Annotated in this window: 41 protein-coding genes; 21 read left to right on the forward strand and 20 right to left on the reverse strand. The window is 42.7% G+C overall.

Going from position 1 to position 51,743, the window contains the following annotated elements; all coding sequences use genetic code 11:
- The first annotated feature begins 422 nt into the window (after positions 1-422).
- The 3 genes from AC1DQW_RS22045 (at position 423) to AC1DQW_RS22055 (ending at position 5,420) form a co-directional block, all read left to right on the forward strand.
- Positions 423-1,223 carry an MBL fold metallo-hydrolase gene (locus AC1DQW_RS22045; RefSeq protein ID WP_477456038.1) on the forward strand — a complete coding sequence of 267 codons (801 nt, stop codon included), beginning with the start codon at positions 423-425 and terminating at the stop codon, positions 1,221-1,223.
- Between the two features lie 532 nt (positions 1,224-1,755).
- Positions 1,756-4,218, forward strand: coding sequence for a TonB-dependent siderophore receptor (locus AC1DQW_RS22050; protein ID WP_477456039.1), 2,463 nt, complete (start codon positions 1,756-1,758; stop codon positions 4,216-4,218).
- Positions 4,218-5,420 (forward strand): PepSY-associated TM helix domain-containing protein, encoded by a 1,203-nt coding sequence (locus tag AC1DQW_RS22055; RefSeq protein WP_477456040.1) that lies wholly within the window; start codon positions 4,218-4,220, stop codon positions 5,418-5,420. Before AC1DQW_RS22050 ends, AC1DQW_RS22055 begins: the two co-directional genes overlap by 1 nt.
- A 4-nt stretch (positions 5,421-5,424) precedes the next feature.
- Here AC1DQW_RS22055 and AC1DQW_RS22060 read toward each other — a convergent pair whose 3' ends face one another.
- Positions 5,425-6,648, reverse strand: a complete 1,224-nt coding sequence (locus AC1DQW_RS22060) for an MFS transporter (RefSeq protein WP_477456041.1) — start codon at positions 6,646-6,648, stop codon at positions 5,425-5,427.
- Positions 6,649-6,804: 156 nt separating this feature from the next.
- Positions 6,805-8,247, reverse strand: coding sequence for an aminotransferase-like domain-containing protein (locus tag AC1DQW_RS22065; protein WP_477456042.1), 1,443 nt, complete (start codon positions 8,245-8,247; stop codon positions 6,805-6,807).
- 94 nt (positions 8,248-8,341) lie between these two features.
- On the opposite strand from AC1DQW_RS22065, the gene AC1DQW_RS22070 reads away from it, so the two are divergent.
- A complete protein-coding gene (locus tag AC1DQW_RS22070; protein WP_477456043.1) occupies positions 8,342-8,800 on the forward strand; it encodes a GNAT family N-acetyltransferase in 459 nt (152 codons plus the stop codon).
- Positions 8,801-8,834: 34 nt separating this feature from the next.
- Positions 8,835-10,040, forward strand: a complete 1,206-nt coding sequence (locus AC1DQW_RS22075) for an aminotransferase class V-fold PLP-dependent enzyme (protein ID WP_477456044.1) — start codon at positions 8,835-8,837, stop codon at positions 10,038-10,040.
- 89 nt (positions 10,041-10,129) lie between these two features.
- Here the strand turns inward: AC1DQW_RS22075 and AC1DQW_RS22080 are convergent, their stop codons facing one another.
- Complete coding sequence (locus tag AC1DQW_RS22080) at positions 10,130-11,932, reverse strand: M61 family metallopeptidase (protein ID WP_477456045.1); 1,803 nt, start codon at positions 11,930-11,932, stop codon at positions 10,130-10,132.
- 212 nt (positions 11,933-12,144) lie between these two features.
- Between AC1DQW_RS22080 and AC1DQW_RS22085 the strand changes: the two genes are divergently transcribed.
- Positions 12,145-14,010 carry an LTA synthase family protein gene (locus tag AC1DQW_RS22085; RefSeq protein ID WP_477456046.1) on the forward strand — a complete coding sequence of 622 codons (1,866 nt, stop codon included), beginning with the start codon at positions 12,145-12,147 and terminating at the stop codon, positions 14,008-14,010.
- Here the strand turns inward: AC1DQW_RS22085 and AC1DQW_RS22090 are convergent.
- Complete coding sequence (locus AC1DQW_RS22090) at positions 13,988-14,791, reverse strand: carbon-nitrogen hydrolase family protein (protein WP_477456047.1); 804 nt, start codon at positions 14,789-14,791, stop codon at positions 13,988-13,990. The two genes, AC1DQW_RS22085 and AC1DQW_RS22090, sit on opposite strands and share 23 nt — an antisense overlap.
- Positions 14,792-14,801: 10 nt before the next feature.
- Positions 14,802-15,869 (reverse strand): AI-2E family transporter, encoded by a 1,068-nt coding sequence (locus tag AC1DQW_RS22095; protein WP_477456048.1) that lies wholly within the window; start codon positions 15,867-15,869, stop codon positions 14,802-14,804.
- A 481-nt stretch (positions 15,870-16,350) separates the two neighbouring features.
- Between AC1DQW_RS22095 and AC1DQW_RS22100 the strand changes: the two genes are divergently transcribed.
- The gene (locus tag AC1DQW_RS22100) at positions 16,351-18,849 is read left to right on the forward strand and encodes a M1 family aminopeptidase (RefSeq protein WP_477456049.1); all 2,499 of its coding nucleotides are present in this window, start codon (positions 16,351-16,353) and stop codon (positions 18,847-18,849) included.
- 65 nt (positions 18,850-18,914) lie between these two features.
- Here the strand turns inward: AC1DQW_RS22100 and AC1DQW_RS22105 are convergent, their stop codons facing one another.
- The 6 genes from AC1DQW_RS22105 to AC1DQW_RS22130 all read right to left on the reverse strand — a co-directional run bounded on the left by AC1DQW_RS22105 (position 18,915) and on the right by AC1DQW_RS22130 (position 27,140).
- Positions 18,915-20,375 carry a serine hydrolase gene (locus AC1DQW_RS22105; RefSeq protein WP_477456050.1) on the reverse strand — a complete coding sequence of 487 codons (1,461 nt, stop codon included), beginning with the start codon at positions 20,373-20,375 and terminating at the stop codon, positions 18,915-18,917.
- Between the two features lie 199 nt (positions 20,376-20,574).
- Positions 20,575-22,269 carry a serine hydrolase domain-containing protein gene (locus AC1DQW_RS22110; protein WP_477456051.1) on the reverse strand — a complete coding sequence of 565 codons (1,695 nt, stop codon included), beginning with the start codon at positions 22,267-22,269 and terminating at the stop codon, positions 20,575-20,577.
- Between the two features lie 407 nt (positions 22,270-22,676).
- Positions 22,677-23,315: a gluconate 2-dehydrogenase subunit 3 family protein gene (locus tag AC1DQW_RS22115; RefSeq protein WP_477456052.1), complete on the reverse strand. Its 639-nt coding sequence runs from the start codon at positions 23,313-23,315 to the stop codon at positions 22,677-22,679.
- 21 nt (positions 23,316-23,336) lie between these two features.
- A complete protein-coding gene (locus AC1DQW_RS22120; RefSeq protein WP_477456053.1) occupies positions 23,337-25,073 on the reverse strand; it encodes a GMC family oxidoreductase in 1,737 nt (578 codons plus the stop codon).
- A gap of 126 nt (positions 25,074-25,199) precedes the next feature.
- The gene (locus tag AC1DQW_RS22125; RefSeq protein ID WP_477417287.1) at positions 25,200-25,862 is read right to left on the reverse strand and encodes a 3-keto-disaccharide hydrolase; all 663 of its coding nucleotides are present in this window, start codon (positions 25,860-25,862) and stop codon (positions 25,200-25,202) included.
- Between the two features lie 222 nt (positions 25,863-26,084).
- Positions 26,085-27,140, reverse strand: coding sequence for a hypothetical protein (locus AC1DQW_RS22130; RefSeq protein ID WP_477456054.1), 1,056 nt, complete (start codon positions 27,138-27,140; stop codon positions 26,085-26,087).
- Positions 27,141-27,550: 410 nt separating this feature from the next.
- Here AC1DQW_RS22130 and AC1DQW_RS22135 point away from each other — a divergent pair, with 410 nt between their 5' ends.
- The 3 genes from AC1DQW_RS22135 (at position 27,551) to AC1DQW_RS22145 (ending at position 30,414) form a co-directional block, all read left to right on the forward strand.
- Entirely contained in the window at positions 27,551-27,979 is a 429-nt protein-coding gene (locus AC1DQW_RS22135; RefSeq protein ID WP_477417283.1) for a CBS domain-containing protein, read from the forward strand.
- Positions 27,980-28,185: 206 nt separating this feature from the next.
- Positions 28,186-29,412, forward strand: a complete 1,227-nt coding sequence (locus AC1DQW_RS22140) for a DEAD/DEAH box helicase (protein WP_477401349.1) — start codon at positions 28,186-28,188, stop codon at positions 29,410-29,412.
- 9 nt (positions 29,413-29,421) lie between these two features.
- Positions 29,422-30,414: a glycoside hydrolase family 43 protein gene (locus AC1DQW_RS22145; protein WP_477456055.1), complete on the forward strand. Its 993-nt coding sequence runs from the start codon at positions 29,422-29,424 to the stop codon at positions 30,412-30,414.
- A gap of 153 nt (positions 30,415-30,567) precedes the next feature.
- Here AC1DQW_RS22145 and AC1DQW_RS22150 read toward each other — a convergent pair whose 3' ends face one another.
- The 3 genes from AC1DQW_RS22150 to AC1DQW_RS22160 are packed head-to-tail and all read right to left on the reverse strand — an operon-like array spanning position 30,568 to position 34,346.
- The gene (locus AC1DQW_RS22150) at positions 30,568-32,718 is read right to left on the reverse strand and encodes a xanthine dehydrogenase family protein molybdopterin-binding subunit (protein ID WP_477456056.1); all 2,151 of its coding nucleotides are present in this window, start codon (positions 32,716-32,718) and stop codon (positions 30,568-30,570) included.
- 6 nt (positions 32,719-32,724) lie between these two features.
- Positions 32,725-33,705 (reverse strand): FAD binding domain-containing protein, encoded by a 981-nt coding sequence (locus AC1DQW_RS22155; protein WP_477456057.1) that lies wholly within the window; start codon positions 33,703-33,705, stop codon positions 32,725-32,727.
- Entirely contained in the window at positions 33,702-34,346 is a 645-nt protein-coding gene (locus AC1DQW_RS22160) for a (2Fe-2S)-binding protein (protein WP_477456058.1), read from the reverse strand. The genes AC1DQW_RS22155 and AC1DQW_RS22160 overlap by 4 nt, the downstream gene beginning before the upstream one ends.
- 144 nt (positions 34,347-34,490) lie before the next feature.
- Here AC1DQW_RS22160 and AC1DQW_RS22165 point away from each other — a divergent pair, with 144 nt between their 5' ends.
- Positions 34,491-35,759, forward strand: a complete 1,269-nt coding sequence (locus AC1DQW_RS22165) for a GAF domain-containing sensor histidine kinase (protein ID WP_477456059.1) — start codon at positions 34,491-34,493, stop codon at positions 35,757-35,759.
- Between the two features lie 98 nt (positions 35,760-35,857).
- Here the strand turns inward: AC1DQW_RS22165 and AC1DQW_RS22170 are convergent, their stop codons facing one another.
- The 4 genes from AC1DQW_RS22170 to AC1DQW_RS22185 form a co-directional block, all read right to left on the reverse strand.
- On the reverse strand, positions 35,858-36,247 hold the full coding sequence (locus AC1DQW_RS22170) for an RNA recognition motif domain-containing protein (protein ID WP_477401358.1): 390 nt from the start codon (positions 36,245-36,247) through the stop codon (positions 35,858-35,860).
- A gap of 419 nt (positions 36,248-36,666) precedes the next feature.
- A complete protein-coding gene (locus tag AC1DQW_RS22175; RefSeq protein ID WP_477456060.1) occupies positions 36,667-37,119 on the reverse strand; it encodes a GreA/GreB family elongation factor in 453 nt (150 codons plus the stop codon).
- A gap of 430 nt (positions 37,120-37,549) precedes the next feature.
- Positions 37,550-38,347, reverse strand: coding sequence for an alpha/beta hydrolase (locus AC1DQW_RS22180; RefSeq protein ID WP_477456061.1), 798 nt, complete (start codon positions 38,345-38,347; stop codon positions 37,550-37,552).
- A gap of 4 nt (positions 38,348-38,351) precedes the next feature.
- The gene (locus tag AC1DQW_RS22185; RefSeq protein ID WP_477456062.1) at positions 38,352-39,470 is read right to left on the reverse strand and encodes an alcohol dehydrogenase catalytic domain-containing protein; all 1,119 of its coding nucleotides are present in this window, start codon (positions 39,468-39,470) and stop codon (positions 38,352-38,354) included.
- 286 nt (positions 39,471-39,756) lie between these two features.
- Between AC1DQW_RS22185 and AC1DQW_RS22190 the strand changes: the two genes are divergently transcribed.
- The 10 genes from AC1DQW_RS22190 (at position 39,757) to AC1DQW_RS22235 (ending at position 50,398) form a co-directional block, all read left to right on the forward strand.
- A complete protein-coding gene (locus AC1DQW_RS22190; protein ID WP_477456063.1) occupies positions 39,757-41,352 on the forward strand; it encodes an alpha-amylase family glycosyl hydrolase in 1,596 nt (531 codons plus the stop codon).
- A 50-nt stretch (positions 41,353-41,402) separates the two neighbouring features.
- Positions 41,403-41,690, forward strand: a complete 288-nt coding sequence (locus AC1DQW_RS22195) for a dienelactone hydrolase family protein (RefSeq protein ID WP_477456073.1) — start codon at positions 41,403-41,405, stop codon at positions 41,688-41,690.
- Between the two features lie 79 nt (positions 41,691-41,769).
- Positions 41,770-42,744 carry a hypothetical protein gene (locus AC1DQW_RS22200; protein WP_477456064.1) on the forward strand — a complete coding sequence of 325 codons (975 nt, stop codon included), beginning with the start codon at positions 41,770-41,772 and terminating at the stop codon, positions 42,742-42,744.
- On the forward strand, positions 42,728-43,858 hold the full coding sequence (locus AC1DQW_RS22205; protein WP_477456065.1) for a glycosyltransferase family 2 protein: 1,131 nt from the start codon (positions 42,728-42,730) through the stop codon (positions 43,856-43,858). Before AC1DQW_RS22200 ends, AC1DQW_RS22205 begins: the two co-directional genes overlap by 17 nt.
- 91 nt (positions 43,859-43,949) lie before the next feature.
- The gene (locus AC1DQW_RS22210; RefSeq protein WP_477456066.1) at positions 43,950-45,149 is read left to right on the forward strand and encodes an ABC transporter permease; all 1,200 of its coding nucleotides are present in this window, start codon (positions 43,950-43,952) and stop codon (positions 45,147-45,149) included.
- A gap of 38 nt (positions 45,150-45,187) precedes the next feature.
- Positions 45,188-46,426 carry a PP2C family protein-serine/threonine phosphatase gene (locus AC1DQW_RS22215; RefSeq protein WP_477417253.1) on the forward strand — a complete coding sequence of 413 codons (1,239 nt, stop codon included), beginning with the start codon at positions 45,188-45,190 and terminating at the stop codon, positions 46,424-46,426.
- 98 nt (positions 46,427-46,524) lie between these two features.
- Positions 46,525-47,121: a ribonuclease HII gene (locus AC1DQW_RS22220; RefSeq protein WP_477456067.1), complete on the forward strand. Its 597-nt coding sequence runs from the start codon at positions 46,525-46,527 to the stop codon at positions 47,119-47,121.
- A 55-nt stretch (positions 47,122-47,176) separates the two neighbouring features.
- Complete coding sequence (locus AC1DQW_RS22225; protein WP_477456068.1) at positions 47,177-48,436, forward strand: glycosyltransferase family 4 protein; 1,260 nt, start codon at positions 47,177-47,179, stop codon at positions 48,434-48,436.
- Positions 48,437-48,495: 59 nt separating this feature from the next.
- Positions 48,496-49,578 carry a glycine cleavage system aminomethyltransferase GcvT gene (gene gcvT / locus AC1DQW_RS22230; protein WP_477456069.1) on the forward strand — a complete coding sequence of 361 codons (1,083 nt, stop codon included), beginning with the start codon at positions 48,496-48,498 and terminating at the stop codon, positions 49,576-49,578.
- A 67-nt stretch (positions 49,579-49,645) separates the two neighbouring features.
- On the forward strand, positions 49,646-50,398 hold the full coding sequence (locus AC1DQW_RS22235; RefSeq protein WP_477456070.1) for a 2-phosphosulfolactate phosphatase: 753 nt from the start codon (positions 49,646-49,648) through the stop codon (positions 50,396-50,398).
- 47 nt (positions 50,399-50,445) lie between these two features.
- Here the strand turns inward: AC1DQW_RS22235 and AC1DQW_RS22240 are convergent, their stop codons facing one another.
- The gene (locus AC1DQW_RS22240) at positions 50,446-51,300 is read right to left on the reverse strand and encodes a DUF4349 domain-containing protein (protein WP_477456071.1); all 855 of its coding nucleotides are present in this window, start codon (positions 51,298-51,300) and stop codon (positions 50,446-50,448) included.
- Between the two features lie 121 nt (positions 51,301-51,421).
- A complete protein-coding gene (locus AC1DQW_RS22245; RefSeq protein WP_477456072.1) occupies positions 51,422-51,742 on the reverse strand; it encodes a nucleotide pyrophosphohydrolase in 321 nt (106 codons plus the stop codon).
- Position 51,743: the final 1 nt, after the last annotated feature.

Genomic DNA, 51,743 nt, shown 5'->3' on the forward strand with positions numbered 1-51,743 from the left:
AGATTGCCTTTTGCCAATAACCTTTGATGGTACAAAGAAAGTATTATAGCTGGGCCTTGGGCAATCATAAAAGGCAGGGAACTAATACGAGTTTAAGTCCTTTAGACTAGCAATGACAAAAGTTCACCCTGCCTTTTACAATAACGTTTTCCACAAAGTTTTTAGTTCTTAACACCCCCCTGCACCCCCCATTCTAACAACAGCAATCTTTATTGTTTTTTCTTTTGTTAGACCAAAGGCAATGACGGTCTGTTTTTTTATTTTTAAACGGCCTCTTACATTGTATAAACCCCGCCACAACATTAAATTTGAGGCGGGGTTTATTGTTTCCGGGCATCTTAGGTCACGCAAAGACGCTAATAGCCCCGAGGGAACATTACTATCAATAGCAATCCATTTATTTCTACCACCATACCTTTACCATGCCATTAACTCCTTATATCTGCACTACCTGCGGTGTACAATACCCGCCATCGGCAACCCCTCCTTTGCATTGTAAAATTTGCGAGGATGACCGCCAATACGTGAATCCTACAGGCCAGAACTGGATTACGCTTGCGGAGTTAAACCATCAGCATAAAAACATTATTGAAAAGGTAGCCCCAAACTTATATGCCATTTACACCGAACCTGCCTTTGGCATTAACCAGCGGGCACATTTACTGGTAACACCCGGGGGCAATATCCTATGGGATTGCATCAGCAATATTGATGAGGCAACCATTGCAGCCGTGAATAACCTGGGCGGCATAAAAGCCATCGCCCTTTCGCACCCGCATTATTTTTCGACCATTGCCGTGTGGAGCAAAGCTTTTGGCGATGCCACCATATACATAAACGCCCTTGACGAAGAATGGCTGGGACGCAGGGACGCGCCTATCCATTTATGGCCCGAAGAGGAAATTGCTTTATGGGACGGCATCCAGCTGATCCGTTGCGGCGGGCATTTTCCTGGTGCAAGTGTGCTGTATAGTCCGCAAAATGATGGTTTGTTATTGGTTGGTGACGTGATACAGGTAAGTCCAGACCTTAAAACTGTTTCGTTTATGTATAGCTATCCAAATCTTGTCCCGCTTCCCAGGAAGGATATACTACAGGTTCAAAATGCGATAAGCGGAAAAGTTTATGAAGCCATGTACGGCGCTTTTGGGCGTTATATTTTAAAGGACGCCCGGGCCGCGATGGATTTTTCGGTGAAGAGGTATTTAAGGATCTTTGAATAGGGCTTTTTAGAGGCTGTTTAAAAATACATCGCCATTGCTTCGTACCTACACATGACGTGTTTGTAAAAAAAGCCGCTTGCCATGCTGAGTGGTAAAATTTCGCGAAATTCTGAAGGGGAAATGACGTTTTAAAAGGTTTGTCATCCTGAACGCAGTGAAGGATCTACTCTCCGCCATGCTTCTTCGCCCTGTAAGTCTGCGAATAGATCCTTCACTCCGTTCAGGATGACAAAAAGGTTTTTTTGAAAACACGTCATGGGTAAGGTTTGAAGCATCTATTATTCGCCATGCCCCTTCGCCCTGTACAGTCTGCGAATAGATCCTTCACTCCGTTCAGGATGACAGAATGATGGCTGGAAGCCGTCTAAAAGGTCCCCTTACAAGATAATCACCAGGGACAAAAAGCAACACATCATAGCACCCATTCACCTCCTTTTCTTAATTATTACCAAAAGGTTTCTTTAGGATTTGCATTTAGTTAAATAAAAACTATTTTTGCCATTGTTTATAATCAGTCTAAATAAAAATAACAATGAAGAATAACCTTACTACACTTCTTGCTTCCTTCGCTCTTCTCGTAATCTCTCCCCTTATAACACAAGCCCAGCAAAAAGCATCGATACAGGGCTATGTAAAAGACAAGGAGAATAAACCACTGCCAGGCACAACCGTATCAATTGATGGCACCAACTATATTACATCAGCCGGTAATAAAGGCGATTTTAAACTGGATGTAGCCGCCGGCAAGTATACTATACACTACAACTTTGTGGGCTTCAGAGAGATCAGCAAGCAAATTGTTATTGCCCCGGGAACTGTCATTGACGAAAATGTTGTTTTGCACGAAGATGCCGCTTCACTGCAGCAGGTGGAAATAATTGGGCGTAAAGAAAAAACCTATAAAACCAAAGCCACTTTTATAGGCAACAAAACCGAAACTGATATTAAAGATTTGCCGCAATCTGTATCCTACGCCAGTAAAGAACTGATGGCCGACCAAGGTGCAGTACGTGTTGGCGATGTAGTTAAAAACTTTAGCGGTGTTTCGCAGTTCACTTTTTATGATGACCTTACCATCAGGGGCTTTCGTGTTAACGGTCAAAGCAATACCCAGCTTTTAAACGGGTTGCGCACCAGTACCGGGTTTTGGAAACAGCCCTTAACAAATTACCTGGAGCGTGTTGAAGTGCTGAAAGGTCCATCATCTGCCCTGTATGGCAATGCAAGTCCCGGAGGTGTGGTTAACCGTGTAACCAAAAAACCGCTGAACGAAACCCGCAGAACCCTGAGTTTCTCGTTAGGCAGTTTTAACACATTCAGAGGATTGGCCGATTTTACAGGTCCTGCAAACAAAGATAGCACCTTGCTATACCGTCTTAATTTAGGGTATGAAGATGCCAACTCTTTCCGCGATCTGCAGTTTGATAAAAACGTGATCATTGCACCTTCTTTATCGTTCATCGCGTCGCCAAAAACACACATTAATTTCGATATGGTTTACAACAGCTCGCGCAGCAGGCTTGATCGGGGTCAGTCTGTAATCGGCAACGATCTGTACTCAACCCCACAATCACTGGCATTAAGTGCCGCCAATGATTTTTTGAACGAGCAGACATATATTGTTACCTTATCGGTAAATCACCAGTTTAATAACAACCTGAGCTTTAATGCCGCTTACTCAAAAACCGGGTACAGCGAGGACCTGCTTGAACACCGCAGCGCCAATGCCTATGCCAAAGACAAGCTGGGCAATGATATTCCTAACCTGGTAGCTATGCAGATATTTCAGCGCAAGCGAAAACGCTACATTGACAATTTTAGCGGTTACGTTAATTACAACGCCAAAACAGGCCCTATCGAACATAAAATTGTAGCAGGCTATGATTATGGCAGCGAAAAAATGCCGGTAGGCGCGTCACAACTCACCGCTTCGGGCTATCGCAATGCATCCAACACCGGTACTATTGCCAACTATGTGGTAAAAGACAGTTTAAAGTATTTACGGGATACAAAGGGTAACCCGGTTGCCAACGTACCTTCATTTGATTTAAATAATGCCATCAACTCGCAACGTTTACAGGACGACAGCAAGGCGCTTTTTTCGCAAAACGTGCTTAACCCAACCTATTACTACCTTAATGCCGGGTATGTACAGGATCAGTTAAAGCTGGGCCGGTTGCAGGCACTGGCCGGCGTCCGCTACGAGTATTATACCGATTTTGCAAATTATGCCACTTCAACACAACAAAAAACGCACTCCAGCGCATGGCTGCCCCGCTTTGGCTTAGTATATACCGCTACCAAAAACATCAATATTTATAGTACTTATGTAATGGGGTATAACCCGCAAACCGCGGCAACCATTGCCAACCCCAATGCCGGCGGACCATTTGCCCCGGTTACCAGCAACATGATTGAGCTGGGCGCCAAAAGCAGTTGGTTGGACGACAGACTATCCATCACGACATCTGTTTACCGGATTGAGCAAAAAAACACCCTTTACAACGCAGGTGTGGCCAATCAGCCAGACCTGTTAAGGCCGGTTGGCAAAGAACGTTCACGGGGGTTTGAGTTTGATATTACCGGGCGCATACTGCCAAACTGGAGCATGCTGGCCTCATATGCGTATAATGATGCTAAAATTACCGAAAGTGGTGTTGCCGCCGAGGTAGGTCTGCAAAAACCGAACGCCCCTAAAAACATGGCCAACATCTGGACGAGGTATAATATTATACGCGGCGCATTTAGCGGACTGGGCATAGGTTTGGGCGCCAACTACATTGATAAACGCACACTATCCATCAACCTTACCCAAAGCATTCCTGATTACATATTGGTTGATGCCGCGCTATTTTATAATATTGGTAAAGTTCAGCTACAGTTTAATGCCAACAACATTACCGGCAAAAAGTATTGGGTAGGCGGATATGATTATATAAGGCTGTTCCCCGGTGCACCCAGGAACTATTTGCTTACGCTTGGATATACCTTGTAATGGCAAAATCAAAGTTTAAAAAGCTAACCGGCTGGCTGCATTTGTGGGTTGGCCTGGTAACTGGTATAGTAGTAGTTATCGTCTCGGTAACGGGCTGCATCTACGTGTTTGATAAAGAAATATTTGATTTTATACACAAGGATATAGTAAGCGTTCAGAAAACCGGCCCCGCAAGGCCGGTTTCTGAATTACTTGCTATTGCACAAAAAGCAGTTGGCCCCCATAAAAAGCTCAGCAGTATTAAAATAACCGAAGATGATAAAAGCATTGTGTTTTCGGGTTTTAAAGTGAATGATAAAAAAAAGATCACGCTGTGGTATTTCAGCCAGTTTGAGTACTATGATTACGTTTATGTAAACCAGTACACCGGCAAAGTTTTAGGCATTATCGATTTCAGGTACGAGTTTTTTAACATTGTTGAACAGCTGCACCGTCAACTGTTACTGGTAAAGCCGGTGGGCAGTGTTATTGTTGGCAGCTGTGTACTGCTTTTTCTGTTGATGATGATCACCGGCTTTATACTCTGGCTGCCTAAAAATTACAGGCAGTTTAAACAAAGCATCACCATAAAATGGAATGCCAGGTTTAAACGGGTAAATTATGATGTGCATAACAGCCTGGGATTTTATGTTTTGCCCATTGCCATACTTATTGCTGTAACTGGTTTGGTATGGTCATTCAAATGGTGGGAAAAGGGCATTTATAATATGCTTGGCACAAAGGAAAAGCCCCAATTTTCGCGTGTATTGCCGGTTATCAGCACAGCCGATTCAACCCTGAATAAAATGGACATCATCCATCACAACCTGCTCAAACAATTAAATGGCGACTGGACCCAAATTGGGCTGGATATACCCAACGGGAAAGATAAGATGGTGATGGCATTTGTATACTTAAAACACCGCAGCGATGGCTGGAATGGTATCAGTTACTATTTTTTTGATGGCCGCACCGGCAAACTGGTAACAGCTATACCACACAGCAAAAAAACGCTGGGCATGAAATGGCGCAACTCAAACCTGTACATCCATACGGGTCGTTTATATGGGCCGGGTACGCAAATACTGGCTTTTTTGGCAAGCCTGGTATGTGCATCGCTGCCTGTTACCGGCTTTTTAATATGGTGGGGCAAACGCAACAAAAAACCTAAAAAGAAAAGGCCGGATACAGAACCGGCTGTACTGGCAATGGTAAAAACCTGATGGTTTATACTCCTTCGCTCAGCAACTCCTTCTTCAGTTTTAATATCAGCATCACTATAACCGATAGCATTATCAGTACAAAATAACTGTAACCCAGGTTATGTTCATCTTTAGCGGGCAGCAGAAAAACAATGCCATAGCTAAAAAACGATACGATAACATAATTTATCCCGCCCGAAAGTCCGCTGGCTATACCGGCGTTTTTAGGGAAGCGGCTTAAGCAATAGGTAAAAAAGTTATTAAAAGTATATCCTGCCGCTATATGGATTATAAAAGCGAAAAATATGATGGTATATAAATTGGCTATATACCTCATGCTTATCAGCATTACTATTACAAATATTACCTGCAGGGTAAGGTTAACCACCATTCGATTAAAAAACGGTTTGTTGATGGTGGCTTTACCGATAAGCCCCCCTATAAGCCAGGCTATGCCCAATACCAACGAACTATAGCCGGCCACTACCGGCGACAGATGTAAAGTATGCTCTATGATAAAAGGGCCTGTCATGTTATAGATCATCACCATACAGTACGCAAGTCCCAACATAATAAGCCCGAGGGTAAAACTGGTGGTTTTGATCATGTCCGCATAAATGCTGCCGATCTTTTTGATATGGAATGCCGAAAAGTTTTTCAACGTTTCGCCGCTGAAGACCAGCTCCAAAACCACGAATACTGCAGCAAATATGGCCAGGAGGTAAAAGTTTGATTTCCACCCGTAACCGGTTTGCAGGTACCCGCCAACAAAAGGCGCTACAATTGGCCCGGTAGACCAGATGATGGAAAACATGCTAAGGTAATGCTTCAGCTTTTCGCCCGAAAACAGATCGATAAAATAAGCGCGCTTGGAAACAATTACACCGGCTACGGTAATACCGTGTACTATCCGCATGAGGTATATTACATAAATATTGGTTGAGGTAGCTATAACAATACTGGCAACAGCAAAAAGCACCAGGCACACCAGGCTTATATTGTACCGGCCAAAACTATCCAGTACGCTGCCAATAAATAGTTGCGTAATGCCATAGCTTATTAAAAACAAAGTTAAAGTAAGCTGCACCTGAATACTGCTCACATGCAATTCGGCAGCCATGGTAGGTAACGACGGAATGTATATATCAGTCGCGAAGCCCGAAAGTGGGATTAATGCAAAAGCCAGTAAATTGGCAATACCCTGGTGCCGTTCTTTAATTGTTTTTGGCACAGAAAGCGTTGAGTACATATTAATTAAATTTACCGACCGGCTGGAAAGGGCTATCCAAAGCTCTTTTTTCCGGTCAATTATTAAATAAGCCGCAAAGATACCCCGTTTGTGTAAGCGGTTATATAATTACCGTTTTTATGATCTTTTGACGACAGTTGAAACCGGGGTACCGTTTCATCCCAATTGTCTTATCAAATCCCCTAAAACTTTAAAGCTATGCTCCACCACGTCGTCAAAGGTTAAACCAAAACTAATACGGATAAAATTGGTGAAGCGGGCATCGGTGCTAAAAATTTGTCCGGGAGCTATGCTGATGTTTTGGGCAATGGCAAGCTGGTAAAGCTCAAATGCATCAATATTTTTATCCAACTCAATCCACAGGGCATAGCCTCCCTGGGGCTGGCTTATTTTGGTGCCCGGCGGAAAATGGGTAACAATGGCCTGGGTATAACGCAGGCTTTGGGTATATAATGTTTTACGCAGGTTGCGCATATGCAAATCATACCGGCCTGTTTCAAAAAAATGAGCAACAGCGGCCTGGGTGGGTGTGGCCGAGCTGATGGTATGCATCATTTTGATGTTAATTACCTGGTCTTTAAACCTGCCCGGTATACACCAGCCTACCCGGTAGCCCGGCGCAATTGATTTGGAAACTGATGAGCATAACAGCACCCAGCCTTCGGTATCATAACTTTTACAGGTACGCGGGCGGCTTTTGCCAAAATATATTTCGCCATAAATATCATCCTCAATTAAAGGGATCTGCCTTTCTGTTATTAATTTAACCAATCGCTGTTTACTATCATCGGGCATGCAGCTGCCTACCGGGTTACTAAAGTTGGTTACAAACAGGCATACTTTAATATCCACTTTATCCATAGCCTCGGCCAGGTAATCAATATCAATACCCGTATCAGGATTAACCGGGATCTCCAGCACCTTCAGATCAAGGCTGAGCATTATATTAAAGATCCCGAAAAAGGTAGGGCTTTCAATGGCAACGGTATCGCCCGGTTTGGTAAGCGCCCGCAGGCAAAATATCAGGGCTTCAAGACAACCCTGCGTGGTTACCACATCGTCGCCGGTTATGTTGCCGCCCCAGTTAAAAGCGTTTTTGGCCACATGGTTGCGCAACGAAATATTGCCCTGCAAATTTTCATAATTGATATTGCCCGTAGGGCTTTTACGGATAGATTCCATCATGGACTTACTGAGCTTAGCCATTGGAATGAGGTTTAGTGGCGGCGATGAGCGCGACAAACGTATAACACTTTCCTCACTCATGTTTTGATAAACCATAGCTATCATCTGGGTAACCGTGGCCTGCTCAATCTTTTTCAGCGGAGGTTTGGTTTCGGGTGCATTGGTCAGTCTTGCCGGCGAAAACTTAACGTAATAGCCCGATTTTGGCCTGGCCTCTATCATGCCCATGTTTTCCAGTTCTACATAAGCTTTGTATGAAGTGCTGATGCTGATACCCTGCTCAAGGCTTAACGCCCTTACTGATGGCAGCTTATCACCCGGTTTTAACAGTTTCTGTTTTATCTGCTTTTCAATACGGGCAGCTATCTGCGCATATAAAAAATCATCATTAACCATGGTAATCAATTTCTCCATTTTAAAATCTGTTATGGTCAAAATTAACAAATCTGAATCTGTTTTGCTACATGCAGATGCTTTTACTTTGTAATGATCAAAATTTATTAAAAAAATGAAACTTCAATTAATTGATTATCAGCCAAAGTATCAGTCGTACTTTGAAAAATTCAACAAAGCATGGCTCGAAGAATTTTTTGTGGTTGAAGCACTGGACAAATGGGTTTTAGAAAACCCCGACGAAGCCATGTTAAAACGAGGTGGTAAAATTTATTTTGCAGCAGCAGGCGATACTATTATTGGCACAGTAGGTTTGCGCTTTATTGAAGATGGTGTTTATGAGCTTACCAAAATGGCTGTTGATAAGGCTTATCATGGTGGTGGTGCCGGTCAGTTTTTATGCCAGTCGGGTATTGATAAAGCGAGGGAAATGGGTGTTAAAAAACTCATCCTGTTTTCGAGCCGCGTACTAAAAAACGCAATCCACATTTATCACAAATTAGGCTTTACAGAAATACCGGTTACGCCCGGCACCTATGGCCGTGCCGATATTATGATGGAGATTAATTTTTAACATTAACATACTTTACACATCAAACTAAAATACGATGCAACTTAGCCCTATAAGCGAACAGGAAATACAGCAAATAAGAGCCGAAACCAAAGGAACAGCCGAGAGGATCCATTTTAATAATGCGGGAGCATCTTTACCGCCCGATGTAGTGGTTGAAACGGTTGTTAATTACTTACATGAAGAAGCAATTTATGGCGGCTACGAAACCGAATATAAATACAAGGATCAATTAGATAATACCTATGAGCTGATAGCCCGCCTCATTAATGCCGGTAAGGACGAAATTGCCCTTGTTGAAAATGCAAGCACCGGCTGGGGAATAGCTTTTAACGGGATAGACTTCAAGCCCGGCGATGAGATTATTACCTGCGAAATGGAATATGTAACCAATATCATCGGGTTTTTAAACGCTCAAAAAAAGTTGGGTGTAAGCCTTAAAATAATACCGAACGATGCACAGGGCAATTTTCCGCTGGATGTTTTTGAACAGGCAATTTCGCCAAAGACTAAATTGATAGCCATGACGCAGATCCCTTCAACCGCAGGCGGGATGATCCCGATTGTGGAGATTGGCAAAATAGCCCGCAAACACGAGGTATTATACCTTGTTGATGCGTGCCAAAGCGCCGGGCAAATCCCCTTAAACGTGGAGGAGATTGGCTGCGATATGTTAGCAGTAACCGGGCGTAAATACCTGCGGGCACCAAGGGGAACCGGTTTTTTATTTGTACGCAAACAGGTACAGGACAAACTGAATACCCTGTTTATGGATGGTTTTAGCGCCCCATCGGTTAGCCTTGATAATTTTCAGCTAAGAAACGACGCCCGGCGTTTTGAATTGTACGAAAAAAACCGCGCCATTACACTCGGCCTGGGTAAAGCCGTTGAATATGCCCTGAACATCGGGGTCGACAGGATCTGGCAGCGCGTGCAATACCTGGCTAATTTAATGCGTCGGCAACTTGCAGATATTGATGGCCTAACGGTTCATGATTTTGGTGATCAGCAATCTGGTATTGTAACGTTTTCGGTAAAGGGAATGGATAGTGGTTTAGTAAAAAGCACCCTGGCCGAAAACAACATTAACGTATCTGTAGGTAAAGCCATATCAACACTCATTTATATGAATAAAAACCACCTGGCCAGTAATGTGAGGGCATCGGTACATTATTACAACACCGAAGAGGAGATAATGATGATGTGTGATGCACTTAAAACAGTGTACGTAAGCACAACCTGATCAAAAAGTTTTGCCGGATCTTCTGCCCTGGCCGGCGACCGTGTTCATAAGTAATATGATGAACCACGGTCGCCGGCTGTGTTACGCCCTTACCTACCAATCCAGCTTTTATAAATAGCAGCCTGCAACGGGTCGGGATTGGAGAGGGGGCTTATTTTAAAGGTTTTCTCTTTTTTGGAGCCCAACACAATGGCTACATCTTGTTTTACTCCGCCTTTTTGTAATGTAAGCGCTATTGTATCACCGGTGTTCTTTGCTTCAAACGTTTGGTAAAGCAATTGCTGCGTTGCCGGTTTACCATCAATCGCTAATATGGATGTTCCTCCCCTTACATTTTTATTCCATGCCGGCGAATTGGGTTCAACCGTGGTTATCTTTAGCGTATCGCGCTGTTCCCTTACATTAATACCCGCCCAGGAGTTATAGGTAATAGTGGCATTGGTATCTATTAATAATCCGCCATAAGCGAAGTATTTGGGATAATCGGGTGGTTTAACAGTCGAGGCATATTCAAATAGCTCGGGCATTGGTGCACCGGCCATCTTTTCGCATTCATTCCTGAATTCCTGTTCGGTAAAGCCGCGTTTAAGCTTTTTGTAATATTTGTAATAAAGCAGGCGCATTACATCATCAAGCGTTTTCTTGTTTTTGGTAACATGGCGAATATTAAAATCAAGCATTAAGCCAAGTACGGGGCCTTTGTCGTAATAAGATATCGTTTTATTAATGTCTTCATTTACGCGCCCGTTCGGCCCGTCGTTCCAGGTGTTGTAGCTGGCCTGTGTAGCCGATTGGTAAAAATGCCCCGGCTTATTTTCGTAGTTTTTAATATTGTTTTGAAAATCGTTCAGCATATCTTCGCCGGTCATTAAACCGGCGCGCCTCACTATCAGGTATTCATAATAAACTGTAAACCCTTCAGATACCCAAAGCATGTTGGTATGATTCTCTTTTGAATAATCAAACGGTCCCAGTTCAATTGGCCTTATGCGCTTAACGTTATAATGGTGAAAATACTCGTGGGCAATAAAGTTGTACAGCCTTTTTTTTGCTTCGGGCGAATTAAATCCCTCGCCCCCGCTAAAGCTCAGCGACGATGAGTTCAAATGTTCGATACCGCCGCCACCGCCGCCTATTGATAAAAAGGAATAATGCGTATAAGGTATTTCACCAATAATGTTGCTGCCTGCAACAACTATTTTTTTTAAATCATCCATAAATCCCTGCCTGTCAAATTCAGGCAGCTGGTAACCAATGAAGCTATGGGGTTTGTTTTTAACAGTAAATTGTGGCAATACTTCAAGTTGTCCCATCAAAAAGGGACTATCATATAACACGTCGAAATTATCGGCCTTATACAAGTGATATTTACCTGGTACAGTATCCAAACCTGTTGCAACCATAGCATTCCATTTGCTGTACGGGTTCATTTTTATAGTAACCGGATGATGTAATTCTTTATCCAGGTACATAAACAACCCGCCGGGGGTAATATATCCCCTGGTTTCATCCAGGTAAATATTGCCAACAAAGGGTACGGTAGCTTTTACATCGTATGAAATTTTAACCGCGCCGGCAGTGTTATTATAAACACGCCAGGTATTTTCTGAAGCTTTTATCCACTTTAAGTTTGTGCCTTTGCCATCGGCTACTTTAAAGTTTTGTACGGCGGCGGCAAAATCAATGAGCTGGTAGTAACCAGGTGTCCAGGCGCACATTTTAAAATCAAGCACCTTCCCCGGTGTTTTATTTGTTAGCTCAACATGATAAAGCTGATCAGCCGCCTTTTCCATTGAAACAACATATTGCATATTTACCGGTTGATGCTGTGCAAACGTGCTAACACTAAAAAACAGGCCAATAACCAACAGGGATTTGTGTAGTATTTTCATTATGTAGGATGAGTTTCCCAAATATAGAAAAAGCCCTTATAGATTTTAACAGGAAACCTAACACAAACGGGGCTTTATTATAATATCAAAGAGGGGATAAACGGGATGCGTAATACACTTAAAGCATTGCATGTCAGTACAATTTAATATTTCATTAACCTTGCATTAAATACATCTTAACATCAGGTTTAAATAACTATTTTTGAAACCCAATGTTAAGAAGTCTTTTTAGTTTTTGCCGTTTCCTTTTCTTTTGGATCCTATTATCCATACTAACCCGCATAGTATTTGAAATATATTTCCAGGGCAAGCTAAGCGGTATCAGCTTTTACGAGATCTGGCAAACCTTTTTATATGGCATCCGCATGGATGCATCTGTGGCGGCGTACATTAGTGTAATCCCCCTGCTTGTTTTTAGCGTCAACTGGTTCACTAAATATAATATCAAAGCAAAATGGCCAAGGTTTTATGTTTACCTGTGCATTTTTATAATTTCGTTCGTTACGGTTGTTGATCTCAATATATTCCGGGAGTGGGGTACCAAAGTAAATTTCAGGGCATTTGACGTTTTTTTTAATGCCCCATCCGAAGCTTTTGCGGCAGCCAGTTCGTCACCCATTTTTTTGAGCTTTATTATCATGGTGGCGGTGTTCATTACCGGTGTTTTCCTGTCAAAATATATCATCGACTTTGAATTTAAAAAGCCCAAAGCCCCTGTGATAGCTAAGCCATTTATCATTATACTGCTTTTGGGCTTAAACCTGCTGATAATCCGCGGCGGATTACAGCTTGCGCCTATAAGCCAGAGTAATGCCTATTTTTCTGCAAAGCCCATCCTCAACCAATGTGCCCTGAACACCCAATGGAACCTGATTCAAAATGTGGTGGAGAACGTACAGTCACCGGGTAACCCCTACCTGTTTATGCCTGCACAAAAAGCTTCGGCTTTGGTTGATAGCATGTATGCTGTAAAAAAAGACAGTACTATACATATCCTTACCACCAACCGGCCTAATATTGTGATCTTTCAGCTGGAAAGCTTTACAGCCGACCTGATAGCATCGCTGGGAGGAGAAAAAGGCGATGCACCAAACTTTGAGGATTTTATAAAACAGGGCGTTTTGTTTGATAATGTTTATGCAGCCAGCGACCGTACTGACAAAGGGATCATTGCTATTTTAAGCGCGTTCCCATCACAGGCTACCAGAACCATCGTGATAGATAACGAGAAACAGGAACGCCTGCCAACACTGAGCAATATTTTTGCAGATCAGGGCTATAATACCTCCTACTTTTATGGCGGCGAAAGCGAGTTCATGAATTTTAAAGCCTATTTATTAAGCCATAAAATTGCCCACCTTATTGATAAAAAAAACTTTGAGGCTAAAGAAATGAACTCAAAATGGGGCGCCCACGATGATATTTTGCTAAAGAAGAATATCAACTACCTCAACAGGCAGCGGGAGCCATTTTTTAGCTACGTACAAACCTTAAGCAATCACGAGCCTTTTGAGTTGCCGGTTGCTCCGCATTTCCCCGGTGATGACCTGGGCAATAAGTTCAGGAGTACAGCATACTATACAGATGCCAGCCTGAAACAGTATTTTGATGAGGCAAAACAACACAACTGGTACAAAAATACCTTGTTTGTTTTGGTTGCCGATCATGGGCACAGATTACCGCTCAATGCCTCCGAACCCTATGAACCCAAAAAATATCATATCCCCTTATTGTTTTTTGGCGATGCCATAAAACCCGAATACAGGGGCATGAAAATAAACAAGTTAGGCAACCAAACAGATATAGCCGCCACCCTGCTGGCACAACTAAACCTACCCCACCGGCAATTTAAGTGGTCGAAAAACCTGTTGAATCCCTATACACAGGATTTCGCGTTTTTTGATTGGGATAATGGCCTGGGCTTTATGCTACCCAAGCAGGCCGTTACATTTGATAATGCCGGCTCAAGGATAAGCTTTATCCAAAACAAAAATATCCCGCAAAATTACACGGATAAAACCCTGCTTTACGGCAAAGCTTTTATGCAGCAGGTGTTTACAGAATACCTGGCGTATTAACTAATTCCGGCTTAAATCTTTTTGCCAGTAAACCGGTTGCCTTGTCAATATCAATTTCGGCTACCAATACGCCTGTTTCTCCATATGGCTGATAGGCAATACAATGCCCGTCGGGAGCTATCAAAGATGTAGCTGACTCGGGATACCTGGTAGCATAGTTGGAGCTTGCAAAATAAATGGTGTTTTCCATTGCCCGCATCATCATAGCCTTTTCGTAATAGGGATTGTTTTTACTTCCCCATTCTACAAGCCGCACGCCCTGGGTATCGCTTCCAGAAAAATGCGGATGAAAAACTATTTTGGCGCCACGCATAGCCGCCCATCGTACCAATTCGGGGTACCTGAAGCCTTCATGGCAAATGGTAATGCCAAATTTTACACCATTCACCTCAAAAATATTGCGCTCCGTTCCGGGGATCCATATATTATCTTCTGTTGGGTCCAGCTGGTTTTTTGTCTGGTATCCCAATATCGCGCCGGTGTTTGATACAACGTAGGCCAAATTAAAAAGCTCATCCCCCAGGTACCAATCCATAGGTATAATAATCGCTATGGCATGTTCAGCGGCTATTTCGCAAACTTTTTTCAGGGCCTCCTGCAACTTTTCGGGCGAGCGCTCTTCTACTTCAAATTCCTTTGCGGGGTACCCAGGAATGTATGACTCCGGAAAACAGATAATTTCTGCTTGTTCCAGTGCAGCTTCCCCTGCAAGTTTTTCTACCCAGGATAAGCCATCATTTATTGATTTGGGAAATGGCGGCGAGGCTAATGCTATCTTCATATATTGATTTCTAAATTTTCATAGGGCTTTTAACAGGTCTTTCGTCACCCAGCAACAAACCCCATTGTTTATAATTTTTTGAACGGTCGAACACTATTTTTAAAACCGAGAGCAGCGGCATCGCCAGGAACATACCCGAAACGCCAGTCATGGTACCTGCAATTATAATACCTACAATGGAAGTAAGCGGGTTAATTTTTACCTGCGAGCCTACAATTCGCGGCATCAGTATATTATTATCAAGCAACTGCACAAAAGAGATAGCCCCCAGCACAATCAGGATATCAACAATATTTTCTGACGATGCAAGTGTTATCAGCACACCCAAAATATTGCCTATTAATGCCCCCAGGTACGGTATAAGGTTCAGGAATGCAAAGATGATGCCTATAAGCAGGGCGTTTTGAATCCCAAAAATCATTAACGCTCCACCCAGCAGGATAACGATATAGGTTATTTGTATCAGCAATCCTATCAGGTAGCTTTTCACCATCTTTTCTGTCTGCCGTATACCTTCTTCTACATTTTGATGTTCATCCGGCTTAAACCACATTAAAATAAATTTAACAAACAGGTTCCGGTATAATATGATGAGGTAAATATAAATAGGCAATAATCCTATAAATATAACTACACCCGATAAGGACCCTGCCGCTCCGCTCAAAATGCCCCCTAAGGAGCTGAATAGTTTTTTGCTTTGTGCGTTAATGAATTTCAATTGCTCTGCCGGAGAATATCCAAACGAATTGCTGATCCAGGTACTTAAATTATCAAGGTGCTTGGTTACAGTTCGCTGTATTTGCGGAAAATCATCCAAAAGAGAACCTACCTGGCTGGTAAACAACCAGATGAGCAATGCCACTACAACGGTTAATAAAATTATCGGCAACAGAATAGCAAGGCCTTCCGGCACTTTTAGCTTCCTGAAAAATCTGAATACCGGCAATAACACCAGGCTAAAGAAAAATGCCATCAACAGGGGCATAATTATCGTATGCCCGATAACAATAAGAGCCCCTATTAAAAAGATGCCAAGTAATTCAATAGAACGTTTAACAGTTACAGGCATATCTTTCATAATAGCGTTGTTTTAAGCTCGTCTTCTTAAATGCGTTTATTTATAATTTTTGTAAATAAATATCGAGCTAATTATTTAATTATCCGTTTTTTTAAACCGATGTACTGGCGTTTATGGTGTTTCGCCTTTAAGTATAACCTTGCAGGTTATTTTCAAAAATCCGTATAAACTATTAACTATCAATACATTAAATGAATTTATCTACGACAAGCTTTGTCGTACACAGCCTCTTGCGGAACACTACCACACTTGATAATCAACAAGTTACATTTTATTTAAAAGCAGTAAAAATGGCAGAGATACTCTTCGGCATTAGCGCCTGGCGAAAAAGGCATTCAACCATAGCAAATAATAATTTACATCGGGGGTAACATAAATTGTTTAGGAGCGTCTTACATACTTTAAGGACTAAAAACTTTTGGCCCCGGCGGATGTATAATTGTTAAATTTCATCCCGACCGGGCTTACTATCAACTAATATATGACTGATCTGAAACCAATTTCAACATTGCTGCTATCCTGTATGCTTACAGCAGCTTTCACCTCATCACAAGCGCAGCAAGCGACCCAACCAGAAGACCCTGCTCTAAAAATTTACCGCGAAACACCCAAAAAGGTTAACGACCTGGTGCACACCAAACTCGATGTACGTTTCGACTATAAAAAACGCTATATGTATGGTAAAGAATGGGTTACTTTAAAACCTCATTTTTACCCAACCGACAGCCTTAGACTTGATGCCAAGGGTATGGACCTGAAAAATATCTCGGTAGTAAAAAACGGTAAAAACATCCCGCTTAAATTTACCTATGAGGATAGCCTGAGCGTAGCCATTAAACTGGATAAGGTTTATCATAACAATGAAAGCTACACCATTTATATAGATTACACATCAAAACCAAACGAACTTAAAGCAAAAGGCAGCGCTGCCATAAATGATGCCCGGGGCCTGTATTTTATAAACCCCGATGGTACCGAAAAGGATAAGCCAACCCAGATATGGACACAAGGCGAAACCGAAAGCTCATCGGCCTGGTTCCCTACCATTGATAAACCCGGCCAGAAAACTACCGAAGAGATCAGCATGACCGTACCTGCCAAATACGTCACCCTATCAAACGGCAGGCTGGCATCGCAAAAGAAAAATGCTGATGGCACCCGTACCGATACCTGGAAAATGGAGCTGCCGCACTCGCCATACCTGTTTATGATGGCAGTTGGCGATTTTAAGATCTATAAAGATAAATGGCGCAATAAAGAAGTGAGTTATTACCTGGAGCCTAAATACGCGCCATACGCAAAAGAAATTTTTGGCTTTACACCCGAAGCCATTGAGTTTTATTCCAAAACTTTAGGGGTTGATTACCCATGGAACAAGTATTCGCAAATTGTAGTGCGCGATTATGTGAGCGGCGCTATGGAAAACACCACAGCTACCCTGCATGGTGCTTATGTACAGGGTACAGCACGCGAGCTGTTGGATGCTTATTACAACGATGGCCGCAGCACTATAGTGCATGAGCTTTTTCACCAGTGGTTTGGCGATTATGTTACTGCCGAAAGCTGGAGCAACCTTACCGTGAACGAATCGTTCGCCAACTTTAGCGAAACCATTTGGGCCGAGCATAAATACGGTAAAGATGTGGCCGATGAGCATAACTATATTGATATGCAAACCTATTTAAGATCGCCCGATGGCCGCACAAAAAACCTGGTACGTTTTCATTATGCCGATAAGGAAGATGTTTTTGATGCAGTTACCTACCAAAAAGGCGGCCGGATTTTAAACATGCTGCGCAACTATCTTGGTGATGCCGCTTTCTTTAAAGGGTTAAATATATACCTTACAACCAACGCCTTTAAAAATGGCGAAGCCCAGCAATTACGTTTAGCCTTTGAACAGGCCAGCGGGCTCGACCTTAACTGGTATTTTAACCAATGGTATTATGGCGCCGGTCACCCAATACTTGATATCAGCTACAAATGGGATGATGCAACCAAAACCCAAACCGTTTACCTGCAGCAAAGCCAGGACGGACAGATCTTTAAATTGCCAATGGCCATTGATATATACACAGGGGGCAAAAAAACACGCCACAAAGTATGGATGAACGATCAGAATGATACCCTTACCTTTAAGCTGGCGTCAAAACCCGACCTGGTGAATGTTGATGGTGATAAAATACTATTGACCAAAAAAACCGACCACAAATCCCTGGAAGAATTTGCTTTCCAATACTTTAATGCACCGCTTTATTTAGACAGGCAGGAGGCCATTAATGCTGCCGCCAATAAACAAGGAGAAAAGGATGCACAGAAAATTTTGATTGCAGCTTTAAAGGATAAATATTATGGCTTGCGTAACAAAGCCATCAGAACAGTAAAACTTGATAATGATGCTATGCGCAATGCTGCCTTGCCTATATTGGTATCATTGGCCCAAACTGATGATAACACTTTAGTGCGTGCCGCGGCTATTACCGCCTTAGGTAGTTTAAAGGCTCCCGGTAATATGAATATATTTAAACAGGCGCTAAGCAGCCAGTCGTACGCCATACAGGGCGCGGCATTAAATGCTATTGGACTGTTAGATGCTGTGCAGGCCATGACTTTGGCTAAAGGGTTTGAAAAAGACAATAAAGGCGATCTTACAGTTGCTATTATGAATATCTACAGCACCAGCGGAAACGATACACATTGGCCTTTTGTATTGAAACAGTTTGAAGATGCCACCCCGCAGGGAAAATTTAATACCGTAAGAAAATTTGGCGCGATGGCTGCCCGCGTGGATAAACCAGAGCACGCCCGGGAAGGCATTAACGAGCTTAAAGACCTGGGCATAAAATACAAATCCATCGGTGCCGGCGACCTTACCATAAAGCTGATTACCGATATTAAAGCACACAGCGAAAAACTGCAGGATGATACCTCCATAAAAGCTGCTGATGAGGCGATAAAGCTGATAACGGACGCTAAATAAATTAATAAATAAAACAACAAGCCATATGAAGTTTGCGAAACTTCATATGGCTTTAATAACATCTTTTATTTAATTTTTTTTGCCTCGTTCTTCTGCCCGTTTTGATAGAGGATAACCGAAGTTACTTTTCCTGTAGCATCTTTAATTACTTCTAAATCGGAAAGGGAATTTTTAGGGAAGAATTTATTCTGCGCTTCGGGATAGATAGGAAATTTAGGCAGACCTGTAGGTTGTGCGTACAATTGGTTCCCATCCCTGCTTAAGGTTATTATAAAGTCGGGTTTAAGTGCGTATTGGCCTGTATAGCTCTCCAGGTCCGAATCACTAACCTTAACCAATGTTTTTACGGTATTTAAAAGCAAGCCTTTAAAGTTGTAAACTTTGGCAACGCTATTAACCACCTCCTGCATAATTTCACTATTATCCGAGTTAACCATAACAACGATACCATTACCATCCTTAAGGCTTCCGTAATACTGGCACCTGAAGCCTTCATTTGCCCCCCCGTGTTCAAAGTATTTTGTACTATCTACATTAGTGGTTGTAATAAATACGCCCAAAGCCGCGTTGGCATTTTGGAAGGGAGTTAACCTGAGCTTTGTAGTTTGCTGATCCAATACCTTTGCCGACTTACCCTCGTAAGCCAATTGTGTTTCAATAATATACTTAGCCAAATCTGTTGGATTTGTCCACAAACTGGCAGCCGCCTGCTCGGGATAAATATGGTATTTACCAGGAATTGCCTTTCCATTTGTATCATACCCTGTAGATAACAAAGAGGGCGTTACACCAGTCGGGGGTTGTGTATAGGTACTGGAGGTCATGCCCAAAGGCTGCAGTACATTTTTTTTCATATAATCTGCATATGGCTGGCGGGTAACATCCATAACTATCATTTGAGAAATGGTAATACCTCCACCAGAATATTCCGACCTTAAACCAGGTTCATACATTGAACGAATTGGGTCGGAATTTGCCGGCTTTTGTCCATTTAATATCTGAACAACTGATGGCAATGGCTGACCCGGTTCATAACCTCCAAAACCATGAACCGTTAATCCGCCTGTGTGGCTTAACAGGTTCGCCATATTTATTTTTTTACCTTTAGCAAGACTATCATAAGGAAATTTCCAGCTTTTTAAATAGCTATTAATATCTGCATATAAGTCTATTTTTTTTTCCTGAACCAGTTTCAGAACGCCTACAGCATTGATAGATTTACTGATGGAAGCGGCCTGAAAAAGTGTTTGCGGGGTGACAGGTATTTTTAAACTCTCGTCGGCCAATCCGTAGCCCTTTGCCCAAAGTACATGATAGTTTTGAATCACGGCCAGGCTTAATCCATGTACTTTGTAATAAGCCATTCGCTCCTGTAAAGTTTTGGGGGGTTCATCTTTGAATTGTATGGTGCTGATTAAATTAGATTCAACCTGCTTTATTTTATCATTGATATCATCCTGCCCATAAACACATGCCTGGCTTAAAGCCAATGCCATTAACACAAAAAATAAACGTAAAGTCTTCATATGAGTGATTAAATATAGGTGCATAACTAATCCCGCTTCAAATACAAAGCCAGTATTTAACTTACTAACAATCAATAAATTATATAGGCTCCTATTATAAATATGTTCGTATGTGGACAGTGTTGTGCGATATTGAACGCTGTAAAACAATAATGGCAGGTATTTAAACTGTGTAAAAAAACTTCCGGCTACGTAGCAATCACGGTGCTTTAATTTTAACAAACTTCAAATGCATTACCCGCCAGCTATCCACCTCAAAACCTGTAATTTGCTTTGATTTATTCCGGGTGACTAAAAGGTGTTTCATATACCATGTGTCATTAAGCAAATGGTCGGGGCCAAATAGCGTCAGCTTCGTGTCGTTATATTTGTTATTGGTTAAATAAAGCTGATGGTCTTTTAATATTATTTTATAAGCACAATCTAATTCGGGGCTATAATAAATACCGGTGTAGGCCAGCAAACTTTTATCGTCAGCTTGCATTTTGTTTGGTAATCTGGTAAAACGGTACGCATCACCCGGCGTATTCATGGTCAAATCGTGATCTCCTGATTGTTGATTGAAGTTGAATTTAATACCGGGAACATAAAAAATAGAATAAGTATTTTTCGCTTCTCTTGTCAGCAGGTAATCATTCGTATTGGTTCCCATGCGTTGATACAAACTATCATTTTTAAGTATCAAACTCATTGTCATGTTCACTTCGTTACTAAAATAATCCCCTTGTTGTTTTTCTACAAAAGGCAGCTCCGCAGCAGGTATTTTTGCATCCCTTTTCTTTTCTTCCAACTTTGGCATGGCTGTTTTTTCCGAAATCAAAAGCTCTGCAATCTGGCCGGCTTTTTCCCGGGCATATATTTCACTCAAATTACTTAAAACAATAATACCCATTTTCAGTTCGGGGAAAACGGTAATATAGGTACGGTAACCGGCATCTGCCCCATCGTGCTGGTATTGTTTCCACCCTTTATAATTTGCAGAAATAATTCCCGCAGCATAATCCAGTACAGTTCCATCATTTAGTTTGGTTTTTTGGGTAAGCTGTAATATGGATTGTTGATTTCCGGCCCTGGTATCGTAAAAATTCATAGCCCATTTGGCCAGGTCATTAATAGTAGAAAAAAGACTGGTGGGGCCTACGGTAGAATAGCTTAAAATATTATTGCTAAAACTGGTATTGTCTTTTCTGTCGTAAGCGTATGCCCTGTTCTTTTCTATCTCGGTATAATCATCATGAAAATGAGTACTGGCCATTCCCAAAGGTTTAAATATCGCCGAGTCTGTAAATTTTCTTAGTGACTGGCCGGATATTGCTTTCACAATTTCCGCCAGTAAGGTGTATCCACTGTTGGAGTAAATGAATTTGTCGCCGGGGTTAAAATTAAGTGCCTGCTGCTTACTTAAAATTTTAATGATATGTTCCTGGGTGATCACATCATCAATCCTGGTTCCCGAAATGCCGAGCAGTTGCCACTGGTCCCTTATTCCGCTTGTATGATTTAGCAAATTACGGATAGTTATTTTTTGCTTTAGATTTGGGAACCATGGCAGATATTTACGGATATCGTCGTCCAGGTTAAGCTTACCTTGTTGTGCCAGTAAAACAATAGCATAGGCCGTGAACTGTTTAGACACTGATGCCAAATGATATACAGTTTCTGGTGAGTTGGGTATAGCATATTCCAAATTTGCCATGCCATATCCTTTGGAGAAAATAAGTGTGTCGTTTCTGACAATGCCTACTACGCAACCGGGACTTTGAGTTTTGTTCCAGTATTCAAAAATAGAATTGACTTTTTTAACAATCGGATCAGGTAATGCCTGGGCCCACACTTTGGCCTCTGCTATTAATAAAAAACAAAGCAAAAGGCAAAATACACGTGTTTTAAGCATTTGCGTGATAATTAGGTTTATTTCTGGTTAGTATAACTGACGTACTACAGGCTGGGATAAATTTAGTAAAAAAAACCTCAACCTTTTTTACTTGATCTGGTAGCCGGACAGACAATCGCTTTTAAAATATCTGCATGGCAAATTTTGGCTGAAGCCGCTTTTTATTCCTTCGCTACCGTCCCATAAATAGGGACGGCAATGAACTTTTAAGCTACCTTAAACGGGATCAGTCCTTAAATCATTGCCGTTGGGCTTCAGCCAACGGTTAAATTGACAGAAATGAGTTAGGGCTTTAGCCAAAAAATATTATAGATATTTAAAAGCGATTTCCCTGGATAGCCGCAAAAAAACTAACCCAACAAAAAACCGCCTCATAATCACTTATGAGACGGCCTTTTTTGTTAGTATTAAACACCGGCTTTTACATCCTGCATGTTGTAATGCTTTAATACATCATCAGGTACGCCTGTCCATTTATTAATGTTGTTACCAACAAAACCAACATCGTCAATACCCATTTTTGTGGTATAAAAACCCGATGCGGTTAAATCGCGCATGCGGTTAAAAAATGCTACACCCTGCGCCATTTCGGGTTTGGCTTTATTGGGATAGGCTATCATATCTACCAGCTCAATTTGCTGGGCTTTGCTGCAATCGGTAAAAACCTTACCATAGCGATTAAGGCATTGCAGATCAAGCCAGCGCAGGCCGCCGCGCATGGGGGTTTGATGATCCGGGATATCCTTCACAATAAACTCGATAAAATCGGGCACTTTGGCATCAGATGCGCTACCCGATTTTGCGTCTTTAGGGATAATAATATCGCCCAACACCGTAATAGTTGCCATTTCTGCCGCAGTGAAAAACTTGTCGGCATGCAGCTTTTTATCGCGTTCAAGCTCATAAGGCTGGCGTCCGGCTTCTGCTTCGGCCGCTGCCGGGGCTGCTTCTTCTGTTTTGGGGGTACCGGGTTTACAGGCTTCCAGTAATAATCCTGCCGAAAGTGTGGTAAAGCCTAATGCTTTAAGGGAGTCACGTCTGTTCATGATATTTTATGGATTTGCTTGTTAAACGTTTAGTGCTTTTCTTTGCTGTAATATATATTCCGCGGTACGCATAGACATGGCAAGGATGGTCCAGGTAGCGTTTTTATCGCCCTGTTGTACAAACGGCGCGGCATCAACCACAAAAAGGTTTTTACAATCATGCGCCTGGCACCATTTATTCAAGGCCGATTTTTTAGGATCGTTACCCATGCGTATGGTACCTACTTCATGGATAATCTTACCAGGAGCCTCTAAACCGTAATTGGTTTCGGGACCTTGCGGACCACCATAAATGGCACCGCCCATATTGTGCATAATTTCCTGGAAGGTTTCCTGCATGTGCTTTGCTTGCTTAATCTCATCATCGGCCCATTTGTAATGGAAGCGCAATACGGGGATGCCATATTTATCAACCACATTAGGGTCTATTTCACAATAGTTATCATAACGTGCTATGGCAGTACCACGACCAGCCATACCAAACTGGGTTCCGTAAAAACGGCGGTAATCGTCTTTTAATGATGCGCCGTAGCCACCGGCTTCTTTCATTTTACCATCGCGGCCCGGTACAACACCGTTCATGTTGTGAATGCCGCTGCCAAAACCGTATGATGGCATGTGCATGCCACCGCCATATTCAATATGGTAACCACGCGGAAAATCAAGTTTCTTATTATCAAGCCACCATGGCGAGTAAATGTGCACACTGCCTACGCCATCCTCATTATATCGTTTGCGATCCATTAACTGCGGCAGGAAACCTCCGGCGCTTGAGCCGGTCGAATCATGCAGGTAACGGCCCACAACACCGCTGCTATTGGCCAGGCCACCCGGATGTTCTGCTGATTTTGAGTTGAGCAGGATCCTGGCCGATTCACCCGCACTTGCACCCAGAATAACCGTTTTGGCATTTACCTGGTACTCCTGCAGATCCTCCCTGTTTACATAGGATACGCCGGTAGCCAACCCCTCTTTATTGGTGATCACTTCGCGTACCATAGCATTGGTGATCACTTTTAAATTCCCGGTTTTTACAGCCGGAATAACCAGGCATGATGAGGCCGAAAAATCGCCGTAAACCTTGCAGCTACGGCCACATTGTCCGCAGAAAAAACATGCGCCACGGTCTTTATTTCCCGGTAAAGCCTCTGTTAGCACCGAACCACGACCCGGGATGATAGTTACTCCGGCCTTTTTAGCCCCCTTTACAATATACAACTCGTTAAGCCTTGGTTTGGGCGGTGGCAGGTAAATACCATCCGGCTCATTCTCTAAACCTTCTTTTGTGCCATAAATACCAATCATGCGGTCAACCTTATCATAATAGGGCTTTACATCGTCATAGGTTATTGGCCAGTCGTCTGTAAGGCCATCTTTGGCCTGGAAATCGCGCGGGCCCATACGCAACGAGATCCGCCCCCAGTGATTGGTACGCCCGCCCAGCATCCGCGAACGGAACCAGTAAAATTCGGTTTTATCTTTTGTGGTGTATGGCTCGCCATCAATTTGCCAGCCGCCATAAGCAGCATCAAAATCGCCAAACGGACGGGTTGTACCCGCACCGCGGCGCGGCGATTCCCAGGGCCATTTCAGTTGTTGTGAATCCTTCTGCGGATCGAAGTAGACGCCCGCCTCAAGCATCAGCACCTTAATACCGGCGTTGGCCAAAACATAACCGGCCATGCCCCCACCGGCACCCGAACCAACAATTACCACATCGTAGGTTTCCGATGACTTTTTAATTTGTAGATCGTTCATATTATCTCAAAAATATCCTTTGTGTAATACAGGAAAAATGCACGGTTTATATATGCATTCATTGAATGGAATTATTGGTATAAATATATTGAACGCTATGCGTAAAGTATATCTATGTTAAAAATTTTATAATTGTTTAATTGATATATCGCGGAACGATACCACATGCCCATGATCCTGCAAAGCGATATGGCCTTTAGGGTATGCGGCAAAATCTGTCCATGTTTTAAATTTGCTGTTGGCAATAAGTTGTTTCCACTCATCGCTGCCTATCTGGGTTTCAACTATTTTGGTTCCGTTTAGCCAAAAAGTAAGGTGACCGTCTTTTTTACGCAGCTTAACTTTATTCCACTCGCCGGCAGGTTTTGCAACATCCTTTGACGGGGCTTTCATGTCATATAGCGAACCGGCAAGGTGGTTGGCTTTTTTATTGTCGCTGGCATCTTTATTATCAAGCACCTGCATCTCAACACCGGTAACATAAGTCTCACTAAATTTAGGATCTTCATGAACGCCAAAAATAATTCCGCTGTTACCTTCTTTGGTGATGTTCCACTCCAGGGTTAGCTCATAGTTTTCATATTCAGCATCGGTAACCAGGTCGCCCTGTTGTTCGGCTTTGGGGTCAAGCTGTAAAGCGCCGTCTACAACTTTCCATGCGCCTGCGCCGGTTTTTAAATAAGTATGCCAGCCGGTGGTTGTTTTACCATCAAACAATGGCTTGGTTTGGGCCAATACAGCAAAATGCAGGGCAGGGATAGCCATCAGGCTCAGTAAGATTTTTTTCATCGGTTTTGTTTTATAATTAATGGAGATATATCCTTAGGTTGGTTAAATATATCTGCTTTTTGTTAATGCTAAAACGATTATCGGAAAAATAAATTACAAACAAGCGCAATTGGCTTTGTAAAAATATGGATATACAAATTAACTTTAAGTTTAACGTCCTAAGCCCGGAATAATTCTGACTTTAGACTTACGACTTCGGACTCCAGATTTAGATCTCAAAACTTAATCCCTGGCATGCTTATGGAAACCAAAAGATAAACCGGCCGCTATACCAACGGTAACATAACCATAGCTATCCTGGAAACTTTGGTTATAATCATCCTGGCCGCGGTAGCCGCCGCCAAGCATAAAAGCCGTACCCTGCATAAAGGGGAATGAGTAATAATATTTAAGGCTTACGTTTAATCTTTTTTTGATATCGATGGCCGAATAATTATCGTACTTATCAGCAATGTAGGTAAAATCAAACTGGATGCGCTGCCAGTTTTGATAGGTAGTTTTTCCCTGCTCCAGGGGATCGTCATAAGCTTTCACAATATTATACATGCGGCTGCCATTAATACGGATAAACCCATAATGGTTTTTTAAATTTTCTGAAAGACCAAGGTTAAACAGCCCTGAATGTACTTCAAGGCCTATGTTATCATAGCGATTAATGGTAAGGCCGGGTTTATCAACCCGTTTGCCGGTAAAATAGGTAAGCGTGTAAAAGTTAGTAGTAAATTTACCGCTATCAACGTTAAAGCTGCCGTCTTTATTTAATGATGGCCCCCGGGCACCGTTTGAATGATGCGAATAAGCCAACGACAAAAACTTCGGCTTAAAAGTATCCTCATTAAGCCGGTAAAACACCGTCCCGTTGGGCATATAGCTTGGCGATTTTACCGGCGCTCCCCGGCTATTCAGCAGGCGAATTTTTACCCTTGAGCTAAACACAAAAAAGAAACGTGATTTTGGCGTACTGAACAGGATAAAATTGGGCGATAGATCGGTAGTAAGCTGAGTTTTTACTTTGTTGAAATAATCGTTCCCGGCCATCGAAAGCCTCATGTTTTCCTCAAAAATATTATCAAATGCATGATTAATAATATGCTGACTTAAGCGGGCCGAATCTGATTTGTTTGTATCAATATTTAAAGTATCAGCGTTTGCTGCAAAACTGCCTTGCAAAATTAGCAATGCCATGCAGCAAACCAATTTTACAGATGGATTAAAGGTATGTTGAAATAGTAAAGCAGTATTTTTAAATGATGCCTTAAAGGGTAAAAAAGTAGCCAATGTAGTAAGTGTTATTTGTATATATAGAAGTAGAATTAAGACAAAAAATACTTAACAATGCAATATGTTGCACTGTTAAATTTGATGCCGCAATATTAAATATTAATCATTTTTGTGTAACCGGACCACTGTCAGTTTAACGTAAACCTTGAGGAAAAAGGGCGTATTTAACCAGATTAAAACACATTGCTGCCCGAGGTTTTACAGTAGGATTACAGTTGACCGCTAATTGGTGACAGTTATCACTATCATTGGTCTGCTCCGGCCCGGTTGAACCGGTACAATCCCTGGCGTAACCCAATATCAGTCTGCCGGATTGTTGATATTTTATAATGAATAAAAACATTGGGGTTTAATTCTGTTTTATTATATTTGGTTAAAGCCAATTCCCTCATTATAACCTTTGTATCATGATAACAGTTTCAAACATTCTGGCCCGTAAGGGTGGCGGTGCTATTAGTATTGATGCAGATGCATCTGTTTTAGAAGCCTTAGAGTTAATGGCCCAAAAACACATCGGTTCTGTAGTTGTAACCGAAGATGATGAATACCTCGGTTTGCTAACCGAACGCGATTACGCCCGTAAGGTGATCCTGAAAGGAAAATCATCGCACGAAACCCTGGTACGCGAGATCATGAGCACCGGCCTGCCACGCATACTGCCCGAAAACTCCATAGATACCTGCATGCACATCATGAGCGAAAGCAATATCCGTTACCTGCCTGTTTTTATAAACGATAAACTCTGCGGCATCATTTCAAGTAACGACCTGGTAAAGGAAACAATCCTAAGTCAGCAGGAAACTATTGAGCAGTTGAGGGAGTATATACACTCCTGAGTAAGAATACATTGTAAAAAACAAGTTAGCTTTCACCATAGCGATGGGTTTGAAATCCATTGCTATGGTGAAAGTTTCTGTGCCAAACAGTTTCATTTAACAGATTTTTCTGGTTTGACCTTTTAAGCGATTTCCCTGTCCTGCTGTGTAAATACCCCTTATCCCATTAAATTTTTATATCTTGCATAATTTACTTATAAGAAACAGTGACTTTTCAGGATTTTAACTTCAACGAACAATTATTCGAAGGCATAGAGAGTATGGGTTTTACCACCCCTACCCCGATACAGGAAATGGCCATCCCGGTTGTTTTAGCCGGACAAGACCTTATTGCCTGCGCCCAAACCGGTACAGGTAAAACAGGCGCATACTTACTGCCGATACTTAATCATATTACCGGTACCGCTAAACACCAAACCAGCGCCCTCATTTTGGCGCCAACCCGCGAACTGGCCCAGCAAATTGACCAGCAGGTTGAAGGCCTGGCCTATTTTACCGGTGTTAGCTCTTTAGCGGTTTTTGGTGGCGGTGATGGTATGGCTTACGAGCAGCAGCGCCGTGGCATCCAGAATAATGTAAACATTATTATAGCTACCCCCGGTCGCTTAATTGCCCACCTTACATCGGGTGTATTAAAGCTTAACCATTTAACCCATTTGATTTTGGATGAGGCCGACCGCATGCTGGATATGGGTTTCTCTGACGATATCATGAAGATCATCAGCTACCTGCCAAAAACCAGGCAAACGCTTTTGTTTTCGGCCACCATGCCGGGGCGGATCCGCTCATTGGCTAAGGCTATCCTGAAAGAGCCCCAACAGATTAATATTGCTATTTCGCAGCCCGCCGTTGGCATCGATCAGCAGATCTATCGCCTGCATGATCAGCAAAAAACACCTTTACTGCAGCTTATCCTGCGCGATTCTGCCTATGCAAGCACCATTATTTTTGCCTCCCGCAAGGAGATCGTAAAATCATTATACAAAGAATTGAAAGCCATCAAGATCGACGCTATGGCCTTTCACTCCGACCTGGAGCAGAAGGAGCGTGAAGAGATCCTGCTGAAATTCAAAAACAAACAACTGCCGGTTATTATTGGTACCGATGCACTTTCGCGCGGTATTGATGTGGAGGGTATCGACCTGGTGATCAACTATGATGTGCCCGGCGATCCGGAAGATTATATTCACCGTATTGGTCGTACGGCCCGTGCTGCTACAACCGGTACCGCCATCACCTTTGTAAACCACCGCGATGAGCGCAAGCTTAAAAATATAGAGCACCTGATAGAGCGACCTATCCGTGTGGTTGGTTTGCCTGATGAACTGGCCTCAATCCAGCAAGCTCCGCAGGCCGCTCACGGAGACGACAAAAGGAACCCACAAAGGCCCAACAGGCGCTGGAACAAGAACAAGCCGAAAAAAAACAGTTAAATACAGCTTATGAGCATGTATAAAAAGGTGCTTTTAAACATGATACTGGGTGTAGCAATGGCTGCACCTGCTCATTATGCTTTTGCCCAGGACAAGAAAACATGGGGTAACCCGGTTGTTGAAGGCTGGTATGCCGACCCCGAAGCTAAAATTTTCAATAACCAATACTGGTTGTACCCCACCTATTCGGCTAAATATGATGAGCAGGTATACATGGATGCCTTTTCATCGCCCGACCTGGTGTATTGGACCAAACACCCCCACATTGTTGATACCAGCGGTGTAAAATGGGTTCGCCGCGCTTTATGGGCTCCAGCTGTTACCGAAAAGGATGGCAAATATTATATTTTCTTCGGTGCCAACGATATCCAGAACAATAACGAAAAAGGCGGCATAGGAGTTGCCGTAAGCGATAACCCTGCCGGTCCGTTCAAAGATTATTTAGGCAAGCCGCTGATAGACCAGATCATCAACAAAGCACAGCCAATTGACCAGTTTGTTTTTAGGGATGATAACGGCCAATATTATATGATATACGGTGGCTGGGGCCAGTGTAATATTGTTAAACTAAAAAATGATTTCACAGGCGTTGTTCCGTTTGAGGATGGCGTAACCTATAAAAAAATAACTCCCGAAGGCTATGTTGAAGGCCCGGTGATGTTCAAACGCAAAGGCAAATACTACTTTATGTGGAGCGAAGGCGGCTGGACCGGACCGGATTACCGCGTTGCATATGCCGTAGGCGATACGCCTTTCGGTCCGTTTAAACGTATAGCCACGGTGCTAAAACAAGATGCCCGTATTGCAACAGGAGCAGGTCACCACTCTGTGATCAATGTACCGGGTACTGATGAATGGTACATAGTTTACCACCGCAGGCCCTTAACAGAAACTCATGCAAACCACCGCGTAATGTGCATTGATAAAATGTATTTTGATAAGGATGGCATGATACAGCCCGTTAAGATCACTAATGAAGGTGTGGCGGCGAGGAAATTGTAAATGTGCGGATTTCAAATTTCAGATGTGCAGATTTCTTAACTCTTGTCAGGGGTAAGCTGCTTCAAGAACAAAACTTACCTTTAATTTAAAAAGGTAAGTTTCTATGGAACTTCTATTGCATAAAATAACGTCGTCCCTCGCAATGACAAAGCCTCATGCGATCACCTTATCGGGTGTAATAGGCAAATCCCTTACCCGTTTTCCACTGGCATTGTAAACCGCGTTGGCTACTGCAGCTGCCATACCAATAAGGGCTATCTCGGCCATACCTTTTGCACCCATTGGGTTAATGATCGGGTCGGGTTTGTTAACAAACAGGGCGTCAATCTGCGGGATATCGGCATTTACAGGCACATGATAATCAGCAAAGTTATTGTTGATATAACGGCCATAGCGGTGATCGATAACCGACTCTTCCATCAAAGCCATACCAATGCCCCCGATAGCGCCACCCACTACCTGGCTGCGAGCGGTTTTTGGGCTGATAATATGGCCCGAATCGGCCACAGATGCTACTTTGTCAATTTTAACCACCCCGGTTGCCGGGTTTACCAAAACCTTTACAAAATGCACCGACCATGAGCTCATGGCGTATTTTTCCCGCCCGCTACCGCCGCCTGTTATTGTAACAACTTCAAGCGAAGGCAGGTTGTGTTCTTTCAATATTTTAGCATAATCCGGGTTATCGGTACCGCCGTTGCCAATAAGTTTTTGGAATTTCTCTTTCAGATCGGCACAGGCCTGGTACACAGCAGATCCAACGCTTGCCGTAGTTGCCGAACCACCCTGGGTTGGCGCATTTGGCAGCGATGAATCTCCCAACTCAAACCGAATCTTTTCGGCTGGTATCCCCATTTGTTCGGCTGCTATCAAAACCATCGCCGTTCCTGTTCCGGGGCCAATATCGGTAACGGCGCTCTGTAACAGCAAAACACCATCAACATTCATTTTTGCCTTAATGGTGGCTCCGTCACGATAGGCCCCAAACATTCCGCCTGCCATACCGTAACCAACATACCAGCCATCTTTTTTAACAGACGCAGGCTCCTGTTTACGCTCGCTCCATCCAATATGGTCAGCACCTAACTGGTAGGCCTCATTCAGGAACTTGCTGGAGAATGGCTTGCCGCTTTCCGGGTCTTTTTCGGCATAGTTGCGCAGGCGTAACTCAACCGGATCGATCTTTAAACTATAAGATAGCTCATCCAGCGCCGATTCCAGCGCAAAAGAACCGGTAGCCTCGCCGGGGCCACGCATCCAGGTTGGGGTGGCAATATCCAGCGATACTAAATGATATTTCGTGTTCACGTTTGGGCAGTCGTATAAATTCTGGCTCACCCGCACAGACCCTTCCGTAAAGTTTTCGTAGGATGAAGTTTGCCCTGCCGCCTCATGGGTAATGCCTGTCAGCTTACCATCTGCAGTAGCACCTATACCAATTTTTTGCCATGTAAATGGCCGGTACCCTACCGAAGTAAACATATCTGCCCGGCTTAAAACCAATTTAACCGGTTTTTTTACCACTTTTGAGCCAATAACAGCAGCAACCTCGTGCGGCCAGGTACGCAGGGCACTGCCAAATGCGCCACCCACAAATGGCGAGTGTACCTGTACGTTTTCAACCGGGATCTTAAACAAACGGGCCATATCCTCCTGGGTTCCTTTAACTCCTTGGGTTTTATCCCAAACAGATAGTTTATTATCGGCATCCCAGCTGGCTATAATGGCATGTAGTTCCATTGGGTTATGGGTAACTGTAGGTACAATATACTCCTGCTCCAACTTAAACGGTGCCGATTTCCAGGCATCTGCGGTGCCGCGTTTATAGGTGCCATCGCCATGCGGCGCGAAACCTTTACTTATATTATCAGGCAGGCTGGTGCTGTGTTTATCAACATTATACTGTGCTTTTACTAATCCCGCGCCAAACAAAGCACGCTCAAAAGTATCGGCAATAACCAGGGCAATGGGTTGACCATTGAAATAGATCTTATCGTCATAAAAAACCTTAAATGCACCTTTGGGACGGGCAGGCTTGCCACTTTCCGGCTGATCGCCGGGTACCTTTGGCGCGTTTAAATGGGTAATTACGGCAAGCACTCCCGGCGCATTCCCGGCAGCCTTGATATCAATTGAAGTTATAGAGCCCTTAGTGATGGTGCAGCCCACCAAAACCCCGTAAGTTAAACCTGCCGGCGTATATTCTGCCGAGTATTTAGCCGCGCCGGTTACTTTTAACCGCCCGTCTATCCGGCTCATGCCTTCTGCTGATGTTGGCATAGTTGAGTTGATCGCTTTTTTCATAGGATGTTAAACTAAGCCTGCTGCATGTTTTAAAGCCTCGGTTATGGTAGCCGGGGCAAGTTTTAATTTAAACGAATTGTTGCCATAGCCTTTGGCCCCCTGCATGGCTAACTGCGCCGCCTGCTCAAAGTTTTCTCCGGTTGCTTTTTTGCCTATAAGTGATTTTTCGGCATCAAACAATCGCCATGGTTTGTGGGCAACACCGCCCATTGCTAAACGGGCATCTTTAATAACGCCATTTTCGATATCAAGGGCGGCAGCTACCGAAACCAATGCAAAGGCGTATGATTGCCTGTCGCGTATTTTTAAGTAGTAGCTATTTTGGGCGAGGTTGTTATCGGGGATCTCTATACCGGTAATCAATTCATCTTTACCCAAATGATTATCCAGTTCGGGATGATCTCCCGGCAGGCGGTGAAATTCGGTAAATGGCAAGCGGCGCTCACCTTTTTTACCGGTAATTATCACGGTCGCATCAAGCGCGGCAAGGGCAACGCACATATCGCTTGGGTGCACTGCTATACATTGCTGACTGGTGCCAAAAATGGCATGCATCCGGTTAATGCCTTCCATAGCGCCGCATCCTGTGCCCGGTGTGCGTTTATTGCAGGGCATGGTTACATCATAAAAGTAACCGCAGCGGGTACGCTGCATCATATTACCCCCCACAGTTGCCATATTGCGCAGCTGCGGCGATGCCCCTGCTTTAAGCGCCATGGCCAAAAGTGGATGTTTTTCGGTTACCAGGCCGTTTTCTGATACAACACTGTTAAGTGCCAGGGCACCTATATGTAATGCTGTTTTTGTAACCGCAATACCTTTTAAGGGCAAATGATTAATATCCACCAGTTTATCAGGAGCGGTAACGCCCCGTTTCATCAGGTCGACTAAATTAGTCCCGCCTGCTATAATCTTTGTGCCGGGTTTGCTGATAACGTCCAACACCCCTTGTTGTGTGGCCGGGCGAACGTATTGAAACTGTTTCATACTTTCATCCCTCCATCTTTTACTTCCTGTATGGCATTTACTATATTAGGATAAGCGCCACAACGACAAATATTGCCGCTCATATATTCCCGTATTTCATGCTCCGAATTGGCATGCCCCTCGCGGATGCATGCTACAGCCGACATGATTTGCCCGGGTGTGCAGTACCCGCATTGAAAACCATCGTGTTTTATAAAAGCTTCCTGCATGGGGTGCAGCTGATCGCCCTTGGCAAGCCCTTCAATAGTGGTGATCTTTTTACCGTTCATCATTATGCCTAATGTTAAGCATGAATTTACCCTATGCCCATCCACATGTACGGTACATGCGCCGCACTGGCCATGGTCGCAGCCTTTTTTGGTGCCGGTAAGGTCAAGCTGCTCACGTAAAATATCAAGCAGGGTTGATCTTGGTTCAACAGATAAACTTTGCAACTTTCCGTTTACCTCCATTTTCAAAGGCATTTTTTCAAAAACTGCGGCAAACTGCTCGTCCACATGATCGGCTGCTGCTTTAATAGCTGTCCCGGGGGTAAGGGCAATCGCGGTAAGCAGGGTAGATTGTTTCAGAAAATTCCTTCGCGAACTGTCCTTTACATCCTGCCCCTCATCGGGCGCGGTACAAGGTTTTTTGCTTTCCATAATAATTGGCTTTTTGGAATTGTCAAGTTAAGCATTTTTGGTAAAAAGCATTAGTAGGTCATAAATGTTTTACAGACGGCATGTTCCTGGCTTGCATAACCTTAAAACCCCCAATGCCGTATAAACACATAACCAATTAATTATATGCTAACTCCCCCAATCCCCGAAAACGAAATGGATAGGCTAATGAGCCTGTCGGAATTTGATTTGGATTACTCCGCGCAACAGGATAATTTTAAAGACCTCACCAAACTGGCAGCCAAGGTTGCCGGTACAGAAATGTCGCTGGTAAACCTGATAGACTCTTATACCCAATGGACAATATCAACCCACAACATGGAACTTGAGCAAATGCCCCGCGAGGAATCGGTTTGCCAGTACCTGCTTATGGGAAATGAAAACATGGAGGTGGCAGACCTAAGTGCTGACGAACGCTTTAAAGACAGGCCTTACGTTACCGGCGGGCCACACCTGCGTTATTATTATGGTATCCCCCTAAACGTAAACAACCACAATATCGGGGCGCTTTGTGTAGTTGATCAGCACGCCGCAAAAACACTCAACCCAGAGAAGATAGAACTATTGAAAATAATTGCCGGCGAAATTGTGAACAGGTTTAACTATATGAAGGTTATTAACGACCTAAAAAGCAATTTATCAGAAGCCCGGCAAACGCAAAAGAAAGTAGCCCACGACATCCGCGGACCATTAAGCGGAATTATAGGACTGGCCAAATTAATACAGGAACAGGGTGAAGATAATCAGATAGAGGAGATCATGGAGTTTATGAACCTGATTCATAAAAGCGGAAGATCAATACTGGAACTTGCCGATGAGATATTGAGCGCCGATAAAAAGGATAAAAGCTTGCCCGAATTAAAAGGCAATGAATTTAACCTGCTGGTATTTAAAGATAAGCTGGAAAAACTTTATGTGCCCCAGGCCATGAACAAACATATCAGTTTTACAGTAAACACTTCGTCTGAGTCGGAAACTATTCCTTTTTCGAAAAACAAATTACTTCAGATAACAGGCAACCTGATTTCTAACGCTATAAAGTTCACGCCTGATCATGGTACTGTAACCGTTGATTTGAACCTTGTAGAAGATGAAGACGCGAACGTACTGCAGATAAAAGTAAAAGATTCGGGAGTGGGCGTGAATACCGATGTAATTGCAACTATACTGCAGGGCAATGCCACATCAAGCAATGGCACAAGCGGCGAAAACGGCTATGGTTTTGGCCTGGCCCTGGTGAAGCACCTGGTAGAAAGCCTCAACGGAACGTTTAATATTACATCAACGCGGGGCGGTGGCGCCACTTTTGAGGTAAGGCTACCGCAGCCTTCCAAAACAGCAAAAACAGGGCAAGTAAACAGTATTTTGGGTAAAATAACCACACAGCAGGTATAAAACCCACTAAACTATTTCCAAAAAAAACGCGTAAGCCGATATATTATCTAAAGTAAAGCGCCAGGTAAAACTACCCGGCGTTTTACTTTAATTATAATTTACCAACGGCTACCGCCGCCGCCGCCTCTGTTATCTTTTGAGTAGCCACCGCCACCGCCGCCACGGTTACCGCCGCCGCCATAGCCGCCACCGCCGCCGCGATTGCCACCATAACCGCCACCACCGCCGCTTCTGCGATCACTTGGTTTTTTATCTTCAGCCTGGCTAACAGCAATTGACCTGCCTTTAACATCTGATCCATTTAAGGCAGTGATGGCTGTTTGTGCAGCTTCATCGTCAGCCATTTCAACAAATCCGAAACCTTTGCTTCTGCCAGATTCCCTGTCAATAATAATTTTTACAGTGCTTACTTCACCGTACGCTTCAAAAAGTTCTTTTAAATCGGCTTCCTCTAATTGAAAAGGAAGGCTTCCTACAAATATGTTCATCAATCTTTAATTTATAAAAGGCAAGGTTATTTAATTGCCCAGTTTTGTTAACATCAAATATAGTAATAGATATTTGATGATTACTGCATGATTTGATGAATGGATGGTTTTATTTTCAAAAAAAGTTAATTTTTATTGATTTTAGGTTAAAAACGTGCTCATTTTGGCGATAAAATAAAGGATTTAAACAGGTTATCATTTAATTAAGGGTTTAATAATTAAATCCATTTACAAAACCGGCACCATTTATTCCATTAAAAACATGTAAATAAATAAGTTTTTATATTTCTGCGGTTAATAGCCCGACCAACGTTTTTAAAATAATATTCTATAAATTTTGCGGCAGGGGCAGGTAGAAATAAGAGTGAGCGTGGCAACTTTTATGGGGATCTATTTTATACCCTTTAAGCGCATGATACTTAGCTTACCGATTCAATAGTATATAATTTACCATTCAATGTAAAGCTATCACCCTTTTTTTTGCCATTAAGTTTAAGGCCTACAGGTGAGCCGGGAGAAACAGCGAAATAAGTTTTACCTGCAAAGGGTAAACTACCGGCGCTGATGGCAAGGTAAAAATTTCCATTATTAGTAGCTATCACACTACCAGGCCCCGCAATAGTTGATGTGCCGCCGGTGCTGATACGGTTTAAGGCAACCATAAGTTTATTAGCTTCATTTAACTGGGCCAGGTTGCGGTTGGTTTCCTGCTGCATCATGGCGCGCCCGGTTTCGTATTTATCGCCGGCGCTGCTTTTGGTATCATTGTTTGATGCTTTTTGAGCTTCCTGGATAGCCAGCTCGGCAGCATCCATGCTCCTGCGCACATGGGCTACACATAAATCATATAATTCCTTTTTCAGATCGCTCATTGAGGGTTAACCGGTGCAGGGTATTTTTGCAGGCTACAAATAAAGCAATAATTGATGAGGATACCAGGTACAGAATCTCTTTATATATAGGCTTAAAAATAAAAGTCCCCTTGCACTCGCTGCTTGGGGACTTTAAACCTAAACCTTATCACTATTTGCAGGTTAGAACCTACAAAGTAGTTAAACGTTCAAAATAGCAACATTGGTATATGGCCCGCTGCCTAATTGACAAAAAAATGATAATTCCAAATACAAACACATCACAATACACTAGATATCAGCATTTTATATTTTCATTAATTTTATTTCGCTTTTTATTTTGTTATCAAAATATCAATAATTGTTGTTAAAATATCAGCCATTTTTATCCCTTGGGCCAAGGCAAAAGGGTTAATGGCATTAACCGCAGGGGCCCGGGCAACCTGGCCGGTTATAGATGGCTTGCAAAAAACTTTAAAGTAGTTATAACATGCTTTGACCAGTACGACCATTCATGCCCGCCAGCGTATTCCTCATAAATATGCGGGACACCCTCCTGCTCCATTTTTTTATGCAGATCGCGGTTGTACCTTAGCAACAGGTCGTTTGTGCCGCAATCAAACCTCACAGGCGGCAATTGCTGCCTGTAATATTTAAAGGTTGCAAAAACATCTTCGTCAACCGCATTATCCTGCGCATAGTATTTTAAAGGCTCTTCAACAAAAAGCTTGATCTGGGGCAGGCTGGTAATTGACGACATACCGGATATTGCCCTAAACTGTTGCCCATATTTGGCACCGATACGCAAAGCGCCAAAACCACCCATAGACAGGCCCGAGATAAACAGGGGCGAATCTTCTTTTGCCCCATTAATATTTTCCCTTACAACTGCAGGCACATCCTCCGCTATCCATTTTTCGAAATTATATAAACTGTGCTGTAAAAAACCAGATCCGTCACCCCAAAGCCCATCAGATGGCATGGCCAATATCATAGGTGGCAGCTCACCCGCATTTATCAATTCATTCAATTTTAAATGCACTCCCGCATTATAGGCCCAGCTCCATGCGCTGCTATAAACGCCATGTAACAATATTACAATGGGTAAGGTAGCCGTTGGTTTTGTCCCCGGCGGAACGTATACGCAAATATCACCCCGGCCTTTAAGGTTGGGGGTTTTTACAGTAATAAAACGTAAACCATTATTTTCAAACTGCGGGTTTGATAACTTTGTTGTTTTAAAAGGCATATTTTTAGTCGAAAACAATAACTCCTTTGGCGTTTCTGCCGTTTAGCATGTCATCAAAAGCTTTATCAAGTTCATTTATTTTATAAGTGCGTGTAATCATTTCTTCCAGCATCAGATCACCTTTTTCGTAATGTTGTACAATCTGCATAAAATCAATCTGCGGGCGGCATTTGCCGTATAGCGGATTGATGTAAATTTTATCCCATTCAAAAAGGCGCATATCAATAGTAATATCCTGCTCAATTCCGCTCACTTGTACAGCAGTACCCGCATTGCGCACCATCGCCAGCGGCGCGGCGCCTAACTCCGGGATAGCCGTGCATTCAAAAGCGTAATCAGCGCCCCGGTTATTGGTCATGCTTTTTACCTGTTGGGCCGCCAGTAATAACCCTGTATCCGCTTTGTCGGCCAAAAGGGTATGGGTTGCTCCAAATTCGACAGCCATTTTTAAACGGTTTGGGTTGATATCTATGGCGATGATCATGCCGGCCCCGGCTATTTTAGCGCCCTGGATCACGCTAAGTCCAACACCACCGGTACCAAGCACCACCACCGATGCCCCTATTTTTACTTTAGCGGCATTCAGCACCGAGCCATAACCTGTCATTACTCCGCAGCTTATGATGCTTGCCGCCGGGAACGACATGTTTACAGATACATTTTTTACTAATGCGGATGCTTTTACTAATGTGTATTGGGCAATGGTACCTATATTGAATGAACGTAAAACAGGTTGCGCGTTAAAAGTTGTGCCCGATGGATCTGCGTGGCCGGGCGTATAACCATTCCCTCCGGCTGCTACCGGCGAAGCTATCTCGCACAGGTGCTGGTTGCCTTCTAAGCATTGAAAGCAATGCCCGCAGTGCATGGCCCAGTTTAATATCACTTTATCCCCGGGTGCCAAATCCCTAACCCCACTACCTGTCTTTACAACAATACCTGCACCCTCATGCCCAATAATAAGCTGCCTGCCCCAGTTCAGCGAGTCGTGATCGGTATGGCAAAGCCCGGCGGCCATTATTTTTACCAGCACCTCATCGGGCTGCGGATCATGAACTTCAATATCCTCAATAGTAAAACTTCCGTGGCCATTGGTAATGGCTGCTTTGCAGATAATAGCCATGTATGGGGTTATTGTTTTAGCAGGTGCTTTTGCGGCCTAATTAACTTATTAATTTACATTAAATCAAGCCTGCAAATTGTACAAACAATTAAAGTATTATTAACGTACAAAAATAGGACTACAACTTAAGCCAAAACACAGCAAAACTGGCCAATAAATGGCGTATATAATCCGTATGTCGGTAATAAATGCGATTTTTAGGGATAAGATAAGCCATTTAATATACTATTTACTCATTGTATTTTAGAGATCATTTCAGTTGTTTTAGGGTCCAATTATAACATCTATGAAAATAAAAAAAACCGTTGTGCTTGCCTGCCTGCTTTGCATTGCACTATCTGCAAACGCTGCACGGCCTCATCCTAAACAAGTGGGGAATAAAAATGGCAACGACGACGAGATCATATACCATGTTTTTCAACGGAGTTTTTTTGATAGTAACGGTGATAGCCATGGTGATCTGAACGGCATTCGCCAGAAACTGGATTACCTGCAGGAACTGGGTGTAACTTCCATTTTGTGCACCCCACTTTATGAGTCGATTTATTACCACAATTATTTTGCTATTGATTTCCAAAAGATCGATCCTAAATACGGCACGCTGCAGGATTACCTGGCGCTGATTAAAGAACTGCATAAAAGGGGCATGAAATTTTATATGGATATGGAAACCCAATACGTTACCGAGGATTCCAAATGGTGGAAGGATGCATTCGGCAACCCAAAATCCGAGTATACTGATTATATTATCTGGGACGACAAGGAGAATAAAAAGCCATCAACCATAGTATATAATTTAACCGAATTAAAAGGCTATGATGGTGTAACCCATAAAATTACCACCGCCAATTTAAACAGCGAAAAATCAAAGGAGTACAATTTTAAACTATTCAGCTACTGGCTGGATCCTAATAAGGACGGCAAGTTTGACGATGGCGTGGATGGTTTCCGGCTTGATCATATGATGGATAACCTGGATAATAAAGGTACACTCCCCCATTTGTTTGATACTTTCTGGAACCCTTTATTAAGCAAGCTAAGAGCCATAAACCCTAAAATAAAAATAGTTGCCGAGCAGGCCAACTGGTTCGGCTTAGGTTTGGAATATTTGGAAAAGGGCGGCGTTGACCGCGTATTTGGCTTGAGACTGGCGTTTGCCATCCGATCGTTCAGAAAAGATCTGCTGTTAGCCAATGCCGATTCAACCCTTGCTATGAACCCGGCCGGCAAGCAACAGGTAGTATTTATTGAAAACCATGATGTACCCCGCTTTAGTACCGCTGTTAAAGGCGATATGGGTAAATTAAAAGCAGGCTGTGCGCTTAACCTGCTGATGGGCGGCATACCAGCTATTTACTACGGCCAGGAATTGGGCATGACAGGCACCTCCGCCAACTTTGGTGGAACCGATGCCAATGAAATTCCAGACAGACAAGCCTTTGAATGGTATGCATCAGCTAAAGGTAAAGGAATGGCTTACTGGTACAAACAAACGGGCCCATATAAAGACCATTTTAATGATGATAAACCCAACGACGGAATATCCCTTGAGGAAGAAAGAAAAAAAACCAATTCGCTTTTTAATTATTATAAAAAGATGATCCACCTGCGCAAATCCAATGCGGCTATAGTTAAAGGGACTTACAAAACCCTCAGTAATAATAACGACCAGGTATTTTCGTTTATCCGGCAGTACGGGGACAAAGCGGTTATAGTGGTTGTTAATCTATCGGATAAAAATCAGGCATCAAGTGTTGAGGCGAGTGGGTTACCTGGGAAAAAGACAGGTAGTTTTATTGGGACGAGCACTGCAAATCTAATTGATGGTAAAATTGCCGTTGACTTAGGAGCATATGAGGTTGCTGCCTGGACGGTTGAATAATTAACGCTGATGGCTGGAGCCTGCAAACCAGCTTACTGGCCGGTAAAAAACTGGTCGGCTGCGTAATGTATTATGGCATGCCCGAGCAGAATATAGCGCGCTTAAAAACTTTAAATGCCGATGTGCTGGGCAACTTTGCAAATAAAGATCAATGGATAAACCCCAAAGTAGTTGCTAAATTTAGCACAGATATGAAGGCCGCCGACAAAAAGCTGTACCTGCACCAATATGATGCCGACCACGGTTTTGCCAACCCCAGCACCCCCGCTTATAACAGCGACGCCACCCAGGATGCGTATGCCAATACTATTGCATTTTTAAAAGCCCGATTAAAATAAACAAAAGTATTTATGTTGTGTTGTATGGGGCGAGGTAATCCTCACCCCATTTTTCGTAACATTGTAAAATTTTATCTTTTTGACTACTTCTACAAAAAAAATAGTTTCCTATTTACTTAAGGCCAGTATAGTAATTGTAGCTGCTTTGTTTATTTACAGGCAGTTCTCCAAAAAAAGTGATGACTTAAAAGCATTTGAACTTTTAGCATCGCATTTAAGCATCACCCGGGTAATAATAACTATGGGTATTATTGTTATGCTAATGTTTGTTAACTGGTTTTTGGAGGCTTTAAAATGGCGCTATGTTACCAAAACACTTATTGATATAACGCTGTGGGAAGCAATAGAAGCAGTTTTTTGCGGCCTTACCTGGGCAGTAACAACACCAAACAGGATTGGCGAATATGGTGGCCGGGTAATGTTTTTACCCAACCGAAAACGAATTCCGGGCATTTTTGCTATGAGCGTGGGCTCATTTAGCCAGGGTACCGTTACCAATGTTTTAGGCGCGTTATCCATTATATGGTTTATATTTACTTATATACATGCAAATTCTTTGCTGCCTGTAAGTATCATGGTTTTGGGGGCAATTTTAGCAACCATTCAGTTAATCATTTATTTCCATATAAAGTGGGTGGTTGACCTGTTTGATCATATCCCGCTGGTTAAAAAATATCACCGTTTTTTTGCAATCATGGGTCAGTATAAAACCCATCAGCTCATTAAAATTATAAGTTTCAGTGTTGCCCGGTATGCTACCTTCTCGTTGCAGTATTATTTGGTATTCCAGATGCTGATACCGCAGATCCCTGTTTTCTCTATGTTTATGATGTTGATGCTGTTTTTTTTTATATCATCAATGGTGCCCTCTCTTGATCTTTTCGACATTGGTGTACGTGGTTTTACAGCATCGCACCTGTTTGTTTATATAACCGATCAAAAATTCGCCATAATAGCCGGTGTATCTTCTATATGGCTTATAAATTTATTTATTCCTGCTATTTTAGGCTCTTTATTTGTATTTAAACTCAAATTCTTTGATCGCAACGCTTAGTATAATTTCGTTATTTTTAACAGGGCTGTACCTGTTACTTGTTATTTATTTAATTAAAGGTTGGTTTAATATTAAGGTAGTTCCTTTTACAATCGCCAATTTTAACACAAAGGTTACCATACTCATTGCAGCACGTAATGAGGCCGAAAGGATCCATTTAACCATTGAGGATATTTTGGCACAGGAATATCCAAAACACTTGTTAGAGGTTATTATTGTTGATGATCACTCTACTGATGATACAGCTGCTATCATCAGCAGCTATGCACCTCACGGAATAACCCTGCTTAAACTGAATGAGGATAAGCCCCTTAACTCCTACAAAAAGAAGGCAATAACCGAAGCCATAAGATTATCATCGGGCGATTTAATGGTAGCCACCGATGCCGATTGCCGCATGGGGAGCAAGTGGCTATCATCCATAGTGGCTTATTATGAAAGCCAGAACCTGGTAATGGTTTCGTCACCGGTAACTTTTTTTGAAGAAAAATCGGTATTTGAACTGATGCAAACCCTTGAGTTTTCTTTTCTTATTGGCATTGGGGCTGCATTTATTGGCAATAACAAGGCATCAACCTGTAATGGCGCTAATTTGGCCTACCGTAAGGACATATTTAATGAGGTTGGGGGCTTTATGGGGATTGACGACGTAGCATCGGGCGATGATGAGTTACTGCTACAAAAGATAGCGGCGCGCTACCCTGGCCGAATTGGCTTTTTGAAACAAACAGATGCTGTTGTATACACCCATGCAAAGCCCACCTTAAAGGAGTTTTTGCAGCAGCGAAAGCGATGGGCATCAAAATTTACAAAGTATAAGGATAAAAAAATAGTAGCTATTGGTTTGTGCTTCTGGCTTTTTAATGTATCAATATTACTAAACGCCTGCCTGGGTTTTTATGATATTTATTACTTTAAACTTTTCCTGGTGCAGTTTTTATTAAAATACCTGTTTGAGGCTGTTTACCTGCTACCGGTTACTACTTTTTTTAAACGTGGATACCTGGTAAGCCTGCTTATTATAACAATACCCGCACATGTAATTTACCTGATTTTGATGGGCTTAATAGGCAGCAACAAAAAGTACCAGTGGAAAGGCAGGGAGGTAAAATAATGCCCGTTTTTAATATCAATGTAATTTGTATAACGCTAATTGCTTATTGCACCTATTTAAACGATATTTAGCCAAAAAGAACTATTAACTATTGGCCCAGCTTACTCCCTCAAAACAAACGTGGATTGCCTTTAAGCGTAATAAAATTGCTATGGGCGGGCTCGCTTTTATAGCGGTTACGATTCTTGTAGCCTTATTGGGATACCTGGTGCTGCCCGATAAAACTCCGCATGCAAATAATATGACCATTCAGCTGAGCATTAAAAAGCCGGGAGCAAAGTTTATGATGCTGCGGATCCGCAAAAGCGAACAGGTTGATACGGCGGGCTTCTTTGGCAGGATGCTTTTTGGACAGTCGTCATTTTATAGGGAGCTGCCCATTACCGGATACTACTTTAAACAGGATTCTATTTACGTAAACGAATATATTGGTGATGAGGATAAGCCAGATAAAAAGGCGTATAATATTTTTGAAGTAGTGAATGGAATTAAACCCCGCTATCGTTACGGCATGGTATTATTAAACCCTGCCATCTCCCTAAAAAAAACCGCCGAGATATATAAGCACTTTGGTGATAAAATAAAAAACGAACAAATAACCACCAGGACCTATTGGCTTGGCACCGATATTTATGGCCGCGATATGCTGAGCAGGTTGCTGCTTGGCACCCGTATTTCGCTGGCAGTTGGCTTAATGTCGGTTATTATTAGTATGCTGTTGGGGGTAACCATTGGGGCTATAGCAGGCTACTTTGGCGGCTGGGTGGATGCCGCGCTTAGCTGGCTGATGAATATATTATGGTCGTTACCGGCCTTGCTGCTGGTTATTGCCATATCGTTTGCCCTTGGCAAAGGGTTATGGCAAATATTTATTGCGGTTGGTATGTCAATGTGGGTTGAGGTAGCCCGCCTGGTACGCGGACAGGTAATGAGCCTTAAACAGGTTGAATATATTGAAGCCGCACGTGCATTGGGCTTTAGCAATACCCGTATCATCACCAAACATATTTTACCTAATATAACCGGCCCTATGCTGGTATTGGCCTCATCAAACTTTGCATCGGCTATATTACTCGAAGCCGGGCTAAGTTTCCTGGGCTTTGGCGCACAGCCACCTATACCCACCTGGGGTGGTATGATTAAAGAGCATTATGGATATATAGTGATGAACTCGGCTTACCTGGCTATTATTCCGGGCCTTGCTATTATGCTTTTAGTATATGCCTTTAACCTGGTTACCGTTGGGCTACGCGATGCCTTCGATATAAAATCACAAAGTACACGCATTTGAAAATATTTTTTCTATTTTAGTCAGCGTACTAACAACAAATGCAATATATAGACGATAGTTCTGGCGAAGACGAATTAATCAGGCTGTTGCTGAAGCGACAATCAGAGTTAAACTCATTATTGGAGATTACCAGGGCCATTAATAAAAACACTGCCACCCCCATACTTATTCAAATGCTTGAGGTTATACTGCAAAATTACCTGCAGGTGGGCAAATTGCGTTTCCTTATTGAAAAAGAGGGTAAGTTTGTGTGCATCTCAAAATATGGCGGCGATTTGGAATCGTCAATGGCCTTGAGCAAGGCATGCAATAAATTAAGCCGGGTAAAATCACCTATCGCGATAGCCGACCACATAGATCTTCTCTTACGCAAGTACAATTATTTTATCCCTATATACCATAAAAGCCGGGCATTGGCCTATGCCCTTATAGGCGATTTTGATACATCCGGCGAGATGTTGGGCAACGATCTTAACTTCATTCAAACCCTGATGAATGTGATAGTTGTGGCCCTGGAGAATAAAAAGCTATTTCGCGAACGCTTACAGTCCGAACGTTTTCAGCGCGAAATGGAGCTGGCGGTGGAGGTGCAAAACATGTTGATTCCACTAAAATTCCAAAAGGATGATAGTGTGGAAATTGGTGCAAAGTATTTACCACATCAAAACATCGGCGGCGATTATTTTGATTTTATCCGCCTGAACGAAAATGAATTTTTGTGGTGCATCGCCGATGTATCTGGCAAAGGAATCTCGGCCGCGTTGCTGATGGCCAACTTCCAGGCGAGCTTACATGCCTGGGCCGCGGTGGAGGGCGACCTGACCAATATTATCGATCGTCTTAATAAAATAGTACTCAATAATACCAAAGGCGAGCGCTTTATAACGCTTTTCCTGGCCCGTTATAACCAAAAGAAACGCAAGCTTAATTATATTAATGCTGGTCATAATCCAACCATCCTGTACTCCGATGGAGAGGCCATACCATTAAAACTGGGCACTACCATGATAGGTGTTTTTGAAGAACTCCCTTTTTTAAATGAGGGTGAAATTGATATGGAGCCCGGCAGCCTTATTGTAAATTACACCGATGGCCTGATGGATTTTGAATCTACCAGCCATAAGGTTTGGAACGAGGAAAAACTGCTTGATTTTGTAAAAGCCCACGGCAACCTATCGCCCGATAATTTCAATGGCGCCCTTTTAGATCATCTGAACCTGGTGCACAAAAGTAAACCGATAGATGATATCACCCTGCTTACCTTAAGGATCTTTTAAATACGGATAACTTTAGCCAAAAGCTTTAATGCCGGATCAAAATTAAATTCCCAATCCTTTCTTGATACTTACAACCTGATACAGTTATCTTTGCACAGATGTTAGCAGCCAGGTACCAATATGAATTGATTGAAGCAGGGTGCGACGAAGCAGGTCGCGGTTGCCTTGCCGGGCCTGTATTTGCTGCAGCCGTTATACTCCCCCATGATTTCGACCACCATTTATTGAACGACTCGAAGCAGGTACCAGAAGAAATAAGGTATCAGTTACGTACAGAGATTGAGAAAAAAGCTATAGCTTTTGCTATTGCATCGGCCGATAATTTTGAGATAGACGAGATCAATATCCTCAATGCATCTTTTCTGGCCATGCACCGCGCCATCAAAAAATTGCATATCGCCCCACAGTTTTTGATCATTGATGGCAACCGGTTTAAAAAATATCCAAACACCCCGCATGAGTGTATCATTAAGGGCGATGGCAAGTATTTCAGCATTGCTGCGGCATCTATATTAGCTAAAACCTACCGTGATGACTATATGCTGCAAATCGCTGCCGAGCACCCGGAGTATGATTGGCATAGCAACAAAGGCTATCCAACCATAAAACACCGCGAAACGGTCATGAAAATTGGCTTTACGCCATATCATCGTAAAACTTTCAGGGTAAGCGATCCGCAGCTAAGTATTTTTTAAAGATACTTTGATAACCACTTTCTGGATGGTATTTTTGTGACAAACCATCAATCATTTGAAAATTCTTATTTTAACACATCGTGTCCCATTTCCGCAAAATGGCGGGTATGCCATAGTGGTGTGCAATACCATTAAAGGATTGATTGCGTTAGGGCACAGTGTATCGCTGGTATCATTAAATGCGCAAAACTACAATGGCAACTCCCACCCAAAAGATGAGCTGCAGGATAAAATAAATTATACCTCGTACAAAATCAACATCAACATATCTATGGTTGATGCGGTAGTGAACCTGTTTAATAAAAAATCAAATAATGTTGATCGTTTTTATGATGCCGAATTTGAAAAGCTGCTAGTCCGCGAATTGAAGAACACTGCGTATGATGTTATTCAGTTCGAAGGTTTATTTGTTACTCCTTACCTGGCATCTATACGCAGGTTTTCTAAAGCTAAGCTTATTTATCGCTCGCATAATATTGAGCACCAGGTTTGGCAAAGGCTGGCCCAGCAAAAAAGCGATCTGTTTAAAAAATGGTACCTGCGCATGCTGGCCAAACGCATTAAAGATTATGAACTGGAGCAGCTTAATAAATTTGATGCCATAGCAGTATTTACATCCGAAGATAAGATCACCATCTTATCCTACGGAACCACCATCCCGGTAGAGATCTTCCCAGTTGGTATCGATTTAACCCGTTACAACCCAGATTTAAGCAAAACCGAATTCCCGAGCCTTTTTTTCCTCGGATCACTGGATTGGCTGCCCAACCGTGAAGGAATAGAATGGTTTATTGATAATTTTTATAAGGACCTGACCGAAGGCGATCTGCGCGTTAAATTTTACGTGGCAGGCCATAATATCCCCGAGCGTTATGATGACTATGAGGTGATGGGCAAAATATTTATCCAGGGCGAAGTTGATGATGCCTTTGAGTTTGTGAACAGTAAAGCCATAATGATAGTTCCGCTTTTGTCAAGCGGGGGGATGCGGGTGAAGATTGTAGAAGGCATGGCTATGCAAAAATGCATCATATCTACCTCATTAGGGGCCGAAGGCATCAACTTTACCAATGGTGCCAATATTATGATTGCTAATAACCAACAGGAGTTTTACGAAGCGATTGAACGCTGTATTACCGATGAGGAATTTTGCTGTAATATAGGTTTAAACGCCCGTAAACTGGTAGAGCAGCAACATGATGTAAACAAAGTAACCAGGGGGCTGGTTAAGTTTTATCAAAATTTGGGATCATCCCCAGAAACCTCCCCGGAAAAGATCGTTGCAAAAAAGTCTCCACAACCCGGGGAGATTTAAAAGCTACCGCTTATTTCCCCCGGGAAATAATTACTTTTGCGGCTTATTATACAGTTTGCATGAAGAATACTGCTTTAACCGATATCCATATAAAAACGGGCGCCAAAATGGTACCCTTTGCCGGCTACAACATGCCCGTACAATATGCCGGCATAAATGCCGAACACGAAACCGTACGCAAGGCTGTTGGCGTATTTGACGTGAGCCATATGGGCGAATTTATTTTGAAAGGTGATAACGCGCTCGACCTGATACAAAGGGTTACAAGCAATGATGCTTCAAAACTGTACAATGGCAAAGTACAATACTCGTGCCTGCCAAATGAGGATGGTGGTATAGTTGACGATTTGCTGGTTTATCGTATTGACGAGAAAACCTACATGTTGGTGGTTAACGCATCAAATATTGATAAGGACTGGAACTGGATCTCAAAATTTAATACAGCAGGCGTTGATATGAAAAACATATCCGATCGTACCTCGCTGCTGGCCATTCAAGGCCCTAAAGCTGCCGAAGCCCTGCAAGGCCTTACCGATATTGACCTGGTATCGATGGAATACTACACTTTTAAAAAGGGAACATTTGCCGGTGTTGATAATGTGCTGATCTCGGCTACGGGTTATACCGGCGCGGGTGGTTTTGAAATTTATTTCGAAAACCAATATGCAGAGCAAATCTGGGATGCTATTTTCAAGGCAGGTGAACCATTCGGCATAAAGCCAATTGGTTTGGGTGCCCGCGATACTTTACGTTTAGAAATGGGTTTTTGCCTGTACGGTAACGATATTGATGATACTACTTCGCCTTTAGAGGCTGGTTTGGGCTGGGTAACCAAATTCAATAAAGATTTTACCAATGCCGAAGCGCTGCAAGAGCAAAAACAAACCGGTGTAAGCAAAAAGCTGATAGGTTTTGAAATGATAGATCGTGGTATCCCACGTCATGATTACCCTATTGTTGATGCTGATGGTAATAACATAGGCAAGGTAACATCAGGAACACAATCCTATTCATTGCAAAAAGCCATAGGCCTGGGCTATGTAAAAACCGAATTTGCCAAAGAAGACACCGAAATTTACATCAGCATAAGGGATAACAAGGTAAAAGCAAAGGTTGTAAAACCGCCTTTTTATAAAGCCTAAGCCCCCTAACCCCCTGAAGGGGGAACTATAAACAATAGTTTCTCTTTCAATTACTAATTTAAAAACTATGTCAAATAATACCGATACCCAAACTCCCCATTCAGGGGGTCGGGGGGCACACGTTTGCCTTACTCCTGCTTTAATACCGCTCTTCAGAGTTGAAGAGCACATTGTAGTGGTTATTGATATTTTCAGGGCAACATCATCTATATGTTATGGTATTGAAAATGGCGCTGAGGCTATTATCCCGGTATCACAGGTTGAGGAGTGTTCCGCGTATAGAGAGAAAGGGCTGGATTACCTTTTGGCAGCAGAACGCGACGGAAAAGTAGTTGATGGTTTTGATTTTGGCAATTCGCCATTCTCCTACGCTGCCGAAAAAGTAGCCGGAAAAACCATAGTGCTTACTACCACCAACGGCACCCATGCCCTGCATTTATCGCGCGCAGCCAAAAGAATTGTAATTGGCTCGTTCCTTAACCTTACAGCGCTTAGCGACTGGTTAAAAACGCAGGACGAAAACATATTGCTGGTGTGCGCGGGCTGGAAAAACAATTTCAACCTGGAGGATACCCTGTTTGCCGGTGCCGTTATTGAACAATTAAAATTAAACGGCTTTGAGCTGGATGATGCCGCCATCGCCGCAAACGACCTTTACCAGTTAGGCAGGCACAACATTAATGATTACCTTAAAAAAACATCCCACGGCGAGCGAATGAAAAAATTAGGCATCGAAAAAGATATTGAGTTTTGCCTGCAGGTAGATATTACCACCGCTATCCCGGTTTTGGATGGTGAGCGCTTGGTGAAATTGGGGTAAGTTATATTCAATAATGAATATCATGCAGGTGCAGAAAAAGGCAGAACTTAGGCTGCCTTCTTCACCCTTTTCTTTCTCCACCTTTTAAATATCCAATAAAAAATAATAGCTATAAATATAATGGGCCAAATCATAACTGTGTTAAAAAACAGGCTTTGCAGTATGTTCCAACCATCATAAACAGCGGTTTTAAATTTATAACTAAATGCCTCGTCGGCAATCTGAGCTGTTTGTTTATTGTAAAAAACAATATCCAGCGAGCTATAGGCAACCTGCCTGCTCAAATAATTCAATTGCCCCTGGGTCGATTCTATATCGGTTCGGATCTCGGAAAGCTTATCCTCAATCTGTAAAAGGTCGCTTGTTTTGGTCGATTTCTTGAGTAGCTCCAGGTAACGGCTTTCGAGCAGTTGCTTGTTTTTAAGTTGGGTGGCTATATCAATAAACTCGGTAGTAACATCTCTTCTGCGAATATTTTTGGTATCGATATGGTCGGCATCTGCAGATAATGCCTCCAGGAACGTGTCGAAATTTTTGGAGGGGATCCGAATTTTCAGATCATATTCTTTCTGATTGTTATCACTATTTGTAGTTTCATTTTCTTCGGCAACATACCCGCCAAAGCTTTTTAATGAACTAACTATTTTTTCCCTGGTGGCTTTCAAATTCCCCGCCTGGAAACGGATCTCACCTTCCTTTATTATCTTTTTAGATGTGTCAACGGTTTCTTTGCTATCAGGCGCTTTTTTGTCGTAGGCTTTTTCATAAGCGGCTTTGCTTTGATTTGCTGATGGTGGGAGGGCCAACGTCATATCCGCTGCCACTTCTTTCTGTTTTACATCTTTATGTCCACAGGCAGAAAACGTCAATAATAAAATAAATGAAATGAGATAAATTTTCATAATAAGGTAATTTAGTTATTGATAATAAACGAAATGCGCCTTATTATATTATGCAAATTCAAAATAAACAAAATTTAATTTTGTTTATAGCAAATAAATCAATGCATAATTTCAAAAAACATCATTTCAGCTTCTCATTATTTCTGTGCCGGTCGGCATCACGGATGCTTTTCTTTTCCATATTTTTTTCCAGCGCATCCGTAAGGTCGATACCGGTTTGGTTAGCCAGGCATATCAGTACAAACAGCACATCTGCCATTTCATCTGCCAGGTTAACCTCCATATCCGATTTTTTGAATGATTGCTCACCATACTGCCTCGCCATAATGCGGGCCACCTCACCCACTTCCTCCATCAAAATAGCCGTATTGGTAAGTTCATTAAAATACCTGATACCCATGGTATTTATCCACTTATCTACAAGATGCTGCGCTTCTTTAATT

It is taken from the genome of Mucilaginibacter sp. P5_A4, from assembly GCF_056400605.1.

Coding starts and splice junctions, on each gene's coding strand:
- AC1DQW_RS22045 (WP_477456038.1), top strand. CDS start 423: ATGCCATTAACTCCTTATATCTGCACTACCTGCGGTGTACAATACCCG.
- AC1DQW_RS22050 (WP_477456039.1), top strand. CDS start 1,756: ATGAAGAATAACCTTACTACACTTCTTGCTTCCTTCGCTCTTCTCGTA.
- AC1DQW_RS22055 (WP_477456040.1), top strand. CDS start 4,218: ATGGCAAAATCAAAGTTTAAAAAGCTAACCGGCTGGCTGCATTTGTGG.
- AC1DQW_RS22060 (WP_477456041.1), bottom strand. CDS start 6,648: ATGTACTCAACGCTTTCTGTGCCAAAAACAATTAAAGAACGGCACCAG.
- AC1DQW_RS22065 (WP_477456042.1), bottom strand. CDS start 8,247: ATGGAGAAATTGATTACCATGGTTAATGATGATTTTTTATATGCGCAG.
- AC1DQW_RS22070 (WP_477456043.1), top strand. CDS start 8,342: ATGAAACTTCAATTAATTGATTATCAGCCAAAGTATCAGTCGTACTTT.
- AC1DQW_RS22075 (WP_477456044.1), top strand. CDS start 8,835: ATGCAACTTAGCCCTATAAGCGAACAGGAAATACAGCAAATAAGAGCC.
- AC1DQW_RS22080 (WP_477456045.1), bottom strand. CDS start 11,932: ATGAAAATACTACACAAATCCCTGTTGGTTATTGGCCTGTTTTTTAGT.
- AC1DQW_RS22085 (WP_477456046.1), top strand. CDS start 12,145: ATGTTAAGAAGTCTTTTTAGTTTTTGCCGTTTCCTTTTCTTTTGGATC.
- AC1DQW_RS22090 (WP_477456047.1), bottom strand. CDS start 14,791: ATGAAGATAGCATTAGCCTCGCCGCCATTTCCCAAATCAATAAATGAT.
- AC1DQW_RS22095 (WP_477456048.1), bottom strand. CDS start 15,869: ATGAAAGATATGCCTGTAACTGTTAAACGTTCTATTGAATTACTTGGC.
- AC1DQW_RS22100 (WP_477456049.1), top strand. CDS start 16,351: ATGACTGATCTGAAACCAATTTCAACATTGCTGCTATCCTGTATGCTT.
- AC1DQW_RS22105 (WP_477456050.1), bottom strand. CDS start 20,375: ATGAAGACTTTACGTTTATTTTTTGTGTTAATGGCATTGGCTTTAAGC.
- AC1DQW_RS22110 (WP_477456051.1), bottom strand. CDS start 22,269: ATGCTTAAAACACGTGTATTTTGCCTTTTGCTTTGTTTTTTATTAATA.
- AC1DQW_RS22115 (WP_477456052.1), bottom strand. CDS start 23,315: ATGAACAGACGTGACTCCCTTAAAGCATTAGGCTTTACCACACTTTCG.
- AC1DQW_RS22120 (WP_477456053.1), bottom strand. CDS start 25,073: ATGAACGATCTACAAATTAAAAAGTCATCGGAAACCTACGATGTGGTA.
- AC1DQW_RS22125 (WP_477417287.1), bottom strand. CDS start 25,862: ATGAAAAAAATCTTACTGAGCCTGATGGCTATCCCTGCCCTGCATTTT.
- AC1DQW_RS22135 (WP_477417283.1), top strand. CDS start 27,551: ATGATAACAGTTTCAAACATTCTGGCCCGTAAGGGTGGCGGTGCTATT.
- AC1DQW_RS22145 (WP_477456055.1), top strand. CDS start 29,422: ATGAGCATGTATAAAAAGGTGCTTTTAAACATGATACTGGGTGTAGCA.
- AC1DQW_RS22150 (WP_477456056.1), bottom strand. CDS start 32,718: ATGAAAAAAGCGATCAACTCAACTATGCCAACATCAGCAGAAGGCATG.
- AC1DQW_RS22155 (WP_477456057.1), bottom strand. CDS start 33,705: ATGAAACAGTTTCAATACGTTCGCCCGGCCACACAACAAGGGGTGTTG.
- AC1DQW_RS22160 (WP_477456058.1), bottom strand. CDS start 34,346: ATGGAAAGCAAAAAACCTTGTACCGCGCCCGATGAGGGGCAGGATGTA.
- AC1DQW_RS22165 (WP_477456059.1), top strand. CDS start 34,491: ATGCTAACTCCCCCAATCCCCGAAAACGAAATGGATAGGCTAATGAGC.
- AC1DQW_RS22170 (WP_477401358.1), bottom strand. CDS start 36,247: ATGAACATATTTGTAGGAAGCCTTCCTTTTCAATTAGAGGAAGCCGAT.
- AC1DQW_RS22175 (WP_477456060.1), bottom strand. CDS start 37,119: ATGAGCGATCTGAAAAAGGAATTATATGATTTATGTGTAGCCCATGTG.
- AC1DQW_RS22180 (WP_477456061.1), bottom strand. CDS start 38,347: ATGCCTTTTAAAACAACAAAGTTATCAAACCCGCAGTTTGAAAATAAT.
- AC1DQW_RS22185 (WP_477456062.1), bottom strand. CDS start 39,470: ATGGCTATTATCTGCAAAGCAGCCATTACCAATGGCCACGGAAGTTTT.
- AC1DQW_RS22190 (WP_477456063.1), top strand. CDS start 39,757: ATGAAAATAAAAAAAACCGTTGTGCTTGCCTGCCTGCTTTGCATTGCA.
- AC1DQW_RS22215 (WP_477417253.1), top strand. CDS start 45,188: ATGCAATATATAGACGATAGTTCTGGCGAAGACGAATTAATCAGGCTG.
- AC1DQW_RS22220 (WP_477456067.1), top strand. CDS start 46,525: ATGTTAGCAGCCAGGTACCAATATGAATTGATTGAAGCAGGGTGCGAC.
- gcvT (WP_477456069.1), top strand. CDS start 48,496: ATGAAGAATACTGCTTTAACCGATATCCATATAAAAACGGGCGCCAAA.
- AC1DQW_RS22235 (WP_477456070.1), top strand. CDS start 49,646: ATGTCAAATAATACCGATACCCAAACTCCCCATTCAGGGGGTCGGGGG.
- AC1DQW_RS22240 (WP_477456071.1), bottom strand. CDS start 51,300: ATGAAAATTTATCTCATTTCATTTATTTTATTATTGACGTTTTCTGCC.